65 protein-coding genes, 7 tRNA genes and 1 pseudogene (1 of these 73 running past the window's edge) are annotated in these 57,479 nt (G+C 40.4%); 72 read left to right on the top strand and 1 reads right to left on the bottom strand.

The window, feature by feature from the left end:
- From O3598_RS07265 to rplL, 20 genes and pseudogenes are all read left to right on the top strand, one after another.
- On the top strand, positions 1-1,638 hold the 3' portion of the coding sequence (locus O3598_RS07265) for a PASTA domain-containing penicillin-binding protein (RefSeq protein WP_371452263.1). It extends 312 nt beyond the left edge of the window; 1,638 of the gene's 1,950 nt are visible here — the last part of the coding sequence; its start codon lies off the left edge, out of view; the stop codon is at positions 1,636-1,638.
- Between the two features lie 135 nt (positions 1,639-1,773).
- The gene (locus tag O3598_RS07260; protein ID WP_060807066.1) at positions 1,774-2,616 is read left to right on the top strand and encodes a bifunctional 5,10-methylenetetrahydrofolate dehydrogenase/5,10-methenyltetrahydrofolate cyclohydrolase; all 843 of its coding nucleotides are present in this window, start codon (positions 1,774-1,776) and stop codon (positions 2,614-2,616) included.
- Positions 2,594-2,935: a hydrogenase maturation nickel metallochaperone HypA/HybF gene (locus O3598_RS07255; protein ID WP_005377089.1), complete on the top strand. Its 342-nt coding sequence runs from the start codon at positions 2,594-2,596 to the stop codon at positions 2,933-2,935. Before O3598_RS07260 ends, O3598_RS07255 begins: the two co-directional genes overlap by 23 nt.
- Before the next feature lie 7 nt (positions 2,936-2,942).
- Positions 2,943-3,593: a hydrogenase nickel incorporation protein HypB gene (gene hypB / locus O3598_RS07250; RefSeq protein ID WP_005377062.1), complete on the top strand. Its 651-nt coding sequence runs from the start codon at positions 2,943-2,945 to the stop codon at positions 3,591-3,593.
- Complete coding sequence (locus O3598_RS07245) at positions 3,593-4,930, top strand: hypothetical protein (protein ID WP_371452261.1); 1,338 nt, start codon at positions 3,593-3,595, stop codon at positions 4,928-4,930. The genes hypB and O3598_RS07245 overlap by 1 nt, the downstream gene beginning before the upstream one ends.
- A gap of 26 nt (positions 4,931-4,956) precedes the next feature.
- Positions 4,957-5,421, top strand: a complete 465-nt coding sequence (gene brxF / locus O3598_RS07240) for a BREX-3 system P-loop-containing protein BrxF (RefSeq protein ID WP_005377114.1) — start codon at positions 4,957-4,959, stop codon at positions 5,419-5,421.
- A 76-nt stretch (positions 5,422-5,497) separates the two neighbouring features.
- Positions 5,498-6,296, top strand: a pseudogene (locus O3598_RS07235) (undecaprenyl-diphosphate phosphatase).
- Between the two features lie 197 nt (positions 6,297-6,493).
- A tRNA-Thr gene (locus O3598_RS07230) sits at positions 6,494-6,569 on the top strand.
- Positions 6,570-6,579: 10 nt separating this feature from the next.
- Positions 6,580-6,664: transfer RNA gene (locus O3598_RS07225), tRNA-Tyr, on the top strand.
- A 5-nt stretch (positions 6,665-6,669) separates the two neighbouring features.
- Positions 6,670-6,745, top strand: a tRNA-Met gene (locus O3598_RS07220).
- 30 nt (positions 6,746-6,775) lie between these two features.
- Positions 6,776-6,851 (top strand) — tRNA-Thr (locus O3598_RS07215).
- Between the two features lie 5 nt (positions 6,852-6,856).
- A tRNA-Met gene (locus O3598_RS07210) sits at positions 6,857-6,933 on the top strand.
- Positions 6,934-7,153: 220 nt separating this feature from the next.
- Positions 7,154-8,341 carry an elongation factor Tu gene (gene tuf, locus O3598_RS07205; RefSeq protein ID WP_005377009.1) on the top strand — a complete coding sequence of 396 codons (1,188 nt, stop codon included), beginning with the start codon at positions 7,154-7,156 and terminating at the stop codon, positions 8,339-8,341.
- A 235-nt stretch (positions 8,342-8,576) separates the two neighbouring features.
- Positions 8,577-8,726: a 50S ribosomal protein L33 gene (gene rpmG / locus O3598_RS07200; RefSeq protein ID WP_004693530.1), complete on the top strand. Its 150-nt coding sequence runs from the start codon at positions 8,577-8,579 to the stop codon at positions 8,724-8,726.
- A gap of 41 nt (positions 8,727-8,767) precedes the next feature.
- On the top strand, positions 8,768-8,989 hold the full coding sequence (gene secE / locus O3598_RS07195; protein ID WP_005377007.1) for a preprotein translocase subunit SecE: 222 nt from the start codon (positions 8,768-8,770) through the stop codon (positions 8,987-8,989).
- An 11-nt stretch (positions 8,990-9,000) separates the two neighbouring features.
- Positions 9,001-9,537, top strand: a complete 537-nt coding sequence (gene nusG, locus O3598_RS07190) for a transcription termination/antitermination protein NusG (protein WP_005377143.1) — start codon at positions 9,001-9,003, stop codon at positions 9,535-9,537.
- 99 nt (positions 9,538-9,636) lie between these two features.
- Positions 9,637-10,062 (top strand): 50S ribosomal protein L11, encoded by a 426-nt coding sequence (gene rplK, locus O3598_RS07185; RefSeq protein WP_004693535.1) that lies wholly within the window; start codon positions 9,637-9,639, stop codon positions 10,060-10,062.
- A gap of 75 nt (positions 10,063-10,137) precedes the next feature.
- The gene (rplA, locus tag O3598_RS07180; protein ID WP_005377180.1) at positions 10,138-10,848 is read left to right on the top strand and encodes a 50S ribosomal protein L1; all 711 of its coding nucleotides are present in this window, start codon (positions 10,138-10,140) and stop codon (positions 10,846-10,848) included.
- 174 nt (positions 10,849-11,022) lie between these two features.
- Complete coding sequence (gene rplJ, locus O3598_RS07175; protein WP_005382951.1) at positions 11,023-11,529, top strand: 50S ribosomal protein L10; 507 nt, start codon at positions 11,023-11,025, stop codon at positions 11,527-11,529.
- A gap of 70 nt (positions 11,530-11,599) precedes the next feature.
- A complete protein-coding gene (gene rplL, locus O3598_RS07170; RefSeq protein ID WP_005377172.1) occupies positions 11,600-11,968 on the top strand; it encodes a 50S ribosomal protein L7/L12 in 369 nt (122 codons plus the stop codon).
- 115 nt (positions 11,969-12,083) lie between these two features.
- On the opposite strand, the gene O3598_RS07165 is transcribed toward rplL, so the two are convergent.
- Complete coding sequence (locus O3598_RS07165; RefSeq protein WP_287524371.1) at positions 12,084-13,730, bottom strand: ArnT family glycosyltransferase; 1,647 nt, start codon at positions 13,728-13,730, stop codon at positions 12,084-12,086.
- A gap of 211 nt (positions 13,731-13,941) precedes the next feature.
- On the opposite strand from O3598_RS07165, the gene O3598_RS07160 reads away from it, so the two are divergent.
- The 52 genes from O3598_RS07160 to O3598_RS06905 all read left to right on the top strand — a co-directional run bounded on the left by O3598_RS07160 (position 13,942) and on the right by O3598_RS06905 (position 57,478).
- Positions 13,942-15,357: an aspartate ammonia-lyase gene (locus O3598_RS07160; protein WP_005379846.1), complete on the top strand. Its 1,416-nt coding sequence runs from the start codon at positions 13,942-13,944 to the stop codon at positions 15,355-15,357.
- A 336-nt stretch (positions 15,358-15,693) separates the two neighbouring features.
- Entirely contained in the window at positions 15,694-19,842 is a 4,149-nt protein-coding gene (rpoB, locus tag O3598_RS07155) for a DNA-directed RNA polymerase subunit beta (RefSeq protein WP_339360896.1), read from the top strand.
- Positions 19,843-19,871: 29 nt separating this feature from the next.
- On the top strand, positions 19,872-24,077 hold the full coding sequence (gene rpoC, locus O3598_RS07150; RefSeq protein ID WP_038123298.1) for a DNA-directed RNA polymerase subunit beta': 4,206 nt from the start codon (positions 19,872-19,874) through the stop codon (positions 24,075-24,077).
- Between the two features lie 364 nt (positions 24,078-24,441).
- Complete coding sequence (locus O3598_RS07145; RefSeq protein WP_005377124.1) at positions 24,442-24,687, top strand: ribosomal L7Ae/L30e/S12e/Gadd45 family protein; 246 nt, start codon at positions 24,442-24,444, stop codon at positions 24,685-24,687.
- A 76-nt stretch (positions 24,688-24,763) separates the two neighbouring features.
- The gene (gene rpsL, locus O3598_RS07140; protein WP_004693554.1) at positions 24,764-25,138 is read left to right on the top strand and encodes a 30S ribosomal protein S12; all 375 of its coding nucleotides are present in this window, start codon (positions 24,764-24,766) and stop codon (positions 25,136-25,138) included.
- Positions 25,139-25,190: 52 nt separating this feature from the next.
- A complete protein-coding gene (gene rpsG / locus O3598_RS07135; protein WP_004693556.1) occupies positions 25,191-25,661 on the top strand; it encodes a 30S ribosomal protein S7 in 471 nt (156 codons plus the stop codon).
- 15 nt (positions 25,662-25,676) lie between these two features.
- Positions 25,677-27,752, top strand: coding sequence for an elongation factor G (fusA, locus tag O3598_RS07130; protein WP_005377031.1), 2,076 nt, complete (start codon positions 25,677-25,679; stop codon positions 27,750-27,752).
- A gap of 50 nt (positions 27,753-27,802) precedes the next feature.
- Positions 27,803-28,990 (top strand): elongation factor Tu, encoded by a 1,188-nt coding sequence (gene tuf / locus O3598_RS07125; protein ID WP_005377009.1) that lies wholly within the window; start codon positions 27,803-27,805, stop codon positions 28,988-28,990.
- Positions 28,991-29,172: 182 nt separating this feature from the next.
- The gene (gene rpsJ / locus O3598_RS07120; RefSeq protein WP_004695100.1) at positions 29,173-29,484 is read left to right on the top strand and encodes a 30S ribosomal protein S10; all 312 of its coding nucleotides are present in this window, start codon (positions 29,173-29,175) and stop codon (positions 29,482-29,484) included.
- A 12-nt stretch (positions 29,485-29,496) separates the two neighbouring features.
- Positions 29,497-30,138 (top strand): 50S ribosomal protein L3, encoded by a 642-nt coding sequence (gene rplC, locus O3598_RS07115; protein ID WP_005377130.1) that lies wholly within the window; start codon positions 29,497-29,499, stop codon positions 30,136-30,138.
- 26 nt (positions 30,139-30,164) lie between these two features.
- On the top strand, positions 30,165-30,788 hold the full coding sequence (gene rplD, locus O3598_RS07110; protein WP_005377066.1) for a 50S ribosomal protein L4: 624 nt from the start codon (positions 30,165-30,167) through the stop codon (positions 30,786-30,788).
- Positions 30,788-31,072, top strand: coding sequence for a 50S ribosomal protein L23 (rplW, locus tag O3598_RS07105; RefSeq protein ID WP_005376990.1), 285 nt, complete (start codon positions 30,788-30,790; stop codon positions 31,070-31,072). Before rplD ends, rplW begins: the two co-directional genes overlap by 1 nt.
- A 26-nt stretch (positions 31,073-31,098) precedes the next feature.
- The gene (rplB, locus tag O3598_RS07100; RefSeq protein ID WP_005377128.1) at positions 31,099-31,929 is read left to right on the top strand and encodes a 50S ribosomal protein L2; all 831 of its coding nucleotides are present in this window, start codon (positions 31,099-31,101) and stop codon (positions 31,927-31,929) included.
- A gap of 23 nt (positions 31,930-31,952) precedes the next feature.
- Positions 31,953-32,234: a 30S ribosomal protein S19 gene (gene rpsS, locus O3598_RS07095; protein ID WP_005377144.1), complete on the top strand. Its 282-nt coding sequence runs from the start codon at positions 31,953-31,955 to the stop codon at positions 32,232-32,234.
- Between the two features lie 12 nt (positions 32,235-32,246).
- Positions 32,247-32,582 (top strand): 50S ribosomal protein L22, encoded by a 336-nt coding sequence (rplV, locus tag O3598_RS07090; protein ID WP_004695112.1) that lies wholly within the window; start codon positions 32,247-32,249, stop codon positions 32,580-32,582.
- Positions 32,583-32,598: 16 nt separating this feature from the next.
- Positions 32,599-33,264 (top strand): 30S ribosomal protein S3, encoded by a 666-nt coding sequence (gene rpsC, locus O3598_RS07085; RefSeq protein ID WP_005377155.1) that lies wholly within the window; start codon positions 32,599-32,601, stop codon positions 33,262-33,264.
- The gene (rplP, locus tag O3598_RS07080; protein WP_005377168.1) at positions 33,264-33,701 is read left to right on the top strand and encodes a 50S ribosomal protein L16; all 438 of its coding nucleotides are present in this window, start codon (positions 33,264-33,266) and stop codon (positions 33,699-33,701) included. Before rpsC ends, rplP begins: the two co-directional genes overlap by 1 nt.
- On the top strand, positions 33,691-33,894 hold the full coding sequence (rpmC, locus tag O3598_RS07075) for a 50S ribosomal protein L29 (RefSeq protein WP_004695115.1): 204 nt from the start codon (positions 33,691-33,693) through the stop codon (positions 33,892-33,894). Before rplP ends, rpmC begins: the two co-directional genes overlap by 11 nt.
- 39 nt (positions 33,895-33,933) lie before the next feature.
- Positions 33,934-34,194, top strand: coding sequence for a 30S ribosomal protein S17 (rpsQ, locus tag O3598_RS07070; protein ID WP_105083565.1), 261 nt, complete (start codon positions 33,934-33,936; stop codon positions 34,192-34,194).
- A 24-nt stretch (positions 34,195-34,218) separates the two neighbouring features.
- Positions 34,219-34,587, top strand: a complete 369-nt coding sequence (rplN, locus tag O3598_RS07065) for a 50S ribosomal protein L14 (RefSeq protein WP_005376994.1) — start codon at positions 34,219-34,221, stop codon at positions 34,585-34,587.
- A gap of 18 nt (positions 34,588-34,605) precedes the next feature.
- Positions 34,606-34,926 carry a 50S ribosomal protein L24 gene (rplX, locus tag O3598_RS07060; protein WP_004695118.1) on the top strand — a complete coding sequence of 107 codons (321 nt, stop codon included), beginning with the start codon at positions 34,606-34,608 and terminating at the stop codon, positions 34,924-34,926.
- A 23-nt stretch (positions 34,927-34,949) separates the two neighbouring features.
- On the top strand, positions 34,950-35,489 hold the full coding sequence (rplE, locus tag O3598_RS07055) for a 50S ribosomal protein L5 (RefSeq protein ID WP_060807488.1): 540 nt from the start codon (positions 34,950-34,952) through the stop codon (positions 35,487-35,489).
- A 16-nt stretch (positions 35,490-35,505) separates the two neighbouring features.
- On the top strand, positions 35,506-35,775 hold the full coding sequence (gene rpsN, locus O3598_RS07050; RefSeq protein ID WP_005377140.1) for a 30S ribosomal protein S14: 270 nt from the start codon (positions 35,506-35,508) through the stop codon (positions 35,773-35,775).
- Between the two features lie 27 nt (positions 35,776-35,802).
- Positions 35,803-36,189, top strand: coding sequence for a 30S ribosomal protein S8 (rpsH, locus tag O3598_RS07045; protein ID WP_005377044.1), 387 nt, complete (start codon positions 35,803-35,805; stop codon positions 36,187-36,189).
- 24 nt (positions 36,190-36,213) lie between these two features.
- Positions 36,214-36,759 carry a 50S ribosomal protein L6 gene (gene rplF / locus O3598_RS07040; protein WP_005377036.1) on the top strand — a complete coding sequence of 182 codons (546 nt, stop codon included), beginning with the start codon at positions 36,214-36,216 and terminating at the stop codon, positions 36,757-36,759.
- 17 nt (positions 36,760-36,776) lie between these two features.
- The gene (gene rplR, locus O3598_RS07035; protein WP_005382771.1) at positions 36,777-37,157 is read left to right on the top strand and encodes a 50S ribosomal protein L18; all 381 of its coding nucleotides are present in this window, start codon (positions 36,777-36,779) and stop codon (positions 37,155-37,157) included.
- 18 nt (positions 37,158-37,175) lie between these two features.
- On the top strand, positions 37,176-37,679 hold the full coding sequence (gene rpsE, locus O3598_RS07030; RefSeq protein WP_005377091.1) for a 30S ribosomal protein S5: 504 nt from the start codon (positions 37,176-37,178) through the stop codon (positions 37,677-37,679).
- Between the two features lie 14 nt (positions 37,680-37,693).
- Positions 37,694-37,873 carry a 50S ribosomal protein L30 gene (gene rpmD, locus O3598_RS07025; protein ID WP_005377126.1) on the top strand — a complete coding sequence of 60 codons (180 nt, stop codon included), beginning with the start codon at positions 37,694-37,696 and terminating at the stop codon, positions 37,871-37,873.
- A gap of 22 nt (positions 37,874-37,895) precedes the next feature.
- Positions 37,896-38,339 carry a 50S ribosomal protein L15 gene (gene rplO, locus O3598_RS07020; protein ID WP_005381674.1) on the top strand — a complete coding sequence of 148 codons (444 nt, stop codon included), beginning with the start codon at positions 37,896-37,898 and terminating at the stop codon, positions 38,337-38,339.
- Position 38,340: 1 nt separating this feature from the next.
- The gene (gene secY / locus O3598_RS07015; RefSeq protein WP_005377189.1) at positions 38,341-39,603 is read left to right on the top strand and encodes a preprotein translocase subunit SecY; all 1,263 of its coding nucleotides are present in this window, start codon (positions 38,341-38,343) and stop codon (positions 39,601-39,603) included.
- 12 nt (positions 39,604-39,615) lie between these two features.
- Positions 39,616-40,179 (top strand): adenylate kinase, encoded by a 564-nt coding sequence (locus O3598_RS07010; RefSeq protein WP_004695145.1) that lies wholly within the window; start codon positions 39,616-39,618, stop codon positions 40,177-40,179.
- 3 nt (positions 40,180-40,182) lie between these two features.
- Entirely contained in the window at positions 40,183-40,953 is a 771-nt protein-coding gene (gene map, locus O3598_RS07005; protein WP_005377194.1) for a type I methionyl aminopeptidase, read from the top strand.
- A gap of 22 nt (positions 40,954-40,975) precedes the next feature.
- On the top strand, positions 40,976-41,194 hold the full coding sequence (gene infA / locus O3598_RS07000; RefSeq protein WP_005377071.1) for a translation initiation factor IF-1: 219 nt from the start codon (positions 40,976-40,978) through the stop codon (positions 41,192-41,194).
- A gap of 26 nt (positions 41,195-41,220) precedes the next feature.
- Positions 41,221-41,334, top strand: coding sequence for a 50S ribosomal protein L36 (gene rpmJ / locus O3598_RS06995; protein WP_004695148.1), 114 nt, complete (start codon positions 41,221-41,223; stop codon positions 41,332-41,334).
- Positions 41,335-41,357: 23 nt separating this feature from the next.
- Positions 41,358-41,726 carry a 30S ribosomal protein S13 gene (gene rpsM / locus O3598_RS06990; protein WP_005377185.1) on the top strand — a complete coding sequence of 123 codons (369 nt, stop codon included), beginning with the start codon at positions 41,358-41,360 and terminating at the stop codon, positions 41,724-41,726.
- Between the two features lie 19 nt (positions 41,727-41,745).
- Positions 41,746-42,135, top strand: a complete 390-nt coding sequence (gene rpsK, locus O3598_RS06985; RefSeq protein WP_004695151.1) for a 30S ribosomal protein S11 — start codon at positions 41,746-41,748, stop codon at positions 42,133-42,135.
- 73 nt (positions 42,136-42,208) lie between these two features.
- Complete coding sequence (locus O3598_RS06980; RefSeq protein ID WP_005381705.1) at positions 42,209-43,207, top strand: DNA-directed RNA polymerase subunit alpha; 999 nt, start codon at positions 42,209-42,211, stop codon at positions 43,205-43,207.
- A 12-nt stretch (positions 43,208-43,219) separates the two neighbouring features.
- On the top strand, positions 43,220-43,555 hold the full coding sequence (gene rplQ, locus O3598_RS06975) for a 50S ribosomal protein L17 (protein WP_005377090.1): 336 nt from the start codon (positions 43,220-43,222) through the stop codon (positions 43,553-43,555).
- 174 nt (positions 43,556-43,729) lie between these two features.
- The gene (locus tag O3598_RS06970; protein WP_316112460.1) at positions 43,730-44,593 is read left to right on the top strand and encodes an energy-coupling factor transporter ATPase; all 864 of its coding nucleotides are present in this window, start codon (positions 43,730-43,732) and stop codon (positions 44,591-44,593) included.
- On the top strand, positions 44,593-45,453 hold the full coding sequence (locus tag O3598_RS06965) for an energy-coupling factor transporter ATPase (protein WP_005376981.1): 861 nt from the start codon (positions 44,593-44,595) through the stop codon (positions 45,451-45,453). The genes O3598_RS06970 and O3598_RS06965 overlap by 1 nt, the downstream gene beginning before the upstream one ends.
- On the top strand, positions 45,443-46,243 hold the full coding sequence (locus O3598_RS06960) for an energy-coupling factor transporter transmembrane component T family protein (RefSeq protein ID WP_005382780.1): 801 nt from the start codon (positions 45,443-45,445) through the stop codon (positions 46,241-46,243). Before O3598_RS06965 ends, O3598_RS06960 begins: the two co-directional genes overlap by 11 nt.
- Complete coding sequence (gene truA / locus O3598_RS06955) at positions 46,243-47,028, top strand: tRNA pseudouridine(38-40) synthase TruA (RefSeq protein ID WP_371452256.1); 786 nt, start codon at positions 46,243-46,245, stop codon at positions 47,026-47,028. Before O3598_RS06960 ends, truA begins: the two co-directional genes overlap by 1 nt.
- Before the next feature lie 141 nt (positions 47,029-47,169).
- Positions 47,170-48,921 carry a 2-oxoacid:acceptor oxidoreductase subunit alpha gene (locus O3598_RS06950; RefSeq protein ID WP_005377147.1) on the top strand — a complete coding sequence of 584 codons (1,752 nt, stop codon included), beginning with the start codon at positions 47,170-47,172 and terminating at the stop codon, positions 48,919-48,921.
- 1 nt (position 48,922) lies between these two features.
- Positions 48,923-49,795, top strand: a complete 873-nt coding sequence (locus O3598_RS06945; RefSeq protein WP_005382786.1) for a 2-oxoacid:ferredoxin oxidoreductase subunit beta — start codon at positions 48,923-48,925, stop codon at positions 49,793-49,795.
- A 228-nt stretch (positions 49,796-50,023) separates the two neighbouring features.
- Positions 50,024-51,856: an MAG1210 family protein gene (locus tag O3598_RS06940; RefSeq protein WP_371452255.1), complete on the top strand. Its 1,833-nt coding sequence runs from the start codon at positions 50,024-50,026 to the stop codon at positions 51,854-51,856.
- Between the two features lies 1 nt (position 51,857).
- Positions 51,858-52,577, top strand: coding sequence for a LemA family protein (locus O3598_RS06935; RefSeq protein ID WP_009661889.1), 720 nt, complete (start codon positions 51,858-51,860; stop codon positions 52,575-52,577).
- A 36-nt stretch (positions 52,578-52,613) separates the two neighbouring features.
- Positions 52,614-53,960 (top strand): MATE family efflux transporter, encoded by a 1,347-nt coding sequence (locus O3598_RS06930; RefSeq protein ID WP_137662115.1) that lies wholly within the window; start codon positions 52,614-52,616, stop codon positions 53,958-53,960.
- 62 nt (positions 53,961-54,022) lie between these two features.
- Positions 54,023-54,910 (top strand): prephenate dehydrogenase, encoded by an 888-nt coding sequence (locus O3598_RS06925; RefSeq protein ID WP_137662116.1) that lies wholly within the window; start codon positions 54,023-54,025, stop codon positions 54,908-54,910.
- 11 nt (positions 54,911-54,921) lie between these two features.
- Positions 54,922-55,959 carry a nicotinate-nucleotide--dimethylbenzimidazole phosphoribosyltransferase gene (locus O3598_RS06920; protein ID WP_371452252.1) on the top strand — a complete coding sequence of 346 codons (1,038 nt, stop codon included), beginning with the start codon at positions 54,922-54,924 and terminating at the stop codon, positions 55,957-55,959.
- A complete protein-coding gene (locus tag O3598_RS06915) occupies positions 55,956-57,059 on the top strand; it encodes a nicotinate-nucleotide--dimethylbenzimidazole phosphoribosyltransferase (protein WP_164733524.1) in 1,104 nt (367 codons plus the stop codon). Before O3598_RS06920 ends, O3598_RS06915 begins: the two co-directional genes overlap by 4 nt.
- Before the next feature lie 266 nt (positions 57,060-57,325).
- A tRNA-Gly gene (locus O3598_RS06910) sits at positions 57,326-57,400 on the top strand.
- 5 nt (positions 57,401-57,405) lie between these two features.
- Positions 57,406-57,478 (top strand) — tRNA-Asn (locus tag O3598_RS06905).
- Position 57,479: the final 1 nt, after the last annotated feature.

The raw sequence follows: 57,479 nt of genomic DNA, 5'->3' as shown, positions 1-57,479 counted from the left end.
GCGGACATTGTGAAATCATTACAAGAGGATACTGCGTTCGTATGGATTGACCGTATGATGGAACCAGAAAAGTCGAAAGCGGTAGCCCAATTGATTGAGGATAAAAATTTAGAAGGTCTTAATTTTGTAGAAGAGTCTAAACGATATTATCCTAATGGTAATTTGGCCGCACAAGTGCTCGGCTTTGTCGGTACCGATGATAAAGGCCTTGAGGGTCTTGAAATGGTGCTAGATGATGAATTGAAGGGCGGTATCCAAAAGGAACTAGTTGCAACAGATAGAAAGGGGAATGCCATCTTTGGCTCCGTACTATCTAAATATTTACCTGATAAGGGTAAGAGTGTGACACTAACGATTGATGCAAGTATTCAATTTATAGCAGAACGTGCTCTTGATAAAGCCATGGAAGATACAGGCGCTAAACATGCTAGCGTTATTGTTATGGATCCTAAAACGGGTGAAATCTTGGCGATGGCGAACCGCCCAACCTATGACCCAAATCATTATAGTCAAGGTTCAGAGGAAGATTTTAAGAATATTGCAGTAACAAATTTGTATGAACCAGGTTCTACATTTAAGCCGATTATTGCATCTGCTGCATTGGCATCAGGTAAATGGAAACTAGACCAAGTGTATAACGACAAAGGTTCCTTTGCGGCCAATGGACATGTTATGCAAAACTGGAATGGTGAAGGCTATGGTCCTGTTCGATTGATCGATATTTTGAAGTTCTCCATCAATACAGGTATGGCAGAAATTGGTACCACTACAGGCGCGGATATATTATCTAAATATGTTCGTAACTATGGATTTGGTTCTAAAACAGGTATTGAATTGCCTGGTGAAGGTGATGGTATCTTATATAATCCTGATGATATGAGTAAGCTTGATGTAGCAACCATGTCCATCGGTCAAGGTATTGCGGTAACACCATTGCAAATGGTCCGTGCTTTTGGCGCTATAGCTAATGGTGGTAGCATGATGAAACCACATATTGTTAAATCTTACAGCAATATAAAAGGTGAGGTAACTAGTACTACTGACCCTGAAGTTGTGGGGCAACCAATACCAGAAGAAACGGCTAAAACGATTGCGGATATTCTTGAAAAAGAAGTATCTGAAGGTGGCGGTACTAAAGCGATGGTTGAAGGCTATCACTTTGGAGGCAAAACAGGGACTGCTGAAAAGTTAGACACCAAAAATGGCGGCTATTTAGCAGGACGTTATATCGCATCCTTTATAGGCTTTGGTCCGGTAGAAGATCCTAAATTTGTTGTTCTTGTTGCCATCGATGATCATAAAAAAGGTTCTATCTATGGTGGTCAAATTGCGGCCCCAGTATTTAAGAATATCGTGTCTCAATTAGTGCGGTATTACCAAATGTCACCTTCCGTTAAGGATGGCGCTACTGTAGCGGCTGTACCAGCGGCCAAACTTCCAGCAGTAAAACCTAATGGTGATGGCAGTGTAGTATTGCCAGACTTTAGAGGCTATACATTTGGAGAGGTACGTGATTGGTTGCATACTGCGGGGTTATATTTTAAACCAGATGGTACTGGTAAGGCGATTTCACAGGAACAATTACCGGGAACCGTAGTATCTCCTGGTACACCTATTGTGGTTCAATTTAGTCATTAGTCGCAGGATAGGTAACTGCAACTATAGACAAAACGTTATATAATAGAATAAGAGAAAACTAAAGGTGCCTCTATAGGCACCTTTTTACATGAATTTATATGAAGTTTATCCTTGAGATAATGAATGGAGATATACATGATAGAATTACGTGGTAAAGCGGTGGCTGATGCACATAAAGAGATTTTACAAGAGAAGATGACCGGTCTAGAGTCCGGTACAATTACAATGGCTGTATTGCTCGTTGGTGATGATCATGGCGCTAACATGTACGCGGACTTCATGGAAAAAACGGCCAAAAATTTTGGCTATGGTTTCGTGCGTAAGCAACTACCAAGTACAGCTACGCATCAAGAGGTATACGATGCATTGATGGCTTTGAATAATGATGATGCGGTGCATGGCATATTGCCACTCATGCCGATGCCAAAACAAATTGATACAGAGCAATTAATCGATGCATTGAATCCTAAGAAGGACATCGATGGTCTTACTACCTATAACATCGGTCTTGTTACAGCTGGTAAAGGTGGTTTTGCACCTTGTACTGCGAAGGCATGCCTAGCAATCTTGGATCATTATGGTATTCCTTTAGAAGGTAAACATGTGGTCGTTGTTGGTCGTAGCCAAGTGATTGGCAAACCGGTAGCGTTGATGGTGCTTGAACGTCATGCTACGGTTTCTATTTGCCATTCTCGTACGGCCGATTTAGCACATCATATACAACAAGCTGATATCGTGATTGCTGCTGCGGGCCGAGCACATATGATTACAGCTAACATGGTGAAAGCTGGCGCTGTTGTTATCGATGTAGGCATTAATGAATTAGACGGAAAAACAGTAGGGGATGTTGATTATGATGCGGTGAGCACGGTAGCTTCGGCTATCACACCTGTACCAGGTGGTGTGGGCTCTGTTACGACTACGATGATGTTAGAAGCTGTTTATGAGGCGTACCATGCACGAAATGTCAATCGCTGAGGGTATATTAGATATTGCCTTAGAGACCATGAAAAACAATGATGCGTCTATCGTTCATTCTGTGCAACTCGATTTGGGGTTGATGAGTGGTGTAGAACCTGATGCACTCTTATTCTGCTGGGATGCCGTTACAAAGAATACGCCGGCAGAGCATTCAAAAATCGATATTCATACGATTCCTATTAAAGGACAATGCTTAGATTGTGATACGATATTTGATGTACAAGATTACAAATTCATCTGTCCTCATTGTGAAAGCCATTTTGTAAATACTATAGGTGGTCGCGAATTACAAGTGACATCTATTGATATAGATTGAGGTATATATGCAAGTAGAAGTAAAAACAAATGTGTTGGCGAAAAATGATGCCATTGCATCATCGTTACAACAAGTATTTAAAGAAAAAAATATATTTGTCTTTAATCTAATGGGCTCTCCAGGGGCCGGAAAGACCTCTTTGCTAGAAGCAACACTTCAAGATTTAGTTAAAGACTATAAATTAGCTGTTATCGAAGGTGATTTGTTTACATCTAAGGATGCAGAACGTATTCATGCCCTAGGTGTGCCTGTTATACAAATTAATACCGTTGGGGGTTGCCATTTAGATGCTAATATGATTCAAGATGCTATAACTGATTTAGATCTTGATGAACTCGATATGATTATTATCGAGAACGTAGGTAATCTAGTATGCCCTGCTGAGTTCGATATTGGTGAGGCGATGAAGGTTACCGTTTTATCTGTTACAGAAGGTGAAGATAAGCCTTTGAAATATCCTCTTATTTTTAAGGAATCAAAAGCTATATTGCTCAATAAAATTGACTTATTGCCATATGTGCCATTCGATAAAGATAAAGCCATTAAAGATATTCGTAATTTAAATCCTCAAGGCTATATATTTGAAATTAGCTGTACTGCTAAGGATGGATTGGCGCCTTGGTTAACATGGATTAGAGAACAAATGGAGAAACGTTAATGAAACATATGTTATCTCGTACTGCATTGACGATGGCAGTATTAAGTGCTTTAGGAACCGCATCGGTGGGGGCCGTTGATGCAGGACCAACAATACCGGAAGTAAAAAATGCAGTAGCTGTTGTGAAAGCTCCTGCTACTGATGAATCTTCGAAAACAGGTTGGTTAGCAGAACAGTTGGCTGTCACTGCTTTTGGTGACTCCTTACAGTATTGGCAAGCTGCTAGTGAAAATGATGGTGTTATGCCACAAGATTCAAAAAATAATCTAGCAGATATCGGACGTTCTTATACGTCTAATAATTTACAAGCGCTTGGTGATGAGGATGACTATAGTCTGGCTCAAAAGCCTGAGTCTGAAGATGGTACAAGTATTGGACCGGTTTATCGCGTTGGTGATGTGTATGTACCTAGTCCATCTGCTCAAAAGACGGTGAAGGGTGTATTCACAACGTATCATGAAAAAGATATAGATATAACTGTGTATACAGGCCCAGATAAATCGCGTTTAGTAGATAATCAGTTGCGTGGACAAGGTGCGACCTATTTACTCCCTGTTGGTACTATTACTAATCTTCATACTACTGATAAAGGATTGGTTACAATTCGTGATATCGGCGTAGGCAGTTCTCGTATGGAAATGATTTTCTCCTATGGTAGCCCCAATGCGATGTGGCGAAATCAGACTGATGAGTCATATATCTTCTTATATGAAGGGCATTCCGAAAATTCATGGTCAGAAAAAAAGGAATTTTCTTCTTCCGTAGCGAATACAAATAATAATAGCCAATTACCAGAAACTATTCAAAATGGAAAGTTCTATGTGGCTTTCACCATTAAAAATAATACGGTAGAGGCTGTTGATATTTTGGATGGTCAAGTATGGTCTCGATTTGGGTTGCCTAAGGCGCGTATGTATTCCTTCCATGCCGGTCAGTTGACTGAGGATGACTTTGTACTACGCGGATTGCATTTGAATCAGCATTTTGTAAATGATGCAAATGGTGAATGGCGTACACAGGGAATGCTGTTTGGGTCTACGTTCATAGGCTATAATGAATATGGTGTTAGTGTTGACGGTAATTCGCTTATTAATCGCGTTTTATTAAATGTCTACACACCAACACGTCGTGGTATCGCTATGGGTGATACTAAATATTTATTGCTCTTTGTATATGGTATGCCGACACGTATTGCTGAATCTACAACTAGTACGGGAACGGCTACGGTATATGAATATAAAAATCCAAGGTCGAATAATTCCTATTTGCAGTTCGCCTTAGATGATAAAAATCAATATATCAAATCAGTGATGTTGTCTGACAGACCTGTTAAATAGGTCATCTTATGTGAGGAGGCAAGGATATGGTTACTGTACAAGATGTGAAAGAACGGTGGGAACAAATTCAAAATAATGATGAACGCATATTGTTTATCGTTGGTGGTCCTGGTTCTGGTAAAAGTTTATTGATTCGTGAATTATCTGAACAAAAAGGGTGGAAGTACTTAGAGGCAAAACAACTTATTGAAGAAGAGTTTTTGTTAGTACCTCGTGATGAAAGACCACAACTTGCAGAAGAAGTAATTCGTCGTGCATTAAGTCGCAGTGATACAGAAGTTGTTCTTATCGATGGTATTAATGTATTGTTTGCACCGATATTAAATTTAAATCCTCTTGAACTATTAAAGACTATTAGTAAAACATATCCGATTGTTGTAGGTTGGCGTGGTCATCTCGAAGGTGATCAATTGTACTTAGAACACAATAATGATCCAAAACATGCGGTAGTGACAATCACTAAACCTGAGCGTGTTATGGTTATTGATTAATTAGCGTTACATTAATTAATGAGGGCATTATATATTGCCATGCATTGTGACCACATTTTGAAAGAAGGTGAATGACATGGAACAATATGTAATAGCCCTCATTTTAGGTGTTATAGAAGGTATAACAGAATGTATTCCTGTATCGAGTACAGGTCATATGATTATTATTGGGCATATGCTCAATTTTGAAGGCACACATGCTGATGTATTTGAAGTGTTTATTCAGATAGGTGCCATCCTTGCTATTTATACACATTATAGACGTACATTTAACGGCTTTTTAAAACGGAAAAATTGGATAAAAACACGCGGCGTATCTTTGCTACATATTAGTGCGGGCATGTTACCCGTATTAATGGCTGGATATCTTTTGCAATACATTATAAAAGAGTATTTATTTGGACCAATTCCCGTTATAATAGGCCTTATTATAGGTGCTATATTTATGATTTATGCGGAAAAAAGAACAGTATCTGGACGATTGGTGGATTCTGTAAATAATTTGACTATATATCAATGCTTTCAAATAGGTCTATATCAAATGCTTTGTCTATGGCCTGGATTTTCGCGCTCTGGTGCAACCATTGCAGGGGGGATGCTTATCGGCTGTACACGGAGGGCCGCAGCTGATTTTTCGTTTATCATGGCTGTGCCTGTTATGATTATCGTGTGTGTGTATGATTTAGTGCGTGTCATACATGCATTGGGATTAAATGATATCATTATGTTTATCATTGGCACCGTCGTATCATATATTAGTGGGATATATAACGGTAAAAGGCTTTTTGTGGTATCTAAATAGATCCTCGTTGGCGTCGTTTGGATATTATCGAATTATAGTTGCTATTCTAGCAATAATCTATTTATATATGTGAGTTTAGATGTGAGTTCCTATGAGGCAAAAATGAAGTTGGAAAAATTCTAAAAAAATACTTGCGTCAGAAAAACTTTCATGATATATTGATATAGCACTAAGGGTGACTGCGAAGAACGAACGAAATTTTCAAAAAAGTTTTAAAAGGTTCTTGACACTTAGTGTGTCAGATGATACAATACATCTTGTCGTAATGATGCTGGCGTAGCTCAATAGGTAGAGCAGCTGACTTGTAATCAGCAGGTTGTGGGTTCAATTCCTATCGCCAGCTCCATTTTATTTATGGAGGGATTCCCGAGCGGCCAAAGGGAGCAGACTGTAAATCTGCCGTCTTCGACTTCGAAGGTTCGAATCCTTCTCCCTCCACCATTTATAGCGGGGTGGAGCAGTTGGTAGCTCGTCGGGCTCATAACCCGAAGGTCGCAGGTTCAAGTCCTGTCCCCGCAACCATAATTTCACAGTGAAGTGAACGTTCATTGTGCTGGTGTAGCTCAGTCGGCAGAGCGTATCCTTGGTAAGGATAAGGTCACCGGTTCAATCCCGGTCACTAGCTCCATACATGGCGGCATAGCTCAGTTGGCTAGAGCAATCGGTTCATACCCGGTGTGTCCGCGGTTCAAATCCGTGTGCCGCCACCATTAAACCTCACATTGGTGGGGATTTTTTTGTATCTACTATAAAAATATAATTATAACTAATTACATCCCTCGAAATAGGATGTAATTTTTTGTTTATTGACATTTGTGTATTATGGTATAATAATCTGTAGGAATGTATATTCCGTTGATTAAATTAGGTTATTATATTATAGTAATACTATAAAAGTATTTTGTTTTTGTGAAGGAGGATATAATCCTAATGGCAAAAGAAAAATTTGAACGTACGAAACCGCATGTTAACATTGGTACTATCGGTCACGTTGACCATGGTAAAACTACTTTGACTGCTGCAATCACTAAAGTATTGGCTGAAAAAGGCCAAGCTGATTTCCAAGATTACAGCATGATCGATAAAGCTCCAGAAGAACGTGAACGTGGTATCACAATCAACACTGCACACGTTGAATACGAAACTGAAAACCGTCACTATGCACACGTTGACTGCCCAGGCCATGCTGACTATGTTAAAAACATGATCACTGGTGCGGCTCAAATGGACGGCGCTATCTTGGTATGTTCCGCAGCTGACGGCCCTATGCCTCAAACTCGCGAACACATCTTGTTGGCTCGCCAAGTTGGTGTTCCTGCAATCGTAGTATTCTTGAACAAAGCTGACATGGTTGACGACGAAGAATTGATCGAATTAGTAGAAATGGAAGTTCGTGAACTTCTTTCCTCCTACGAATTCCCTGGCGACGAAGTACCTATCATTGTAGGTTCCGCTTTGAAAGCTTTGGAAGGCGACGCTCAATATGTAGCTAAAATCGACGAATTGATGGCAGCTGTAGATTCCTACATCCCAACACCAGTTCGTGATACTGACAAACCTTTCTTGATGCCTGTGGAAGACGTATTCACAATCACTGGTCGTGGTACAGTAGCAACTGGCCGTGTTGAACGTGGTCAAGTAAATGTAGGCGACACAGTAGAAGTTGTAGGCTTGAAAGAAAAAGCTGAACAATACGTTGTAACTGGTCTTGAAATGTTCCGCAAAACTTTGGACTCTGCAGTAGCAGGCGACAACGTTGGTGCATTGCTTCGTGGTGTTGACCGTAAAGACATCGAACGTGGTCAAGTATTGGCTAAACCAGGTTCCATCAACCCACACACAAAATTCAAAGCAGAAGTATACGTATTGACTAAAGAAGAAGGTGGCCGTCATACTCCATTCTTCTCCAACTACCGTCCACAATTCTACTTCCGTACAACAGACGTAACAGGTGTTGTAAACCTTCCTGAAGGTGTAGAAATGTGTATGCCTGGCGATAACGTAACAATGAATATCGAATTGATTACTCCAATCGCTATCGAAGAAGGTCTTCGTTTCGCGATCCGCGAAGGTGGCCATACAGTAGGCGCTGGCGTTGTAACTGAAATCGAAGGTTAATTAGTAGCCTTTGTAATAAATAGGACTCCGTAAGGGGTCCTATTTTTGTGTAAAGTTCTAGACAAGGAACGCCATTTTTTGTTATACTATTTCTGTCAGGTACATGTGCCTGGCTTTTTTGAGTTGCTTAAAATCTTGACATTGCTAGACACATATGATACTATTCATTAGTATGTAGTCGAGCGTTTTCGAGTACAAGAGACTTATTAGTAAATATAAAGCGAGGTGTGTCCGGATGCGTAATGCCATTACTTTAGCTTGCACAGATTGCAAACAACGTAATTACCAAACGAACAAGAATAAGAAAAACAATCCTGATCGTATTGAAATGATGAAATATTGCAAATTCTGCGGTAAACATACATTACACCGTGAAACGAAATAATTCTTATCATTCATTACCTGTTGATTTGAGGATGTGAACAAATGGCAAAGTCTAACTCAGCAGTACAACAACGTGGCGGATTTGGTAAATTCTTCCGCGGCGTAAAGGCTGAACTGAAAAAAGTAGTCTGGCCAACAAGAAAAGAGCTCATCAATTACACAATTGTAGTATTTTTGGTAACTATATTTATCGCTTTACTCATTTATGTATTTGATGCGATTTTTGCTCAACTTATTAATATGTTGTTGCGGATTGTTGGATAGGGGGCCATTACATGGAAGCAGATAAGAAGTGGTATGTAATTCATACCTATTCAGGCTACGAAAATAAAGTTAAAACCACTTTAGAACTTAAGGTTCAATCTATGGGCTTACAAGATGTTATTAGTCGAATTCTAGTACCTCTTGAAGATGAAATAGATGAAAAAGATGGGGTTAAAAAAGTAGTAAAACGTAAAATATTTCCTGGGTACGTATTGGTTGAAATGGAAGTTAACGACCGTTCTTGGTATGTTGTGCGCAACACACCAGGTGTAACAGGTTTCGTTGGCTCTGCCACTAAACCAGTTCCACTTTCTGATTCCGAAGTAGAACATATACTTAAGTCTCAGGGCTTGGATAAGAAACCAACAATCAACGTCGATGTAGAGGTTGGTGAAACGGTACGCATTACATCCGGTGCCTTTGAAGATAGACTAGGTGTTATTACCGAAATTAACCCTGAAAAAGGAACATTGAAACTTAATGTAGAAATGTTCAATCGAGATACAGAGGTAGAGGTAGAGTTTTCTCAAGTTGAAAAAGCTCTTTAATATATAAATATAACTCTAAAAGAGCAATCGATTTTGGTTGCAGTGGGAGGATGTTTATCCGTTACCACCACAGTAGAATCATAGGAGGTTTAATTACCCATGGCTAAGAAATTAGTTAAACAAGTAAAACTACAAATTGAAGCCGCTAAAGCTACTCCAGCACCACCAGTTGGTCCTGCATTAGGTCAAGCAGGCGTTAACATCGTTGCTTTCACAAAAGAATTCAACGAACGTACTGCTAAACAAGCTGGCTTGATTATTCCAGTAGTTATTAACGTATATGAAGATCGTAGCTTCGACTTCATCACTAAGACACCACCAGCTGCAGTATTGTTGAAAAAAGCTGCAGGTATCCCAAAAGGTTCTGGTGTACCTAATCGTGATAAAGTAGCTAAAGTAGGTCGCGATAAAGTTCGTGAAATTGCTGAATTGAAAATGCCTGACTTGAATGCTAATACCGTAGAACAAGGTATGCGCATGGTAGAAGGTACTGCTCGCAGCATGGGCATTGAAATCGTTGACTAATAAGCGTACGACTTGCGCATAAGCGCAAATCGGTGGGAGGGAATTCCCGTTTGACCACATAAGGAGGATATTATAATGGCAAAAGTAGGTAAGAAATACGCTGAAGCAGTAAAACTTATTGAAGCTGGTAAGTTCTATGAACCAGTTGAAGCAATTGAGTTAGTTAAGAAAACTGCAACTGCAAATTTCGATGAAACAGTTGAAATCGCTTTCAACTTGAATGTCGACCCTAAATACGCTGATCAACAAGTTCGTGGTGCAGTAGTATTGCCTCATGGTACTGGCAAAACTAAACGCGTTCTTGTGTTCGCTAAAGGCGACAACATTAAAGCAGCTGAAGAAGCTGGCGCAGATTTCGTAGGTTCTGAAGAGTTAGTAGCTAAAATCCAAGGTGGTTGGAGCGACTTCGACGTAGTAGTTGCTACACCAGACATGATGGGTCAAGTTGGCCGTCTTGGTAAAATCTTGGGTCCTAAAGGCTTGATGCCAAACCCTAAAGTTGGTACTGTAACTCCAGACGTTGCTCGTGCAGTAAACGAAATTAAAGCTGGTAAAATCGAATACCGTACTGATAAAGCAGGTATCATTTCTTGCTCCATCGGTAAAGCTTCTTTCGATGATGAAAAATTACTTGACAATTACCGTACAATCGTTGATACTATTATCAAGGCTAAACCTGTAGCAGCTAAAGGTCAATACATTAAATCTGTAACCTTGTCCGCTACAATGGGCCCTGGTGTGCCTTTGAACGTGTTCAAATTGAGCAACGTAACTAAAGAGCAATAATCACATATGTCTCTTAGCTGTAGACGGCTGGTATGTATAATGGATGTAAATCCGCCCGCTGAGGCTGACACTAGAACAACCTAGGACTAGTTACGACCTCATCGCGTGCGATGAGGTCGTTTTTACGCTAAGATAGTACATAGAGCACCACAAAATCTATAAGGAGGTAATCTAATGGCTGTCACTGAATCAAAAAAAGCAATCGTTGCTCAAATGAAAGAAACTCTTTCTGAAGCAAAAGGTGCTGTATTGATTGGTTACTCTGGTTTGACTGTTGCGCAAGCAACTGATCTTCGTCGCAAAATGTTGGCTGAAGGTGTTGAATACAAAGTAATCAAAAATACTTTGACTCGCATTGCTGCAAACGAATTGAATCTTGAAGGTTTCTCTGAGCATTTAGAAGGTCCAACTGCATTGGCTACTTCTAAAGAAGATGCTGTTGCACCTGCTCGTGTAATCGAACAATTCATCAAAGCTACAGAACAAGAAGTTGTTACTGTAAAAGCTGGTATCGTTGAAGGCGAAGTTATGGACGCTGCAGGCGTTAAAGCAATCGCAAGCCTTCCAAACCGCGAAGGTATGCTTTCCATGTTGCTTTCCGTATTGCAAGCACCTGTTCGCAATGTTGCATACGCTGTCAAAGCTGTTGCAGACGCTCAACCAGCAGAAGCTGCAGAATAATAATTTCTGTGAATTATTCATTGGTCGCTTAAGACCGATACAATAAACTATTTTATGGAGGAAAACTAAAATGGCATTGAACATTGAAAACATCGTTGCTGAATTAAAAGAAGCAACTATTCTTGAACTTAATGATCTTGTAAAAGCAATTGAAGAAGAATTTGGCGTAACTGCAGCAGCTCCTGTAGCTGTAGCAGCTGCAGGTGGTGCTGACGGCGGCGCTGCTAAAGATTCCTTCGACGTAATCTTGAAAGAAGCTGGCGCATCCAAAATCAACGTAATCAAAGTTGTTCGTGAAGCAACTGGTCTTGGCTTGAAAGAAGCTAAAGCTATCGTTGACGGCGCTCCTGCACCTGTAAAAGAAGGCGTAGCTACTGAAGCAGCTGAAGCTTTAAAAGCTCAATTGGAAGAAGCTGGCGCAACTGTAGAATTGAAATAATTCTAGCCATATTAAAAGGCGTACCTAAAGGTACGCCTTTTTTGCGTTCTGATTACTGTGAAACGACTCTGTATGAACTTGATATTAAAAAGCGTGCCCCGAAGGACACGCTCTATTAAAATGAAATACTATCTTGTACTTTATATATGGTAGCTCCATTAGTTTTGCCCAATGGTTTTGTAATGACAGCTGCAGGTGAACTTTCAAAGTCTTTTATATTCCGATTAGGTACGATAACAATAGCATTTAACTCGTTTGGAAGTTGATCTAAAAACTCATCTTTGGTAATGGTAGGCATAATATTTCTGGCCTTAGCCCAGCGTTCGTCATCAGTCTTATTTAAATATACTTGTGTTGGTATATGTTTTGTATAATACACAACCGAAGTATAATATCCACCATATACGAAAACAGGTTGATTCGTATTTTCTATATAAGATGTAAACTGAATACCAGATTGACTCGTTAATATGGGCGTCACAGAAATGGTAGTGGCTGAGTATAGGGCTAGTATTGGAAGCAAAAATAGCAATGTGAGTTGTGAATATGTTCGTATGTAATGTCTAGCTATTTTAAAAATCAGAGCGCCTATGCTAACTATAATCATATACTCTAAGATATAGTCGCTAGCACTGACGGCTACGCCAATACCTAGAATGCATGTATATATGCCAAATGGTAGTGTTACTAAAAAAGTACAATATTTAGATAGATTAGGGTTAAACAGTAAATTGATAATTGCCTCACTACCCCATATGATACATGGAATAATCGCGGGTAGTGTATAGGTTAAATACTTGGTTGCTACAATAGAATAAAATAGTAATATAATAACAAACCATATCCCGCCAAGTAGGTTGAATGATTCCTTCCAGTTCAGTTTCCGCAATTGATATATAACCACTGGTGTCCATGGCAATAAAGCAAGCGGCGTAATTATTAGATAGTAGTACCACACGTCGAATTTAGGGTGTTCGGATACGAGGGCACGACCTACATTTTGTAGACCAAGAAATCCACTAATAAAATCTTGGCCGTGAATAGAATACATTGCTATGTACCATGGACTAGCAATGGCGAAAAATAATACAATGCCTAGCGGTGTAAACGCAATCTTTAAGTTTCTTAGTAAACTTACCTCATCCTTATTGGCCTTACTATATTTTTGAAGGACCATAAACACTAATAATATGAGTCCTGGTAATAGTAATCCGATGGGTCCTTTTGTTAAGACTGCAAAGGCTGCTGCTATATAGGCTTTCATCATCGACGTCTTATCATTGTTTGTAAAAGCTAGGTAAGCATAACCAAATATGGCAAGACTAAAGAAAAATAAAAAGCCATCTGTTATAACCGCATGTGATATATACCAAAATTGTAAGGTGCTCATCAAGAGGATGGCACTGGTTACTGCGACTGGGACGGACTGTTTGATACGGTATACCATGTGATACATGAGCGATACACTGGCCCCTGCAATTAATGTGTTGGGGATGCGTGATACAAAATCTGATATACCGAACAATTTATAGCAAATCATAAGTGCCCAATATGTTAATGGTGGTTTATCATACCATACATGGTCGTAAATCATAGGTGAAATCCATGAATTGTGAGTTAACATGGTTATGGCACTTAATACATAGTTAGATTCTACTGGATCGGTAATCGGTATATAGGCATTATAAAAACCATAGCTTATGACTGTAATTAAAAACAGCGCTATGATTCGTGTTCGATGACTTATGTTAATTTTAAACACTCCTTTATGTTAATAGTATATGCTTATATTTTACTATACTTTGCAATGTTCAGATATGTCATGAGAGAAATTATATAGAATATTGTTTTTATGGAATACCTTAAATGACTTTTGTGTATACAAAATACATGTTATAATAAAGTCAAAAGAAAGACCATTTTATACAATGTAATTTGAATGATATACACATTCAGTGGAAAGAAGGATAGCAATGAGAAAAGAACATGATTTCCTAGGTGAATTAGAAGTAGCTGATGAGTTATATTATGGTGTACAAACGATTCGTGCGTTAGAAAACTTTCACATTACAGGAAAACATTTAGACCAAGATTTTATTAAAGCTTTAGCAATGGTAAAAAAGGCCTCCGCTTTGGCCAATATGAAAACAGGTCGCCTCAATGTATCTATTGGTAAAGCCATTGTTCAAGCCGCAGATGAAGTTATCGCCGGCGAATTCGCAGATCAATTTCCAGTCGACCCAATTCAAGGTGGTGCAGGTACTTCTGTGAATATGAACATGAATGAAGTATTAGCAAACCGCGCTTGTGAAATTTTGGGTCATCCAAAAGGATCGTATGATATTGTAAGTCCTAATAACCATTGTAATATGGCGCAATCTACCAATGATGCATTTCCAACGGCTATTAAGGTTTGTGCGATTTTGAAATCTAAACCTTTGCTTGAAGCGTTGCAACGCCTTGTGGATGAACTTGAGAAAAAGGCTGATGAGTATAGCGAAATTTTAAAAATGGGGCGCACTCATTTACAAGATGCGGTGCCTATTACATTAGGTCAAGAAATGGGTGCTTATGCATCAGGTGTTCGCCGTGGTATTAGACGTATTAAATCTGCTGTTGAAGGAGCACATGTTATCAATATGGGGGCTACTGCCGTTGGTACAGGCCTTAATGCAGAACCAAATTACATTCATGACGTAGCATACGAACTTAGCGAAGTCGTAGGCGAACCATTCTATACTGCAGATAACTTGATTGATGCTACGAACAACACGGATATCTTTGCTGATATCTCTAGTGGTTTGAAGGTTACGGCTCTTGTATTGATTAAAATGGCCAACGATTTCCGTTTGATGGCATCTGGCCCTCGTTGTGGTATCGGGGAATTGAAATTACCTGCTCGTCAACCTGGTTCTTCCATTATGCCTGGTAAGGTGAACCCAGTTATCGCCGAAGTATTGAATCAAGTATGTTATCAAGTTATCGGTAACGATCTTACCATTTCTTTGGCTGTAGAAAATGGTCAATTTGAATTGAACGTAATGGAACCTGTATTGGCTTACAATTTGTTCAATAATCTTTGCTACCTTAAAAATGGTGTTAACACATTCGTTGATAAATTGCTTATCGATCTTGAAGTAGACCGTGAACAATGCGAATACTGGTTGAACCGTTCTGTTGGTATCGTAACTGCATTGTTGCCTCACCTTGGTTATGAAACCGCTTCTGCACTTGCAAAAGAAGCCTACACATCTGGTCGTGCTATTCGCGATATTATCCTAGAAAAAGGTTTATTGACCGAGGATGAAATCAATCATATTCTTTCTCCTAAAGAAATGACACGCCCTGGTATTGCCGCTGCTGATTTGTTAAAACACAAAGGAAATTAATTTTTATTAATGAACTTTGTCATATAATGTGAATAATACGTGAAAATGTGAAAGCTGTCAGCCTTTTGGTTGACAGCTTTTTTATATGATGATAGAATTATAAATTGCAAAAGTAGCATTTTCTACTTTTCCATGTAGAAGCTATAACTTACGTATTAAGGGTTTTCTTCCAAGGTTGTGCTTGGATAATGAACAGAGCAAGGTTATTTTTTAAATAAAAAAGGGCCTTGCTTATTTGGCGTTATTAAAGCAGGAAAACTGAGACCTGTAAGATGTCTTTTCTATGCCGTTATAGAAATATGGTGGACCAGTGTATTTGAAGGAGGGAAAGCACATATGTTCAAACCTGAACAGGTAGGCAAACGGACTCGTTATACATATGCAAAAATTAACGAAGTTATTAAGATGCCGCATTTGTTGGACATTCAGCGTAAATCGTACGAATGGTTCTTGGAGAGCGGTTTACAAAATATTTTCAACGATATTTCTCCGATTAAAGACAATTCAGGTAATTTAGTACTTTCTTTTGAAGGTTTTAGCTTAGGTGAGCCTAAGTATGATATTAATGAGTGCAAAAATCGTGATGCTACATACGCAGCACCACTTCGTGTAAATATCCGTTTAGTTAATAATGATCCTGAAAATATGGACATTAAAGAACAAGAAGTATTTATGGGTGATTTCCCATTGATGACGGATACAGGCACTTTCATTATCAATGGTGCAGAACGTGTTATCGTATCTCAATTAGTACGTTCCCCTGGCGTTTACTATGGTAAAGAAATCGATACCATGGGTAACCGTTTGTATGAATCCACAGTTATCCCAAATCGCGGTGCTTGGATTGAATTAGAAACAGATGCTAGCGAAGTTGTAGCCGTTCGTATCGACCGTAACCGTAAATTACCAGCTACTGTGCTTGTTCGTGCATTAGGTTGGGATACTAATGAAAGTATTCTTGATCTTTTCTGGAACGGTCAAACAGATGAAGATGGTTTACCAGTATATGATGAACGCATTGTTCGTACATTGGAAAAAGATACAACTCAATCTGCTGATGAAGCATTGGTAGAAATCTATAAAAAATTACGTCCAGGTGAACCTCCTACTGTAGAATCTGCTCGTAATTTATTCGATAATTTATTCTTCGATGCTCGCCGTTATGATTTAGCGCGCGTAGGTCGTTATAAATTAAATAAAAAACTAGGATGGCGTCAACGTATGTTGGGTCAAACATTGGCACAACCAATTGTTGATACTGAAACAGGTGAAATCATCCTTGATGCAGGCGTACAAGTTGGGGAAGAACAACTTGATATCGTTGCTAAGAGCGGTGTATTTAGCGGCGAAGGTTTTGCTGAATTCTATATCACTAATCCAGATGGTGTAGTATCCAAAATCATTTGCAACAACTGCAACTTAGAATTTAACCATCGTACAGTTACAAGAGAAGATATGATTGCTAATATCTCTTACCTCTTGAACTTGATGGATGGTGCCGGTCATACAGATGATATCGACCATTTGGGTAACCGTCGTCTTCGTTGCGTAGGTGAATTGTTACAAAATCAATTCCGTATTGGCTTGACTCGTATGGAACGTGTTGTACGTGAACGCATGACAATTCAAGAAATTGAATCCATTACGCCTCAAGCGTTGATTAATATTCGTCCTGTTGTAGCAGCGATTAAAGAATTCTTTGGTTCTTCTCAGTTGTCTCAATTTATGGACCAAACAAACCCATTAGCAGAATTGACACATAAACGTCGTCTATCTGCCCTTGGACCTGGCGGTTTATCTCGTGAACGTGCAGGTTTCGAAGTTCGTGACGTGCATCACTCTCACTATGGCCGTATGTGTCCTATTGAAACACCAGAAGGTCCTAACATCGGTTTGATTAACTCCTTATCTAACTATGCGAAGGTTAATGAATTCGGTTTCATCGAGGCTCCATACCGTAAGGTTGAAAAAATTTACGGCGAAGGTGCTGACGCGGATAAGGTTGTAAAAGTACGCGTATCTGAAAGCGTTGCTTATATGACTGCCGATGAAGAAGAAGGCATGACAATTGCCCAAGCGAACTCCCCTCTTGATGCAGACGGTTGTTTTGCTAATGACCATGTAGCATGTCGTCGTGGTCATGACGTATTAGAAGTAACACCTGATAAGGTTGATTACATGGACGTTAGTCCAAAAGAAGTTGTATCCATCGGTACAGCTATGATTCCATTCCTTGAAAACGATGATGCGAACCGTGCCTTGATGGGTGCGAACATGCAACGTCAAGCGGTGCCTTTGCTCCGTGCTCAAGCACCTTTAGTTGGTACAGGTATGGAATATACAGCGGCTACTGACTCTGGTGTTTGCGTATTGGCACGCGAAGCTGGTAAAGTCGTACGTTGCTGGGGTAATGAAATCCACGTTCTTCGCGATAGCGATGGTCGTGTTGATACATACCGTTTGAATAAATTCCTTCGTTCTAACCAATCCACCTGCTTTAACCAAAAACCAATCGTTAATCGTGGTGACCATGTTGTAAAAGGCCAAGTATTGGCTGATGGTCCTGCTACTGATGGTGGTGAATTGGCTCTTGGCTTTAATGTTCTTGTAGCGTTCATGCCTTGGGAAGGTTATAACTACGAAGATGCTATCTTGCTTAGTGAAGAACTTTGCAAAGAAGATATCTATACATCCATTCATATTGAAGAATACGAATGTGATGCGCGTGACACTAAACTAGGTGCCGAAGAAATCACTCGTGAATTGCCTAATACTGGTGATGATACACTTAAAAACCTAGATGAAGATGGTATCATCTGTATCGGTGCAGAAGTACATCCTGGTGATATCCTCGTGGGTAAAGCTACACCAAAAGGCGAAACTGAATTAACACCAGAAGAACGTTTGTTACGTGCTATTTTTGGTGATAAAGAACGCGAAGTTCGAGATACATCCCTCCGTGTGCCTCATGGTGAATGTGGTAAGGTTGTAGACGTTAAAGTGTTCACTCGTGAAAATGGTGATGAGTTACAACCAGGTGTAAACAAACTTGTTCGCGTTTACATCGCTCAAAAACGTAAAATCCACGAAGGCGATAAAATGGCCGGTCGTCATGGTAACAAAGGTGTCGTTTCTCGCGTAATGAGAAAAGAAGATATGCCATTCCTTCCAGATGGTACTCCAGTACAAATCGTATTGAACCCATTGGGCGTACCTTCTCGTATGAACATTGGTCAGGTTCTTGAAACTCACTTAGGCTGGGCTGTTCAAGGCTTGGGCATGAAAATTAAGGCTACAGATCTTCATATTCAAAATGTATTGAAAGAAGCGCGTACTGATGAATCCTATTGGGAACAAATCGATGCAATTCGCAAATTATATGCTGAAATTGAAGAGTTAGAAGCTAAAGCGAAAGAAGATGTAACAGTAGCTCATTTTGATATTGATGAAAAAATCATCGATTTGAAATCTCAAATCTTAGGTCACGTAGAAGAAGCTGCTCAAAAGAAATTGGCTGCACTTGGTGGCGAAGCTCGTTACAATGAATTGAAAGCATTAGAATCTAAATACAATGCACTTCACATGGAATATTTCGGCACTGAAGAAGAAGTGCCTGAAATGGATCCAGCTCTTGTTGAAGAATTAGAACGCATCAACAAGGTACGTGCTACATTGAACCATATCGAAGAAGCTCGTGCTAAACGCGTTGAAATTCGCAAAGATTTGGAAAAATTAGGCTATGACTATGATACCTATGGTATGCCAAAACCGGATGTAGCTGGTATTCATATCGCTACACCTGTATTTGATGGTGCCCATGAAAAAGATGTATTCGAAACATTGGATATCGCTGGTCGCCCAGATGATGGTAAAACCGTATTGTACGATGGCCGTACCGGTGAACCTATGGATAACCGTGTAACGGTTGGTTACGTATACATGTTGAAACTTCACCATTTGGTTGATGATAAAATTCATGCGCGCTCCACAGGTCCGTACTCCCTTGTTACACAACAACCATTGGGTGGTAAAGCTCAATTTGGTGGCCAACGTTTCGGGGAAATGGAAGTTTGGGCCCTTGAAGCATATGGCGCAGCCTATACTCTTCAAGAACTATTAACTGTTAAGTCTGACGACGTTGTTGGTCGTGTTAAAGCATACGAAAAAATCGTTAAAGGCGAAAATATTCCTGAACCAGGTGTGCCTGAGTCCTTCAAAGTATTGCTCAAAGAACTTCAAAGTATCGGTCTTGATGTAAAAATCTTGAACGAAGATCAAGAAGAAGTTGTTATGAAAGAACTTGATGACGAAGATGAAGTGGTAGAAACTGGTATTGAAGATGTTATGGACGGCGATGCTGTTGAAACAGATGAAGTAACAGTTGTAGACCCAGAAGCAGAGGAAGAAGTATCTAATGGTGGCGATGATGATATTCTTAGCCAATTAGCATATCCAATTAGTGAATCCTCTGCAGATGAAGACTGATACTGAATATTAGGAAGGGAGCGATAGTAGTGCTAGACGTAAATGAATTTGATTCCATGCGAATCGGTTTAGCCTCTCCAGAGCAAATTTTAGAATGGTCTCATGGGGAAGTTAAAAAACCAGAAACAATTAACTACCGTACGTTAAAGCCAGAACGTGATGGTCTATTTTGCGAACGCATTTTTGGACCAACAAAGGACTGGGAATGTCACTGCGGTAAATATAAACGCATCCGCCATAAAGGCGTTGTCTGCGATAAATGTGGCGTAGAAGTAACACGTGCTAAAGTGCGTCGTGAACGTATGGGCCATATCCAATTGGCTACACCTGTATCCCATATTTGGTACTTCAAGGGTATCCCATCTCGTATGGGCCTTATCCTTGATGTATCTCCACGTTCCTTGGAACGCGTATTGTATTTTGCTTCCTATATCGTAGTTGATCCTGCAGGTAGCCCATTGGCAAAACGCCAATTGTTATCTGAACAAGAATACCGTGAATACGAAGCTCAATTCAATGAAGAAGGATATACTATCGGTGGTAAATCCGTAGTTATTGAAACTGTGGCACAACGTAATGAACGTTTGGCTATCGTTCGTGAAGCACAACGTAAAGAACGTTATAATGCAGCACTTCGTGAAGATGCTACAATTCCAGAAGCTGATAAAGAATATGAAGAATTAACTCGTGAAGAACGTTACGAATTAGGTGCTACAGAAGAAATCTTATTCGTATGTATCGACATGGGTGCAGAAGCGGTAAAAGCATTATTATCTGAACTTGATTTAGAACAATTAAATGCTGAATTGCGCGAAGAGTTGAACACTGCAAGTGGTCAACGTAAAATCCGTGCCGTTCGCCGTCTTGAAGTAGTAGAAGCATTCCGTCAATCTGGCAATCGCCCAGAATGGATGATTATGGATGTCGTTCCTGTTATCCCACCTGAATTGCGCCCTATGGTTCAATTAGATGGTGGTCGCTTTGCTACATCTGACCTTAATGATTTGTATCGTCGTGTTATCAATCGTAACAACCGTTTGAAACGTTTGTTGGACTTAGGTGCTCCTGATATCATCGTGCGCAATGAAAAACGCATGTTGCAAGAAGCGGTTGATGCATTGATTGATAATGGTCGTCGTGGCCGTCCTGTTACAGGTCCTGGCAACCGCCCATTAAAATCCTTGTCCGATATGCTTAAAGGTAAACAAGGTCGTTTCCGTCAAAACTTGCTCGGTAAACGTGTTGACTACTCCGGTCGTTCCGTTATCGTAGTAGGTCCAGAACTTAAAATGCATCAATGTGGTTTGCCTAAAGAAATGGCATTGGAATTGTTCAAGCCATTCGTTATGAAACGCTTGGTAGAACGTGGACAAGCATCCAATATTAAGGCTGCTAAGCGCCAAGTAGAACGCGTAGGTCCTGGTGTATGGGAATCCTTGGAAGAGGTTATCAAAGAACATCCAGTTCTTTTGAACCGTGCCCCTACATTGCATAGACTTGGTATCCAAGCCTTCGAACCAATCCTTTGGGAAGGCCGTGCTATCAAATTGCATCCATTAGTATGTACAGCCTTTAATGCCGACTTTGACGGTGACCAAATGGCTTGTCATTTACCATTGTCCGTAGAAGCTCAATCCGAAGCTCGTACATTGATGCTATCCGTTCATAATATCTTATCAACAAAAGATGGTAAGCCAGTTGCTATTCCATCTCAAGATATGATTTTGGGTACTTATTACCTAACAGTTGTACGCGAAGATACTCGTGATAAAGCAAAAACATTTGCTACATATGACGAAGTAATGCTTGCTTACGATTCTCATGTTATCGGATTGCAAGATATTTTATACATTCGCTTGCCTGAACACGGTCGCGTAGAAACTACAGCTGGTCGTTTGATCTTTAACAACGCTTTGTTCCCAGAATTATGGCAATATGAACAAAAAGAAGACGGTACTTACACATTGGGTAAGGTTATGGATAAGAAGACGGTTGGTAAACTTGTAGATCAATGTTTCCAATTATTCGGCAATGAAAAAACTGCTGAACTCTTAGACAGAATTAAATCTCTTGGTTACTCCTTTGCACGTCGTGCAGGTATGACAGTAGCCATTGCGGATATTAAAGTACCAGAAGAAAAATTCGATTTACTTGATACTGCAGAACAAGAAGTAGAAAAAGTATCTCGTCTATATCGTCGTGGTCTTATTACAGAAGAAGAACGTTATCGTAAAACAATCCAATTGTGGACAAAAGCAACAGAAGATGTTACTGATGCCATGATGGATAATATGGCGCGCGATAAAGATGGCTTCAACCCTGTATATATGATGGCTATCTCCGGTGCCCGTGGTAACAAACAACAAATTCGTCAGCTTGCTGGTATGCGTGGTTTGATGGCTGACCCATCTGGTCGTATCATCGACTTGCCAATCAAGGCAAACTTTAAAGAAGGTTTGACTGTATTGGATTACTTTACGTCCTCTCATGGTGCTCGTAAAGGTTTGGCCGATACAGCACTTCGTACTGCTGACTCTGGTTATTTGACTCGTCGTCTTGTTGACGTATCTCAAGACGTTATCGTTCGTGAGGACGATTGTGACGTTGTAGGTATCGATCTCGTTCGTGAACGCGCTCGTTTGGCTACATCTCCACGTCAAGCTCTTGAAATGTTGAAAGACAAATTGATTGGTCGCGTTCTCGATAAAGATGTAGTAAATGCTGAAACAGGTGAATTGGCTGTTCCTGCAGAAACTATTCTTGATGAACAAAGCTTAGCAGATATCGCAGATGCTGGTGTAACAGCTATCTCCTTGCGCGGTGCACATTTAGGCTCTGATAGCGATATTAACCATACTAATTTGGTACAAAAGATTCTTCTTGGTGAAAGCGACGATAGTATCCGTGCGACATTAAAAGAAACTATGGTTCAAAATATGTTGAACAAGGATACTGTGAATGCTATCGTGGACAGCAATGGCGTAGAAATCTACCCTGCTGATACACGCCTTACAGAAGAGGGAATAGAAGCAATTCTAAACTCTGATGTAAAAGAGGTACAAGTACGCAATAATGAAATCAACGGTATTGAAGTAGAAGCTATCGTTGAAGGTACGGGTATTATTGAACCGTTGAAAGACCGTATCGTAGGTCGTATTGCAGCTGAAGAATTAATCAATAAGGAAACTGGTGAAGTTATCGTTCCATTGAATGGTGAAATTACTGAAGAACTTGCTGATGAAGTTGTAAAACATTACGATGTTGTTAAAATCCGTTCCGTATTGACTTGTCGCAGCCCTTATGGCGTATGTCGTAAGTGCTATGGTCGTGACCTTGGTACAGGTGACCAAGTTCAAGTCGGTGAAGCAGTTGGTATCATTGCGGCTCAATCCATCGGTGAACCTGGTACACAATTGACAATGCGTACATTCCATACAGGCGGTGTCGCAGGTGACGATATCACACAAGGTTTGCCTCGTGTTGAAGAATTGTTCGAAGCTCGTAAACCAAAACGTAATGCAATCATTGCTGAAAATGAAGGTGTAGTACGTGTTGTACCTAACGAAGGTAAAAAAGGTACTAATACTATCTTTATTACAGGTGAAGATGGTATTGAACTCGATTACCTCATCCCTTATGGTTCCCGCATTATCGTTAAAGACGGTGATGTTGTATCCTTGGGCGCACGTTTGACAGAAGGTTCCATTAATCCTCATGACATCATGCGTGTAATGGGCACACAAGCAACACAACGTTACCTCGTATACGAAGTACAAAAAGTATATAAATCTCAAGGTGTAGAAATCAACGATAAACACATTGAAGTTATTGTTCGTCAAATGCTTCATAAGGTTAAAATCGAAACTGCTGGCGATGCAGATATGCTTCCTGGCGACATGATTGATATCAACACATTTGATGAAGAAAATCGTCGTTTAACATTGAATGGCCGTGAAAATGCTACTGGTAAACGTACATTGTTGGGTATTACTAAAGCTGCATTGGCTACAGATTCCTTCTTGTCTGCTGCATCATTCCAAGAAACTACACGTGTTCTTACAGATGCTGCTATTAAGGGCAAAATCGATCCATTATTGGGTCTTAAGGAAAATGTTATCATCGGTAAATTGATTCCTGCCGGTACTGGTATGAGCCGTTACCGTAAAATTGAAGTAGTTAAAAAGGCTCCTGAAATTTTGGAATTAACTGATGACGGTGAAATCATAGAAAAATAAGGTTTTATAGCTTTATAGCTATGATTAGAAAATAAAAGAGATATTCCTAGATTGTTATATAATTTAGGGATATCTCTTTTTTTGTTATATCAATTTTGCATAACAAGACTGCGCTAATAGAATTGAATATGTATAAAGTGTATAAAAATAAGCGAAATTATCTATATTTGTATAAAAAAACGAGAATACTTCATGTAATTCTTATAAATGAAACACACGGATAGGTGTACATATTAAATACAGTGAAATAGCGGTTTTGAGTGTTAAAAAACCTTTGACATGCGTTTGAGTAATTGATATACTTACATAGTGCTTAGAGGGCAAGTGCGCCCTGAGCATAGTTTCGTAAGGAGAAGATGTAACCATGGACATTGCCCATTTGGCATCGGCGAACAAGACAATAGGTGCTAAGCAAACGATTAAATCAATTGCAAAAGGCTCTGTTAAGTTTGTGTTTCTCGGCTGCGATAGCGATAGCTACGTAGTAGATCCTGTACGGATGGCTTGCGTGGAACATAATATACCGTTCGACGATAAGCATACGATGGATGACCTTGGTCGTGCGTGCCGCATTAAGGTGCGGGCTACAGCGGTAGGCATCCTACGTTAATCTCGGTAATATCCGATGTAACAATTTGTTATGACGGATCAATTATAAATCTCAAATTTGGAAAGGAGGGGCCCAAATGCCAACAATTAATCAGCTAGTACGCAAAGGCCGCATGAGCTTGACTAAAAAATCTACAGCTCCAGCGCTTCAAGAATCTCCACAAAAACGTGGTGTATGTACTCGTGTGTACACAGCTACTCCAAAGAAACCAAACTCCGCGCTTCGTAAAGTTGCCCGTGTACGTTTGACAAACGCTATTGAAGTAACTGCTTACATTCCAGGCATTGGTCACAATTTACAAGAACACAGTGTTGTACTTATCAGAGGCGGTCGTGTAAAAGACCTTCCAGGTGTGCGTTATCACATCGTTCGTGGTGCATTGGATACAGCTGGCGTACAAAATCGTATGCAAAGTCGTTCCAAATACGGCGCGAAAAAAGCTAAAAAATAATTTTAGCCATTAAACGAAATTAACACACATCATTATAAAGGAGGAATTGAACATGCCAAGAAAAGGCCCTGTTCCGAAACGTGATGTACTTCCAGATCCGGTGTACAACAGCAAATTAGTAACACGTTTCATTAACAAAGTTATGTACGATGGCAAAAAAGGCATTGCTGAAACTATCGTATATGATGCATTTGAAATTATTCGTTCCAAAATGGGTCAAGACCCAATGGAAGTTTTTGATCAAGCATTGAAAAATGTTATGCCTGTACTTGAAGTACGTGCTCGCCGTATCGGTGGTGCGAACTACCAAGTGCCAGTTGAAGTTCGTGCTGATCGCCGTCAAACCCTCGGTATTCGTTGGGTTGTAAACTACGCTCGTCTTCGTGGTGAACGCACTATGAAAGAACGCTTAGCAGGCGAATTGATGGACGCTTTCAACAATGCAGGCGCTGCAATCAAGAAAAAAGAAGATACTCATAAAATGGCAGAAGCTAATAAAGCATTTGCTCATTATCGTTGGTAATAAGAGGTGACAACTGTGGCAAGAGAGTTTTCCCTAGCAAAAACTCGTAATATCGGTATCATGGCTCACATCGATGCTGGTAAAACAACAACTACAGAACGTATCCTCTACTATACAGGTATTGTTCACAAAATCGGCGAAGTACATGAAGGTGCTGCTACGATGGACTGGATGGCGCAAGAACAAGAACGTGGTATCACAATCACTTCTGCGGCGACAACATGTCACTGGAAAGATCATCGTATCAATATCATCGATACTCCTGGTCACGTTGACTTTACTGTAGAAGTAGAACGTTCTCTACGTGTACTTGATGGCTCCGTAGCGGTGTTCAGTGCTAAAGGTGGCGTTGAACCTCAATCCGAAACAGTATGGCGTCAAGCATCTAACTACGGCGTACCTCGTATCGCTTATGTAAATAAGATGGATACAGTAGGTGCTGACTTCTTCAACGTAGTTGATATGATGAAATCCCGTTTGGGTGCAAATTCCGTAGCTATCCAAGTGCCAATCGGCGCTGAAGATACTTTCGAAGGCATCATCGATTTGATGACTATGAAAGCGGAAATTTACAAATCCGATGACGGTAAAGAATATGAAATCACTGATATCCCAGCAGAATATCAAGAAGTAGCTGAAGCTCGTCGCGAAATGATGATCGATGCTATCGCTGAAACTGATGACGATATCATGATGAAATATTTGGAAGGTGAAGAAATCTCCATTGAAGAATTGAAAGCAGCATTGCGTAAAGCAGTTATTGCTAACCAATTGTTCCCAGTTCTTTGTGGTTCTTCCTACAAAAACAAAGGTGTACAAATGTTGTTGGACGCTGTTGTAGATTACATGCCAGCTCCTATCGACATTCCAGCTATTAAAGGTACCGTTCCTGGTACTGAAGAAGAAACTACTCGTCCTTCTTCCGATGATGAACCATTCTCCGCATTGGCATTCAAAATCATGGCTGACCCTTATGTTGGTAAATTAGCGTTCTTCCGTGTGTACTCCGGTACATTGGAATCCGGTTCCTACGTTTTCAACTCCACAAAAGGTAAGAAAGAACGTATCGGCCGTATTCTTCAAATGCACGCTAACACTCGTAAAGAAATCGACATGGTTTACGCTGGCGACATCGCTGCAGCTGTAGGCTTGAAAGATACTACTACTGGTGATACTCTTTGTGATGAAAAGAATCCTGTAATTCTTGAATCCATGGAATTCCCTGAACCAGTTATCTCCGTTGCTGTTGAACCTAAAACAAAAGCTGACCAAGAAAAAATGGGTACAGCTCTTGCTCGTTTGGCAGAAGAAGATCCTACTTTCAAAGTTCGTACTGATGAAGAAACAGGTCAAACTATTATCTCCGGTATGGGCGAACTTCACTTGGATATCATCGTCGACCGTATGAACCGTGAATTCAAAGTAGAATGTAACGTAGGTAAACCTCAAGTAGCTTATCGCGAAACTATCCGTAAAGCTGTTAAAGCTGAAGGTAAATTCGTTCGTCAATCTGGTGGTCGTGGTCAATATGGTCACTGCTGGTTGGAATTAATTCCTCAAGAACCAGGTGCTGGCTTCGAATTTGAAAATAAGGTCGTAGGTGGTGCAATTCCTCGTGAATACATCGGACCTGTTGAAAATGGTGTTAAAGAAGCTATGGAATCCGGTGTTATCGCTGGTTATCCAATGGTTGACATCAAAGTTATCGTATTTGACGGCTCCTACCATGACGTTGACTCCAACGAAATGGCCTTCAAAATCGCTGGTTCCATGGGCTTTAAAGAAGGTGCTCGCAAAGCAGACCCTGCATTGCTTGAACCATACATGTCCGTAGAAGTAGACGTTCCTGAAGAATACATGGGCGACGTTATCGGTGACTTGAACTCTCGTCGTGGTCGCATGGACGGCATGGAAGCTCGTAATGGTAACCAACATATCAAAGCATATGTTCCATTGAGCGAAATGTTCGGTTACGCAACTGACCTTCGTTCCAAAACTCAAGGTCGCGGTAACTACTCCATGACATTCGATCATTACGAAGAAGTTCCTAAGAAAATTGCTGAAGAAATTCAAGCAAAGAAAAACGGTTAATCTTACATTAGATTAATAGAATTACTATTTTCCTCGGAGGATAATTTAAAATGGCTAAAGAAAAATTTGAACGTACGAAACCGCATGTTAACATCGGTACAATCGGTCACGTTGACCATGGTAAAACTACTTTGACTGCTGCAATCACTAAAGTATTGGCTGAAAAAGGCCAAGCTGATTTCCAAGATTACAGCATGATCGATAAAGCTCCAGAAGAACGTGAACGTGGTATCACAATCAACACTGCACACGTTGAATACGAAACTGAAAACCGTCACTATGCACACGTTGACTGCCCAGGCCATGCTGACTATGTTAAAAACATGATCACTGGTGCGGCTCAAATGGACGGCGCTATCTTGGTATGTTCCGCAGCTGACGGCCCTATGCCTCAAACTCGCGAACACATCTTGTTAGCTCGCCAAGTTGGTGTTCCTGCAATCGTAGTATTCTTGAACAAAGCTGACATGGTTGACGACGAAGAATTGATCGAATTGGTAGAAATGGAAGTTCGTGAACTTCTTTCCTCCTACGAATTCCCTGGCGACGAAGTACCTATCATTGTAGGTTCCGCTTTGAAAGCTTTGGAAGGCGACGCTCAATATGTAGCTAAAATCGACGAATTGATGGCAGCTGTAGACTCCTACATCCCAACTCCAGTTCGTGATACTGACAAACCTTTCTTGATGCCTGTGGAAGACGTATTCACAATCACTGGTCGTGGTACAGTAGCAACTGGCCGTGTTGAACGTGGTCAAGTAAATGTAGGCGATACAGTAGAAGTTGTAGGCTTGAAAGAAAAAGCTGAACAATACGTTGTAACTGGTCTTGAAATGTTCCGCAAAACTTTGGACTCTGCAGTAGCAGGCGACAACGTTGGTGCATTGCTTCGTGGTGTTGACCGTAAAGACATCGAACGTGGTCAAGTATTGGCTAAACCAGGTTCCATCAACCCACACACAAAATTCAAAGCAGAAGTATACGTATTGACTAAAGAAGAAGGTGGTCGTCATACTCCATTCTTCTCCAACTACCGTCCACAATTCTACTTCCGTACAACAGACGTAACAGGTGTTGTAAACCTTCCTGAAGGTGTAGAAATGTGTATGCCTGGCGATAACGTAACAATGAATATCGAATTGATTACTCCAATCGCTATCGAAGAAGGTCTTCGTTTCGCGATCCGCGAAGGTGGCCATACAGTAGGCGCTGGCGTTGTAACTGAAATCGAAGGTTAATTTAACCTTTTATGCTCATCGTAGTGATACGTTGGGCACAATATCCACGACATGTAAGAGCGGCATGTTCTGCCGCTCTCGTGTTGTGTTTTCAAACTATGAAGTAGAAGGTTGCCTCTGCGGAGGAGAATTTCTATGGAGCAGTTCATTCACGAAATGGACGACAGGAGGAATTATTAATAATGGCTAAACAGCAAAAAATCCGTATTCGCCTTAAGGCATACGACCACAAAGCTCTCGATCAAAGCGCTGCTAAGATCGTAGACACTGCAAAAAGAAATGGCGCTATGGTATCTGGTCCGATTCCATTGCCAACAGAAAAGAATATCTTCACGATTCTTCGTTCCGTACACGTTAACAAAGATTCCCGTGAACAATTCGAAATGCGTACACATAAACGCTTGATCGATATTCTTGAACCAAATTCGAAAACAGTAGATGCTATCACTCGTTTAGATTTACCAGCTGGTGTATCTATTGAAATAAAACTATAAGGAGGTGCGATAATGTCTAAAGCTATTTTGGGTAAAAAATTAGGAATGACACAAGTCTTCACAGCTGAAGGCCAATTAGTTCCTGTAACAGTAGTGGAAACTACCCCAAGCGTTGTAGTGCGCGTTAAGACTGTTGAAACAGACGGTTATGAAGCAGTACAAATTGGTTATGGTTCCATTAAAGAAAAACATTTAACAAAACCTGTAAAAGGTCAGTTCGACAAAGCTGGCGTAGCTCCAGTTAAATATCTTCGCGAAGTTCGCGTTGACAGTGCAGCTGACTACACAGTAGGCCAAACTCTGGCAGCTGATATCTTCGCAGAAGGTGAATTGGTGGACGTAGTAGGTACAGGTAAAGGTAAGGGTTTTGCTGGCACAATTAAACGCCATAATTTCTCTCGTGGTCCTGAAACTCATGGCTCCAAATCTCACCGTGAACCTGGTTCCATCGGTCCTATGATCTCCGGTGGCGGCGGTAAGGTATACAAAGGTAAAAAACTCCCTGGACAAATGGGTGGTTACAGAGTTACCGTACAACGCTTATCCGTTGTGAAAGTTGATGCTGAACGTAACCTTTTATTGGTTAAAGGTGGTATCCCAGGCGCTAAAGGTAGCTTGGTTATGGTTCGCAACACGGTTAAACCTGTTAAATAATCATTTGTCGAAAGGAGGATTATGTAATGCCTACAGTAGCAACATATAATCAATCCGGCGTTAAAGTCGGTGAAATACAGTTAAACGATGCAGTATTCGGCGTTGAAGTAAACGAAGCCGTTATGCATCAAGCCGTAGTTCGTCAATTGTCTAACGAACGTCTCGGCACACATGCAACAAAAACTAGAGGTATGGTTCGTGGCGGTGGCCGTAAACCTTGGAAACAAAAAGGTACTGGTCGTGCACGTTCCGGTTCCAGCCGTTCCCCAATCTGGATTGGTGGCGGTACTACATTTGGTCCACAACCTCGCAGCTATTACAAAGCTATGCCTCGTAAGGCTAGACGTTTAGCAGTTAAATCTGCTCTTAGCGATAAGGTAAATAATAGCGAATTATACGTTTTGGAAGAAATCACATTAGCAGCTCCTAAAACAAAAGAAGTATTGAATATTATCAATAGCTTCAATGTTGGCGATGCAAAAGTATTGTTCATCACTGAAGGTGATGTAAATGTTGAACGTTCCGCTCGCAACATCCAAGGTGTTAAAGCATTGGCTTGCGAAGGTATGAACATTTTCGATCTTCTTCATTACGATAAGCTCTTCATTACTAAAGGCGCTGTCGCAAAAATTGAGGAGGTACTTGGATAATGCAATTACATGATGTACTAATCCGTCCGGTTATTACCGAAAAATCCACAAAGCTTATGGAAGAAAACAAATACACGTTCCGCGTGCCTTTGACTGCAAATAAAGTGCAAATCCGTCAAGCTGTTGAAAAAATCTTCAATGTAAAAGTAGAAAAAGTAGCTACTATTCGCGTATTAGGCAAAACTAAACGCATGGGTCGTACACAAGGTAAACGTAGCGATTACAAAAAAGCTATCGTAACTTTAAAAGCTGGCGAATCCATTACATTATTTGAAGGTGTCTAAGAGTCTAGTTGTAAGGAGGCCCACTAATGGCAATTAAATCATTTAAACCGTACTCCGCTGGTCGCCGGTTTATGACAGTATCCGCCTTCGACGAAATCACAGCAAGCAAACCAGAAAAATCTTTGTTAGCTAAGATTTCCCAAAAAGGTGGTCGTAATAATACTGGTAAAATGACAGTTCGTCACCAAGGTGGCGGTCATAAACGTCAATACCGTATCATTGACTTCAAACGTACTAAAGATAATATCCCAGCTAAAGTAGCAACAATCGAGTATGATCCTAACCGTTCTTCTCGTATCGCTTTGCTTAACTACGCTGATGGTGAAAAACGTTATATTTTAGCTCCTAACGGCTTAAAAGTTGGTGACGTTGTATTCTCCGGTCCTGAATCTGATATTAAACCTGGTAACTGCTTACCATTGGCTAATATCCCAGACGGTACTCAAATCCACAACATCGAATTAAAAATCGGTAAAGGCGGTCAAATCGTTCGTTCCGCTGGTACATCCGCTCAATTGATGGGTAAAGATAATGGCTATGCTATTCTTCGTTTACCATCTGGCGAAATGCGCCGCGTACGTCAAGAATGCCGTGCAACTGTAGGTGTTGTAGGCAACGCTGAACACAGCAACCTAGTAATTGGTAAAGCTGGTCGTCATCGTTGGATGGGCGTTCGTCCTGGTAACCGTGGTGTTGTAATGAACCCTTGTGACCATCCACATGGTGGTGGTGAAGGTAAATCTCCTGTTGGTCGTAAACATCCTGTTACACCTTGGGGCAAACCAGCACATGGTGTTAAAACTCGCGACAAGAAAAAAGCTTCTAACAGCTTAATCATTAAACGTCGTACAAAATAGGATAAAGGAAAGGAGATAAAATAGTGTCCAGATCTATTAAAAAAGGCCCTTTCGTAGCAGATCATTTGCTTAAGAAAGTTGATGCTTTAAACGAAACTAACGAAAAGAAAGTTGTAAAAACCTGGTCCCGTGCCTCTACTATTATCCCTAGTTTTGTAGGCCACACAATTGCTGTGCATGATGGTCGCAAACATGTACCTGTATTTATTACAGAAGATATGGTAGGTCATAAATTAGGTGAATTCGCTCCTACACGTACTTTCAAAGGTCACGGTAAGGACGAAAAATCTACAGGCAAAAAATAGGAGGAATAATTAATGGAAGCAAAAGCAATCGCTAGACATATCCGAATCGCGCCTCGTAAAATCCGTATCGTTGCTGATTTAGTGCGCGGTAAAAACATCGGCGAGGCATTTGCCATCTTGAAGTTCACTCCGAAAGTTGGCGCTGATGTAGTCGAAAAAGTTATGCGTTCCGCAATCGCAAATGCAGAACACAATTTTGATATGAATGTGGATAACTTATATGTATCCGAGATCTTCGTTGATCAAGGTCCTACATTGAAACGTATTCATCCTCGTTCCCGTGGACAAGCTTTCAAAATTTTGAAACGCACTAGCCACGTAACAGTAGTAGTTAAAGAAAGAGCTTAAGAAGGAGGGAAACAGAGTGGGTCAAAAAGTTAATCCACACGGTTTGCGTGTCGGTATCGTAAAAGATTGGGACGCAAAGTGGTATGCAGAAAAAGATTTCGCTGCTAATCTTCATGAAGACGTAAAAATTCGTAACTTCTTGAAAGAAACCCTTTTCATTGCTGGTATTTCCCGCATTGAAATCGAGCGTACAAATAAACGTATTAAATTGACTATCCACACTGCAAAACCAGGTATGGTTATCGGTCGTGGTGGTGCTGGTATCGAAGATATCAAAAAAGCAATGACTCGTTTCACTGATAAACAAGTTGACGTAAACATTGCAGAAATTAAACAAGCAGACATGGATGCAGTTCTTGTTGCAGAAAATATTGCTGGCCAATTAGAACGTCGTATCGGTTTCCGTCGTGCTATGAAACAAGCTGTTGGTCGTACAATGCGCTTAGGTGCAAAAGGTATCAAAATCATGGTTAGCGGTCGTCTTGGTGGCGCTGAAATCGCTCGTAGCGAATCCTACCGTGAAGGTTCCATTCCATTGCACACACTTCGTGCGAATATCGACTACGGTACTGCTGAAGCTCATACAACTTATGGTTGTATCGGCATTAAAGTATGGATTTACAAAGGTGAAGTTTTGCCAGAAGCAAAACAACCTGCTAAGAAGGAAGAAGGTGGCAAGTAATGCTTATTCCAAAGCGTGTAAAACATCGTAAGCAATTCCGCGGCCGTATGAAAGGTCGTGCTATGCGCGGTAATACAGTGTCTCATGGTGAGTTCGGCTTGGTAGCATGCGAACCATCTTGGATCACAAACCGTCAAATCGAAGCTGCTCGTATTGCTATGACTCGTTATATCAAACGTGGCGGTCAAGTATGGATTAAAATTTTCCCTGACAAACCAATCACAGCTAAACCAGCTGGTACTCGTATGGGTTCCGGTAAAGGTTCTCCTGAATACTGGGTAGCAGTAGTTAAACCAGGTCGTGTAATGTTTGAAATGGACGGTGTGCCAGAAGCTGTAGCTCGTGAAGCTATGCGTCTTGCAAGCCATAAACTTCCAATCAAATGCAAATTTGTTGTTAAGGGTAAAGAATTGGGTGGTGACGTAAATGAAGGTTAATGACATTCGCAATATGAGCGCTGCCGAAATGGAACAAAAAGTTTCCGGTCTTAAGGAAGAGTTATTTAACCTCCGTTTTCAGCTTGCAACAGGTCAATTAGAGAATCCTATGCGCATTCGTGAAGTTAAGAAGACAATCGCTCGTATTAAAACTGTACAACGTGAAGTTGAACTTAAATCTGAAAACGCATAATGACAGATTTGTTAAAGTTTGAAAAGGAGGCTTAAAATCGTGGCAGAAGAAAGAAACGTACGTAAAGTCCGCGTAGGTAAAGTTGTTAGCGACAAAATGGAAAAAACTGTTGTTGTTGCTGTAGAACGTAAAGTACCTCACGCATTATATAATAAGCCAATGGTTAGCAATAAACGCTTCAAAGCTCATGATGAAAATAATGAGTGCCGCATTGGCGATACAGTTAAAATTGTAGAAACTCGTCCACTTTCTAAAGATAAATGTTGGAGAGTTGTTGAAATTCTTGAAAGACAAAAATAAGAGTGATGTAAGGAGGAATAGACGATGATCCAGCAACAAACAATTTTGAATGTTGCCGACAACACTGGTGCAAAGCGTATTATGTGCATCCAAGTCATGGGCGGTTCTTATCGCAAATTCGGCAATATCGGTGACGTAATCGTTGCTTCTGTAAAAGATGCATCACCCGGTGGCGTTGTCAAGAAAGGCGACGTAGTCAAAGCTGTTATTGTTCGTTCTAAAAAAGGTATCCGCCGTCAAGACGGTTCCTATATCCGTTTTGATGAAAACGCAGCAGTAGTTATTAAAGAAGATAAAACCCCTCGTGGTACTCGTATCTTCGGACCTGTAGCTAGAGAACTTCGTGAAAAAGACTTCATGAAAATCGTTTCCTTAGCTCCAGAAGTATTATAAGAAGGAGGAACGCAGCATATGGCTAAATTACAAATCAAAAAAGGCGATACAGTTGTTGTTATCTCCGGTAAAGATAAAGGTAAGCAAGGTACAGTAATTGCTACTGAACCTAAAAAAGAACGCGTATTTGTTGAAGGCGTAAACACTGTAAAACGTCACACAAAACCTTCTCAAGCTAACCCACAAGGCGGCATCGTTACTAAAGAAGCTGGTATCCATGTTTCTAACGTAATGGTTGTTGACCCAGAAACTAAAACAGCTACTCGTATCAAAAAAGTTGAAGGTAAAGACGGTAAATTCGTTCGTGCAACTGTTAAATCCGGTACAGTACTTAAATAATCAGGAAAGGAGGAGCTACATAAATGTCTCGTTTATTTGAACAATACAACTCTGAAATTAGAAAGAGTATGCAAGAAAAATTCCAATACGGCAACGTAATGGAAATTCCTAAATTGGAAAAAATCGTTATCAACATCGGCGTTGGCGATGCTGTAGGCAATGCAAAAGCTTTAGAAGCTGCAGTTACTGACTTAACAATTATTGCTGGTCAAAAACCTGTAATCACAAAAGCTAAAAAATCTATTGCGAACTTTAAAGTTCGTGAAGGCATGGCGTTGGGTACAAAAGTTACTCTTCGTGGCGAACGCATGTATGAATTCCTTGATAAATTGATCAATGCGGCATTACCTCGTGTACGTGACTTCCGCGGTATCAGCGCAACTGCATTTGATGGCCGTGGTAACTACGCTTTGGGTCTTAAAGAACAGCTCATCTTCCCTGAAATCGAATATGATCAGGTAGAACGCGTTACTGGTATGGATATCATCGTAGTAACAAGTGCTAAAACAGATGAAGAAGCTCGTGAATTGTTGACTCAATTCGGTATGCCTTTTGAAAAATAATAGGAGGAACATATAGATGGCTAAAAAATCTATGATTGAACGCGAAAAGAAACGCGCTAAAATCGTTGAAAAATATGCAGCTAAACGTGCGGCGCTTAAAGCAGCAGGTGATTATGAAGGCTTGTCCAAATTACCAGCTAATGCATCCCCAACACGTTTGCACAATCGTTGCAACTTAACTGGTCGTCCTCACGGCTATATGCGTAAATTCGGTATCAGCCGTATTGCGTTCCGTGAATTGGCGTACAAAGGACAAATTCCTGGTGTTAAAAAAGCCAGCTGGTAATATTAGACGAGAGGAGGTTTTTAGATTATGGTAATGACCGATCCTATCGCGGATATGCTTACGCGCATCCGTAATGCAAATGCTGCACTTCACGAAACGGTAAACATTCCTGCATCTAGAATGAAAGCAGCAGTTCTTGAAATCCTTTTACAAGAAGGTTTCGTAAAGAACGTTGAAAAAGAAGAAAACACTTTAAAAGTAACTTTGAAATATGGTTCCAATAACGAAAAAGTTATTACAGGAATTAAACGTATTTCCAAACCAGGTTTACGTGTTTACGCGAAAAAGGAAGAACTTCCTCGTGTACTTGGTGGTTTGGGTATCGCAGTTATTTCTACATCCAAAGGCGTTATGAGCGACAAACAAGCTCGTAAAGAAGGTCTTGGTGGCGAAGTAATCGCATACGTTTGGTAATAGTAGCAATAGGAGGTAGAAATAATGTCACGTATCGGTAGAATGCCTATCGAGATCCCTGCAGGCGTTACTGTTACATATGATAACCATCATATGAACGTAAAAGGTCCTAAAGGTGAATTATCTCGCGATTTGCATCCAGATATGATCATCACTGTAGAAGGTAACACAATCACAGTAGCTCGTCCTTCCGAAGATAAAGCTCATCGTGCCCTTCACGGTTTGACTCGCGCTCTTGTTGCTAATATGGTAACAGGCGTAGCAGAAGGATTTACAAAAACTCTTGAAATCAACGGTGTTGGTTACAGAGCGGCTAAACAAGGCAATAAATTGGCTCTTACACTTGGCTTCTCTCATCCGGTAGAGATGGAAGCTCCAGCTGGTATTACAATTGAAGTTCCAGCTCCTAACAAAATCGTTGTGTCTGGTGCAGACAAAGAAGTTGTAGGTGCAGTAGCAGCTGATATCCGTAAATGGAGAAAACCTGAACCTTACAAAGGTAAAGGTATCCGCTATGAAGGCGAAGTTGTTCGTCGTAAAGCTGGTAAAGCTGGTGCAAAAGGTAAATAGTAATATCATCTATATGAATGAAAGGAGTGAATATCTTGCCTCGTAAATCTAGTAGAAACATCGCTCGAGCAAAACGTCATCTTCGTATTCGCCGCCATATTTCTGGTACGGCAACTTGTCCACGTTTGAACGTATATCGCAGCTTGAGCAACATTTACGCTCAAGTTATCGATGACGTAGCAGGTACAACATTAGTAGCTGCTAGCTCTTTAGATAAAGATTTAAACTTATCCTATGGTGGTAACATTGCTGCTGCTAAAGCTGTTGGTGAAGCAGTTGCTAAAAAAGCTATCGCTAAAGGTATTGACACTGTAGTGTTTGACCGTGGTGGTTACATTTATCATGGTCGCGTAGCAGCACTTGCAGAAGGTGCTCGTGAAGCAGGCTTAAAATTCTAAGAAGGAGGAACTATAGACATGGCGAGAATTGACTACACCAGTCTTGATCTTAAAGAAAGAGTAGTATTCATCAACCGCGTAGCCAAAGTAGTTAAAGGCGGTCGTCGTTTTTCCTTCAGCGCACTTGTAGTTGTTGGTGATGGCAACGGTTATGTAGGCGTTGGCTTAGGTAAAGCTGCGGAAGTACCTGAAGCTATCCGCAAAGGTATCGATGATGCTAAGAAAAATATCGTAAACGTAGCAGTTAAAAATGGTACAATCCCTCACAGCGTAACAGGCGTATTCGGCGCAGGCCGCGTATTCTTGAAACCAGCTGCTGAAGGTACTGGCGTTATCGCTGGTGGCCCTGTTCGTGCCGTATTGGAATTGGTTGGTGTTCGTAACATCTTAACTAAATCTTTGGGCTCTTCTAACCCTAACAATATGGTTCGTGCTACAATTGAAGGTTTGAAAGATTTGAAACGTGCTAGCGAAGTTGCTGAACTTCGCGGTAAATCCGTTGAAGAAATCTATAACGCGTAATAAGGAGACAAGAAATGGCACAAGTTAAAGTAACATTAACAAGAAGCTTAATCGGTCGTCCTGAAGATCAACGCGCGACAGTTAAAGCTTTGGGCTTGAAAAAAACTAATTCTCAAGTCGTAAAAGAAGTAACACCTCAAATTCAAGGTATGCTTCACAAAGTTAGACATTTAGTAAAAGTTGAAGAAGTTTAATACTGATAAGGAGGTGCACTGAATGAAACTTCATGAATTACAACCAGCAGCTGGTTCCAAAAAAACTCGTACTCGTGTAGGCCGTGGTTTAGGTTCTGGCTTGGGTAAAACATCTGGTCGTGGTCAAAAAGGTCAAAACTCCCGTTCTGGCGGTGGCGTTCGCTCCGGTTTTGAAGGCGGCCAAATGCCTCTTTATCGTCGTTTACCAAAACGTGGTTTCAACAACGTTTTTGCTAAACAATATGCTGAAGTTAACGTAGAACAATTGAACCGTTTTGAAGACGGTGCAACAGTTGATCCAGTAGCTCTTATTGAAGCTGGTATTTTGAAAAACGTACGCGATGGCATCCGCATCTTAGGTAATGGTTCTTTGGAAACTAAAAACCTAACTGTTATTGCTAACGGCTTCACTAAATCTGCTGAAGAAAAAATCACAGCAGCAGGCGGAAAAGTAGAGGTGATCTAGTTTGCTAGATAGCCTCTCAAACATCTTTAAGATTACCGAGTTGCGTAATAAGATTTTGTACACATTGATGATGTTTGCCGTGTTTAGAGCCGGCATTCACATCCCCGTACCTGGTGTAGATGCATCTGTAATTGAATCTTTGTTTACATCCGGTAACCTATTCGGTCTATTAGACTTGTTTGCTGGTGGTGCGCTAAGTAAGTTCTCTATCTTTGCAATGAGTATTACACCTTACATTAATGCTTCCATCATCATGCAACTACTTCAAGCTGTAGTTCCACAGTTTGAAGCGTGGAGTAAAGATGGTGAAGAGGGCCGTAAAAAAATTGCGAAGGTAACTCGTTATGGTACGGTTGTTTTAGGTTTTGTCCAAGCCTTTGGCATGGCGTTTGCACTACGTGCAAATTCCGCTCTCGTAAATAATGATATCCTTAGTGTATTTGTTGTAGCTATTATCCTAACAGCAGGCACATGCTTATTGATGTGGATTGGCGAACAAATCACAGCATATGGCATTGGTAATGGTATTTCCTTGATTATCTTTGCTGGTATCGTAGCTCGTTTACCAGATGGTCTTCAAACCATTTACCAATATATACAAACTGGAACAATTAACATGTTCCAAGCATTCTTATTTGCTGTAATTGCAATTGCAATGATTGCTGTTGTAGTAGCAGTTACGCAAGGCCAACGTCGTATTCCGATTCAATATGCTAAACGCGTAGTTGGTCGTAAAATGTACGGTGGTCACTCTACATTCTTGCCGTTGAAAGTCAATCAGGCAGGTGTAATTCCAATTATCTTTGCGTCATCTGTGTTGATGTTCCCTGTAACGATTGCGCAATTTATTGAAAACGATTTCGTTCATAAAATTGCGGATTTATTCACATGGGGAACGCCGTTACAAACGGCATTGTATGCAATATTGATTTTTATCTTTACATACTTCTATACTGCAATCTCTATCAACATTACAGATATGGCAGATAATATGAAAAAATACGGTGGTTTTATCCCTGGTATCCGTGCGGGTAAACCTACTGCTGATTATGTGGATAACGTGATGACCAAGATTACATTGGCTGGTGCTGTATTCTTAGCTATCGTCGCTATCATACCGAATTTCCTCGGTACGATTACAGGCGTGCAAGGCGTATACTTTGGTGGTACAGCTCTCTTGATCGTTGTAGGTGTAGCACTTGATACAATGCAACAAATTGAGTCACTTATGGTAACACGCCACTATAAGGGCTTTGTAAAATAGGAGGGAAACAGAATGTATATTTTATTAATGGGACCTCCTGGTGCTGGTAAAGGCACACAGGCAGCTCGACTTATTGAAAAATACGGTATTCCCCAAATTTCAACAGGTGATATGTTCCGCGCTGCGATTAAGAACGAAACACCTCTTGGAGTTGAGGCTAAGAAATATATCGATGCTGGTCAATTGGTACCAGACAGTGTAACTGTTGGTATCGTACGTGATCGCTTGGTTAAAGATGACTGCAAATCTGGATTTATTCTTGATGGATTCCCAAGAACTACAGCACAAGCTGTATCCTTGGATGCAATCTTAAAAGAATTAGGAATTTCTTTGGACGCTGTGCTTAACTTAAATGTTCCTTCTGAAGAACTTGTTAAACGCATTAGCGAACGAGCGGTTCTTGAAAATCGTGCTGATGATAACCCTGAAACAGTACAGAAACGTCTAGCTGTGTACGAAGAATCTACTAAACCATTAATCGACTACTATCGCAATAGCGGTTTGTATCAAGAAATCAATGGTTTACAAGATGTAGACGCAGTATTTGCTGACATCATTAAGGCGTTGGAGAAATAATCCATGATTATTTTGAAATCTGCCCATGAAATTGAATGTATCCGCAAGGCAAGCAAGCTTACAGCAGACACGTTGTCCTTGTTAGTAGAAAAGGCTAAACCTGGCATCACGACGCTTGAGTTAGATACAATTGCCGAAGAATATATTCGCAGCCACGGTGGTATACCAAGTTGTAAAGGGTACTATGGGTTCCCTGCTACAATCTGTGCTTCTATCAATGAAGAAGTTGTTCATGGTATTCCGAGCGCTAAGCGTAAGCTTAAAAACGGTGATGTCCTCAGTATTGATCTTGTAGCATCTATTGATGGATATCACGGCGATTCGGCTGTGACAATTCCAATTGGTCATGTCAAACCAGACGTGATGAAATTGTTAAAAGTAACAGAGGAAAGTCTGTTCAAGGGAATCGAACAAGTGAAAGTTGGCAACCATATCGGTGCTATCGGTCACGCTGTTCAAACGTATTGTGAGAAACATGGTTACGGTGTCGTTCGCGACTTCGTTGGTCATGGTTTAGGCCGTGAAATGCATGAAGATCCACAAATTCCAAACTATGGTAATCCGGACCACGGTCCTGTGATGAAACCAGGTATGGTATTGTGTATTGAACCAATGATTACATTAGGTTCTTATAAAGTTCGTGTGTTGGGTGATGACTGGACGGCAGTTACCATTGATGGTAAACCAGCTGCTCATTTCGAACATACAGTGGTTGTTACAGAAAACGGCCCTGAAATATTAACCATGCGCGATGAACCGCGGTTAATTAAATAAACAGGTAACCGGAGGAAAAAATATGTCAAAAGAAGACGTTATTGAGGTGGAAGGTACGGTAGTAGAAGCATTACCTAATGCTATGTTCCAAGTAGAATTGGAAAATGGTCATGTGGTATTAGCTCACGTGTCAGGTAAAATGCGTATGAATTTTATCCGTATTCTTCCTGGTGATAAAGTTACTATGGAACTGACACCATATGACTTAAATCGTGGTCGCATCACCTATCGCTTTAAATAAGCATAGGGTCCACAAAGGAGGTACTAATGAAGGTTCAACCATCAGTTAAAAAGATATGCGAAAAATGTAAAATCATTAAACGCAAAGGCCGCGTAATGGTTATTTGCGAAAATCCAAAACATAAACAAAAACAAGGATAATCTGATAGGAGGTGGAGATTTAAATGGCACGTATCGCCGGTGTAGATTTACCTCGTGATAAACGAGTGGAAATTGGTTTAACTTATATTTATGGTATTGGTCCTACTTTAGCAGACGAAATTCTTGCTAAAACTGGTATCAATCCTGACACACGTGTTCGCGATCTTTCTGAAGATGAAGTAGCGAAAATTCGTGAAGTGTTAGATGCTGATTATAAAGTAGAAGGTGACCTTCGTCGTGAAGAAGCACTTAACATTAAACGCTTGATTGAAATCAACTCCTATCGAGGCAAACGTCATCGTATGGGTTTACCACTTCGTGGTCAACGTACTAAAACGAATGCACGTACTCGCAAAGGTCCTAGAAAAGCAATTGCTGGTAAAAAGAAATAAGATAAAGGAGGGATAAAGCGTGGCTAAAAAAGTTGTTAGAACAAAAAGAAAAGAAAAGAAACATATTGAATCCGGTGCGGCTCATATTCGTTCTACATTCAATAACACTATCGTAACTTTGACAGATACAAACGGTAATGCGTTGTCTTGGGCTTCCGCTGGTGGCTTGGGCTTCCGTGGTTCCCGTAAATCTACTCCATTCGCTGCTCAAATGGCTGCTGAACAAGCTGCTAAAGCTGCAATGGAACATGGTCTTCGCACTGTTGAAGTATTTGTAAAAGGTCCTGGATCCGGCCGTGAAGCTGCAATCCGTGCTTTACAAGCTGCAGGTCTTGAAGTTACTTCCATTAAAGACGTAACTCCAATTCCTCACAATGGTTGTCGCCCTCCAAAACGCCGTCGTGTATAATATATAGACGGCCGTTTTGACGGCCGTGCTATAATTAAACTAAGAACGTGTGTTATATAGGAGGATGTTCCTGATGAGCGAAGAAAAGAAACTTAAAATCGAGAAAGTGGACATCGCCGAAGGCGGTCGCTATGGTAAATTCGTATGCGAACCATTAGATCGTGGCTATGGTATCACTCTCGGTAATAGCTTGCGCAGAATTTTGCTTTCATCCTTGGATGGGGCAGCTATCACCTCTATCAAAATTGATGGGGTTCTTCATGAATTCTCTACTATTCCTGGTATCCGCGAAGATGTTACGGATATCATCCTTAACTTAAAGCAATTGTGCATTAAGCTTGAAGAAGATGCAGAATGGCCATTGGAAGTTCACTTTGATTTCCAAAAGGATGGTGTATTAACAGCTGCTGATTTGGCTGAACAATTTCCACCAGAAGTAGAAGTATTGAATCCAGAGCTCGTGATTGCGACAATGGATGAAACAGCTCATTTAGTAATGGACGTAGTAATCGAACGTGGTAAGGGCTATGTTCCTTCTACTAAGAATAAAAAGGATACAGATGTTATCGGTTGCATTCCAATCGATTCCATCTTCTCCCCAATTCTTCGTGCTAAATACGAAGTGAGTGATGTTCGCGTAGGTAATGAAATGGACTTCGACAAACTTACATTAGAAGTTTGGACTGATGGTTCCATTACCGCTGCTGATGCAGTGGCAAAATCTGCTGCCATTATGATTGGTTATTTAGGGAACTTCACTAAATTAGCGCACTCTACAAGTGTTGTTGAATTAGACGATCAAAATCTTGAAGGTGATGTAGTTGATCCTACTCCTCAAGATGTTCAAGAAGATGATGGCCCAGCTAAGATTTCCATCGATGAATTGGAACTCTCTGTTCGTGCGTACAACTGCTTGAAACGTGCTGGTATCAACACAATTGCAGATTTGCTAGACAAAACCATTGATGACTTAGGAAAAGTTCGCAACTTAGGTAAAAAATCTATCGACGAAATCGCTGAAAAACTCAGCAACCACCCAGGTGGATTTAATCTTAAGCAAAAAGGCGAATAAGGAGGAAGACGAATGTACAGAAAATTAGGCCGCGATAGCTCCGCTCGTAAAGCGTTGTTCCGTAGCATGTTAACATCTTTCTTCCAATATGAGCGTATCGAAACTACTGAAGCTAAAGCGAAAGAACTTCGCTCTTTGGCTGATCAAATGGTAACTTTGGCTAAACGTGGTGATCTTCATGCACGTCGCCAAGTTCTTGCATACCTCATGGATGAAAGCGTAGTAAAAAAATTGTTTGATACAATTGCTCCAAAATATGCAGACCGTCAAGGTGGTTACACTCGTGTAATCAAAACTGGTCTTCGCAAAGGTGACGCTGCACCTTGCGCTATTATCGAGTTAGTTTAATCAAACTCATACGGTGTTGTAACTTCGGTTGCAACACCGTTTTTTTATTGTCAATTTTATGGTACAATCGACTAGTACAAATATCGTTATATAGTAGCAGTTATCGTAGTGATGGAAGATTAATTGTTAACTTTCAGATAAAACGAAATTGACTAGAAAGATACGAGGCTATTCATGAAATCAAACGAAACAATGATTGAGGTCAATCATTTAAGCCATTTATATGTTGATGAAAATGGTAATGACGTGCGTGCCCTAGATGATGTGAGTCTTACCATACGGCGTGGCGAATTTGTGGCCATTATAGGTACTAACGGCAGTGGTAAAAGTACATTGGCTAAGCATTTTAATGTGTTATTGCAACCTACAGCGGGAAATGTTACCGTATGTGGTTTTGACACATTAAATGATGAACATATCTGGAATATTCGCCAACATGTGGGCATGGTATTCCAAAATCCAGATAATCAAATCGTAGCAGCTGTGGTAGAAGAGGATGTAGCATTTGGTCCAGAGAATCTGGGCGTACCTAGTGCTGAAATTCGTAAACGTGTTGATGACGCTTTGGCTGCAGTAAACATGACCGAATATGCGGAACATGGTCCGCATTTATTATCTGGAGGTCAAAAGCAACGGATTGCCATTGCTGGTGTACTTGCTATGAAACCAGATTGTATCGTACTAGATGAACCTACTGCTATGTTGGATCCAAAAGGGCGTTTAGAGGTTCTTGAAACAATTCATAGACTCAATAAAGAAGAAGGTATTACCATTGTAATCATTACCCATTTTATGGAGGAAGCGGTAACCGCAGACCGTGTTGTGGTTATGAAAAATGGCGTTAAATTACAAGAGGGAACACCGCGTGAAATCTTTACTCAAGTGGATACGCTAAAAGGTTTAGGCTTAGATGTACCTGTTGCAGCTGAGGTTGCATCGAAACTCATTCAAAAGGGCGTAGATATCCCTAATGATATCATTACTAATGATGAACTTGGTGATGCATTAACGACGTACTATGCGAAGGAGGCACACTGATGGCTATTGTATTAGATAATATTACCTATACCTATGGTGTGGGTACTCCTTTTGAGAAAACAGCGTTAAAGGGCATCTCCGTAACCATTGAAAATGGTGAATTTCTTGGCATTATTGGACATACTGGATCGGGTAAATCCACATTTGTGCAACATCTCAACGGTTTATTGCATCCTACGACTGGTAAAGTGACGGTCAATGGTGTGGACGTAAGTGAAAAAACTGATGAAGCAAAACACATGCGTCATAAGGTAGGCATGGTATTCCAATATCCTGAACATCAACTTTTCGAGGAAACGATTGCCGAAGACATTGCATTTGGGCCAAAAAACTTAGGCCTTGATGCAGAAGAGGTAGATCGTCGAGTGCGTGAAGCTATGGCCTTTGTAGGTCTGGATTATGATACCTATGCTGAACGTTCTCCGTTTCATTTATCTGGCGGTCAAATGCGCCGCGTTGCCATAGCTGGTGTAGTGGCGATGGAACCGGATTTTCTTGTACTCGATGAACCTTCTGCAGGCCTTGATCCATTTGGACGTGAAGAAATCTTTGATGAAATTATTAAACTACATAAGGAAAAGGATGTAACAGTCATCCTCGTATCTCATAATATGGAAGATATTTCACGCATGGCGAATCGTCTCATTGTATTAGATAAGGGTCAGATTGTACTGGATGGTAAACCGTTAGATATCTTTAATCATCATCGCCATGTATTACAACAGGTTGGCGTAGATGTGCCACCTGTGTCCGTATTGATTGAATCATTGCGGAACCGAGGCCTTGATGTATCAAACGAAGTATTAACCGTAGATGATGCTGTACAAGCTATTCTAGAAGGAGGTCAACATGTTAAATAATATTACAATTGGCCAATTCTTCCCTGGTAACTCGTTATTACATCGTATGGACCCACGGGCAAAAATTATAGGCACTACTATTTTCGTTGTTGCCATATTTTTGGCTAATACACCATTGGCGTATGGTATTGTGGCGGCTTTTACCATTGGAGCTATGTTATTATCTCGTCTGCCATTACGTTTGATGTGGAATGCGATAAAACCATTATGGATTATCATTGTATTCACAATGGGGATTCATATTTTTACAACTCCTGGTAATAGCATCATCTCCTATGGCATCATTAATATTACGGATAATGGACTGGCTATGGGCTTGCAAATGGCGGCACGATTAGTATTCTTAATCTTATTCTCTTCCTTGCTAACCTATACGACATCACCTATACGGCTGACAGATGGCATTGAACATTTACTAAACCCATTCCGCCGCATCGGTGTGCCAGCTCATGAACTAGCTATGATGATGACCATTGCATTGCGTTTTATTCCTACCTTGCTTGATGAAACGGATCGTATTATGAAAGCCCAATCGGCTCGTGGTGCTGATTTTGTAACAGGTTCGATTATTCAGCGAGCTAAAAATATGGTGCCTCTCTTAGTGCCGTTATTTATTAGTGCATTCCGCCGTGCTGATGAATTGGCTATCGCTATGGAAGCACGTTGCTATCGCGGCGGTGTCAATCGTACGCGTATGAAAGAACTCAGCATTACATGGGTTGATTATGTAGGCTTGGGAGCCGTGTTTATTGTAACGGCTATCTTATTACTCCTATGGTGGTTAGGATAATGCGGAATATACGGTTAATTGTGGCCTATGATGGTACTGATTTAGCGGGTTATCAGAAACAACCTGCTGATAAGGGGATTACTGTTCAAGGGGCTTTGGAAAAGGCCTTATCTATTATTTGTGCTGAACCAATCCAAATTTATGGTGCATCGCGTACCGATGCGGGTGTACATGCACGCTTTCAAGTCTGTGCATTTCAAACATCGGGATCCATACCGGTAGAGAATATTCCACGGGCGACGATTGCCCATTTGCCAAAGGATATCGTTGTAACAGAGGCTGTTGAGATACCATTAGATTGGAAACCTCGTCATAATATTTTTGGTAAGGAATATATTTACTCCATTTATAATCGTGAAATTGCAGACCCTATGGGGCAGCGGTATCATTGGCATATAAAGAAACCTCTAGATGTTAAAGCTATGCGTCAAGCAGGCAAAGCTCTTGAAGGAACGCATGACTTTTCTACATTGAAAGGGGCTAATACGACACCGGTGGATCCTGTAAAAACCATTTATGCCATCGGTATTAAAGAGAAAGCGGGTCGTATCGATATTTCTGTTGTGGGTGATGGATTTTTATATCATATGGTTCGAAATATAGCCGGCTTATTAGTGGACATTGGGCTAGGCCGAAAATCAGTAGCCCAAGTTCCTGAACTATTGGTCGCAAAGGATCGTAAGCGAATTGGAAAAACAGCACCGGCTCAAGGTCTAGTATTAGAGGAAATTTTCTTTACTACTGATAGACTACATGCGGTAATAGAACGTATTAAAGAAGAATAATTATGAAATGTTACATTGTAAAACGTCTACTATACATGTTACAATTGCACTATAAGACAGGTTTATTACTTAGCTGTAATTAATATACATAGGGTAGACTCTTGTCAGCATTGTAATTATATCCTAAGGAGGGTGAATCTCTTGCAAAAACGTAAAGATTTTATCTGGAAAATGGGTGGGCAACAAGGTGAAGGTATCGAGAGCTGTGGCGAAATCATGGCTACAATCCTTGCAAAAGAAGGATATTCTCTATACAGTCAACGTTTGTTTGCATCCCGTATCAAAGGTGGTCATACTACCTTCGCATTGCGCGTTGCATTAGAACAAGTTATGTCCATTGGTGAAGGCGTAGACTTCTTGTTGGCTCTTGACCAAGAAACTGTTGATATGCATGGTGTTGAAGTGCGTGATGGTGGTTATATCATCTGCGATAGTAAAGTAAAACCAGATTTTTCTAAATTTGAAGGTTCCAAAGTTAACTGCTTATCCTTGCCAATCTCTGAAACGGCAATGAAACAAGGTTCCTTGTTGATGCGTAATATCGTAGCACTTGGTATGTCCGTAGCGCTTCTTGGTTTCGACACTAAGATGTTTAAAGATGCAATCGCTGCAAAATTTGCGAAAAAATCCCAAGAAATCGTGGATAAAAACTTGGCAGCTTTTGATGATGGTCATAGCCTTGTAATGGAAAAATTAGGTGATGTAGAAATCGATACATTACCAGCTCCTGGTAAGAAAGATCAAATGTTCTTATTAGGTAATGAAGCATGTGCTCTTGGTGCTATTGCAGCAGGTTCCCGTTTCATGGCATCCTATCCTATTACTCCAGCATCTGAAGTAATGGAATACATGATTAAAAACATGGATAAATTAGGTGCTACTATCGTTCAAACAGAAGATGAAATCGCAGCTTGTATGACAGCTATGGGCGGTGTATACGCAGGTGTTCGTGGTTTCACTTGTACTTCTGGTCCTGGTCTATCCTTGATGGCAGAATCCTTGTCTATGGCATCCATGGCAGAACTTCCTATGGTTGTTATCGACGTACAACGTTCCGGCCCATCCACAGGTATGGCTACAAAGGTAGAACAATCCGATATTGATGCGGCTTGCTACAACGCTCATGGCGATTATGCAGGTATCGTTATTTCTCCAACATCCATCGAAGAATGTTTCTATGAAATTCAAAAAGCTTTCAACTTGGCAGAAATGTATCAATGCCCAGTTATCTTTATGCCGGACTTACAACAAGGTTTGAATAAACAATCCGTTCCTACATTTGACTTGAACCGTGTACCTATTAATCGCGGTAAAATGATGAAGGAAGCTGACCTTCCTGAATTGGAACAACCGAAATACTTCAAACGCTTTGAATTGACAGAAGATGGCATTTCTCCTCGTACGATTCCTGGCATGAAAAATGGTCTATTCCTTTCTACAGGTCTAGAACATAATGAAGAAGGTAAACCAGCAGAAGCGCCTACAATGCACGTAGCGCAAACTGATAAACGTTTCCGCAAATTGGAAACTGTAGCTGATAACTATGAACCATTCTTGAACAATGCAAAATACGATGAAGCTGATGTACTCGTTGTAGGTATGGCTTCTAGCCGTGGTGCTATCGAAGAAGCAGTTGCTGAATTCGATCAAGAAGGCGTTAAAGTTAACCATTTACAACTTCGTTTGATTAAACCATTCCCTGCAAAACAATTGCAACCATTCATGGATGCAGCTAAAAAAGTTGTTATTGTAGAACATAATGCAACAGGTCAATTGACTAACCTATTCAAAATCAACATGCATAAGAAATCCAAAATTTCTAGCTGCTTGAAATATGATGGTAATCCATTCACAAAATCATATGTGAAAAATGCAATTAAGGAGGTCCTATAATATGACAACAGCTAAAGATTACAGAAATGATATTCGCCCTAACTGGTGTCCTGGTTGTGGTCATTATGGGGTACAAGCTGCCATTACTGATGCAGTAGTAGCAAAAAATATTCCACCTGAAAAATTGGCAGTTATCTCTGGTATCGGTTGTTCTAGCCGTATCGGTGGTTATTTCTATGCATATGGTGCACATACAACTCATGGTCGTGCGCTTCCATACGCTCAAGGCGTTAAACTTGCTAACCAAGACTTAGAAGTTATCGCTTGTTCCGGTGATGGTGATGCGTTCGCTATTGGTATGGGTCATACTATTCATGCTTTCAAACGTAATGTAAACATGACATATATCGTTATGGATAACCATGTTTACGGTTTGACTAAAGGTCAAGCATCCCCTCGTTCCGATATCGGTTTTGTTACAAAAACAACACCTCGTGGGGCCTTTGAATCACCATTGTCCGTTTGTGAAACTGCTATCGCTGCAGGTGCTACATTTGTTGCACAAGGTTATATGATTAACCGTGCTGAACTCGTTGATTTGATTCAACAAGCTATGGACCATGAAGGCTTCTCCTTCATCAACGTATTTAGCCCATGTGTTACATACAACAAACACAATAGCTATGACTGGTTCAAAGAACATTTGACTAGCTTGCCAGAAGGATATGATCCAACAGACCGTGCGACTGCACTTAAAACATTAGGTGAAACACAAGGTTTGGTTACTGGTCTTATCTATCAAGATACGACTAAACCTTCCTTTGAAAAAGCTATGGCCGCTGTTAATGGTGGTACACATCCACGTCCATTGACTGAAGATGTTGTTAAACCTGATCAAGCATTATTTGATAGCCTTTGCAATCAATTTAAGTAAGTTTAACTTAACATATATCGTGTTCTGATATAGGTCCCCTCTTTACTGACTACTATGTAAAGAGGGGATTTTCATTTTATTACTTTTCGGTTAGTGATAATTACTTTACGGAGTTTTTCTTAACTGATATACTAATTTTAATTTAAGTTATTTATAATTAAACATAGGTATAGTACCTGCTAGACGTATTTTAACTATTACAGCCATAAGATAGAGGGGTAGAGTAACGTGTCGAATGAATATAATGAAGCATTACTAGAACCACTAAAGTATTACAGAGAAAGTCTTAAGGATACATTCCAAGGTATTACAGAAGATTATTTTCAAGATTTGGTAAATCAATCACAGGTTGATATTAATAAAAATAAAGACTTAATAGATAAGTATACGAATGTTTCGGAGAATCGAAATCAGTCTAACAGTACATATAAACGGTTTGGTATTGTACGAATTATCGATTCCATTGTGGGCATAGGCGCACTTATTTATGGTGTGTATCAGTTTTCACAACCGCAAATGGATATTCTATCCATCGTTATATGTATCGCTATTATAGCCTTATGCATAGGGCTGTATGTATATTGGATTCGACCTAATCGTAAGAGCCTCGAAGAGAAACTGAATGATTTAGATGCAACGCTAAGTCAAATACGTGACGAAGGGTACGAAATGATGCAACCGTTGAATGAGTTGTTTCATAGTGAGATGACCGCAGAACTCATCAAAAAGGCAATTCCCTTTATTCATTTAGATTCCAATTTTAATATGGAACGCTATGAACAGCTCGTTAAAGATTATGGCTTTTTAGAAAAAGATGATGTAAATCGCTCTACATTGGATATTACTTCCGGAGATATTTTAGGAAATCCTTTTGTGTTTATTAAGCGTATTATCCATTGGATTGATGATTATACATATGAAGGTACTCGTGAGGTCGTCTATACAGAAGAATATATAGATTCTGATGGCAATACAAAAACTAGAGATGTAAGTGAAACACTTCGTGCCACTTTAAAACGACCTGGTCCATATTATGCGGATAGAATATCCTTGGTATATGGTAATCATGCAGCACCGAATTTAATATTCCATAGAAGACCACCAGAAAAAGGTTTATTTAATTTTGGAGGTGCGAAGATTCAACTGGCAAAACGCATTGCAGGGCTTAGAAAGAAAAGTGAAGATGCCTTAGAAGCTGGTGGAAACTTTCAGGCGTTGGCAAATGAAGAGTTCGATGCACAATTTAATGCATTAGACCGAAATAATGAGGTCGAGTTCCGCGTGTTATTCACTCCATTAGCACAAAGTAATTACAAAGATATTTTTGAGAATTCTCCCTATGGTGATGACTTTGTTTTCAATAAACAATGTAAAATCAATGAAATTTTAACTGATAACTCTATGGATTGGAATTTCGATACCGTACCATCACAATACTATGATTTCTCCTTTGAAAAGATTAAAGAGAAATTCATTAATTTTAACTGTAGCTATTTTGAGCATATGTATTTTTCATTTTTGCCAGTCTTAGCAATTCCTGTATATCAACAAATGGCTTCTACTGATTATATTTATAAGAAATCTTATGATTTTAAATATAATGATTACATTACAGAAATGCTCGCGAATAAGATGAACCTTGGGTTATTTATTCCTCCTGATGCAACGCAGAGAAGTAATGTAAAAACATTGCTAAAAACGAGTCACTATAAAAAAGAGGCAGATTCGGAAATTATTAAGGTAGATGCTTATTCGTATAGGACTATTGAGCATGTGGATGAGGTTCCTGTTACAGCAGGTAATGGTAGAACCTATTATGTACCAGTTAAGTGGAATGAGTATGTGCCGGTTACAAAGCATGAACTTATTGAAGTAGCAGAAGTAGATACAGTTGACGATGATTTCAAGCGTGTTAAAGAATTGAATCATTACCAACGATCCGAAAATAACAAAAATGGTTCCTTTGCCTATGGACATTTTATGGTAGGGAAACTCTATAAAGATAATCAGTCTCTAGTAGACTTATTACATACGATTTTTGAACAAAATGGAGGTAAGTAAAATGGCTAATCAACTTGATGAAATGAACCCAGAGATTATGGCAGAAGGCAGAGATGTACATGTTATTGCTAAGGTGATTCCCGTAGAAACCAGTGGTTTTGAAAAACTGATACCTACGATTTTAATGGCTATCGGTGTAATTGCTATCGTTTTAGGGATAGTGATTGACAAGTACCTCATATCTGCTATAGGTGTGGTTGTACTTGTTTATCCTTGGTGGCGATTAAAACAAATTAGTTCCGAATTTAATATGATGGAACAACGAATTCAAAATGCAGCATCTGAAATTGATAACTATATGGAACAACGGGTTGTTATTCTTTCTAATGCGGCTAAACTTGTAGAAAAATCTATCGAAGTAGATAAAGACATTCTTGTGGATATTGCAAAGTATAGAAGTGGTAATTTTAGTGAAGAATCTAGAAGCGATGTAAATGCTCAGCTTAATAAAGCGACGAGAGCATTAAATGTAGCTATAGAAAATTATCCAGAATTGCAAAGCCAAGATACAATTCGCGATGCAATGCAACAAAATTCATATTTGCAAAAAGAAATTACAGCTGCTAGAACTTTATATAATGATGCGGTAAATACTTGGAATCGAGAAATATTCGATTTCCCATTCAAAAAAATTGTAGCTGCTAAAGAAGGTAGAACCACAAGAATTCCATTCATAGCAGATCAAGAGACTAAAGAAAAAGCAAAAGGTGTTTTCTTTTAGTTGATAAAGTTTGATGCGTAATATAAAGGGGATACTATGAAAACATATGAAAAAGGCATTAGCTTGTCTATTTGGACCTTAAGCTGGCCTATATTTATCGAAGTATTCCTGCAAATGCTCGTCGGCAATATCGACCAACTGATGATGAGTCATTACTCGCCACAGGCGGTAGCCGCTGTAGCTAATGCGAATCAAATTTTAAATATTTTTATCATGCTCATCGTTGTTATGAGCACTGCCACGACGATTTTGATTGCCCAATATTTGGGTGCTCGAAATCAGTCAAAGTTATCAGAGGTTTGTACCGTTAGTTTAGTGCTAAACTTTGTATTCTCCTCTGTGGCGGCGGTGTTTTTCATCACTTGCCATGAATGGATTTTTACATGGCTTGGGATACCACCAGAAACGATGGGGGATACATCGTTGTATACGACTATTGTAGCGGCAGGATTACCAATACAGGCCATGTACTATGCATTAGTTGCCGTATTTAGAGGCCATTCGTTGACGCGTATTACCATGTATGTGGCACTCGTTATGAATATTATCCATGTAGGAACGAATTATATTCTAATTTTCGGTCATGGCCCGATACCGAGTCTTGGTGTACTCGGTGTATCTATTTCTACATGGCTTTCAAAGGTAATTGGCCTTCTTATCATCGTATATCTGTTTAAGACACTGTTGCAGTTGCAGGTTAGCACGTCTTATTTAAGACCCTTTCCTTGGCATACGGTTAAATCCTTGCTCCATATTAGTGTGCCATCCGGCGGTGAAACATTGAGCTATCAATTATCGCAAACGACGATTATGAAGATGGTCAATATTCTAGGGTTAACTGTGATTAATACGAAGGTTTATGTATATGTCATCGCCATGTTGTGTTATGTGTATACCATAGCCTTATCGAATGCATCACAAGTTATCGTAGGATTCTTGATGGGCGCTAAACGGCAAGATGAAGTAACGAATCGCGTGTGGCATTCTATGTTTTTAGCCATCGCTATCAATGTAGGATTGGCAACGTTCTTTTATATAACGAGTGATACGGTTCTATCTGTATTTACAACGGATCCTGAGATTTTATCCTTAGCCCATAATGTGCTCTTGGTTGAGATTTTCCTTGAACTAGGGCGGGCTGTAAATATCGTTATGGTCGGTTGTTTACAGGCCGCAGGTGATATTCGTACCCCAATGCTAGTTGGTATCTTTGGCATGTGGTTATGTGCTGTGCCATTATCGTACCTATTTGGTATTTATTGGGGCTGGGGCCTTGTAGGCATATGGATTGCTATGGCTGCTGATGAGATTTTACGAGGTGTATTGTTTATCTATCGCTGGTATAGCGGAAAATGGAAAGAAAAACGTCTTATTGAGGTGTAGTGGTATAGTTTGTTTGCGTTTCTATATTGGAGATATAGGGACACTTGTGAAAGTAGGTTTATATGAGTAAAACCGTAGGTATCATTGGGTTAGGTTTGTTGGGTGGTTCGTTGGCAAAGGCTTTGAAAGCCTATACAGATTATGATGTCGTAGGGTATGCACGCCGACAAGAGGTATGTGATGCAGCATTACAAGATGGGGTAGTATCCCAAGCTTGGACCGAGGTAGAGCCACTCATTGAACATTCGGATATCGTAGTGTTTTCCTTGCCGCCAGATACTAATGCTCGACTTTTTACAGAGGTGGCTCATCTGTTTAAACCAAGTCAGGTGGTAACAGATGTATCCAGTGCAAAAGAAAATTTTGTACGCGCCGTGTATGAATCTATTCCAAAGGGAACCTTTTTCGTATCTGTTCATCCTATGGCGGGATCTGAAAAGGGCGGTTATGAAGTGTCTCATAAAAACCTATTTAAAGGCATGGGGTGGATTGTATTAGAGGATAAGGCGTCTGATGTGTATAATGAAGAGGTGGCTAAAGAATTGGCTGATATGGGGCGTGCCGTTGGTTCCCGTATCGAATTTGTCGATGTATATGCTCATGATGCATATTTAGCGATGGTTAGTCATATGCCGCATCTGATAGCCGCCATTTTAACACAAGTATCTGGTGGCGATGAGCTCGGCGAATTACGTATGCGCTTATCCGCAGGTGGATTCCGTGACTGTACGCGTGTAGCCGGCGGTTTGCCATCCATGTGGCGTGAAATCATTTATGGGAATCGTCATAATGTATTAGAAGGCTTGTCTAAAATGGAAGACGAAATTCGTAGGGTAAAAGAAATACTTTCACAAGAAGACGAAGGCCAAGCCTTAGAAGACTATTTACATAGAAGTAGAGATGTTAGAAATAAATTACCGTACTTGACGGGACAAATTAAGAATAATTAAGAGGAGTTGCTATGGGGGTACTACAAGAAACCTGCGACGCGATTCACAGTCGTAGTAAAGAGATTGAACAACATATTATTAAGAATTGGAATGATGCGTCAGATAGTAAGCAATATGGACGTCTCGTCAATATGGTGGCTCAATATGGGGCAGCTACAAATCAAAAGGATGTAACAATTCCAAAACCTTGTATGATCATTGCCTCTGCCGATCATGGCGTTGCCGATATGGGGGTTAGTGCCTATCCAAAGGAAACCACTGTTGGTATGACGCAAAATTACTTAATTCCCAAAGGGGCTGGTGCCAATTCCTTAGCCAATTATTGTGGTGCTACAATGGAAGTTATCGACATGGGCATTGATGCGGATATGAGCTGGGTCCCTGGACTGCGTTCTCATAAGTTGGGGATGGGCACAAAGAATTTTGTAGAAGAACCGGCTATGACGCGGGAACAAGCAATCGAAGGTATTGAAACGGGCATCAAATTGGTTCAAGAAAAGATGTCTGACGGGTACAATGTGTTTCTTGTAGGTGAAATGGGAATTTCTAATACGACAGCAAGTGCACTTATGACGGCTAAGTTTGCGGGCCTCACTGCAGAAGAGGCAACGGGGCGAGGCACGAATATTTCCGATGAACGCCTTAAATTGAAACAACGCATCGTTCATGATGTATTGGTTAAATATCAGGATATTCCAAAGGACGACGCCATTGGTATTTTGGCTGCCGTAGGGGGCTTTGAATTTACATGTATTGTAGGTGTCATTTTGGGGGCCGCTGCTCATCATGGTATGGTCATCATTGATGGCTTTAATACATCTGCTTGTGCACTGGTGGCTAAAACATTGGTTCCAGCATCCATGGACTACGTTATGGCTTCTCATTTATCTGCAGAAAAAGCGGCTAAATCTTCATTGCAAAATCTTGGATTAGAAGCCTATGTGGACTTAGGTCTTTGCTTAGGAGAAGCCTCTGGTGGTTCCGTTCAAATGGGGATGCTTGACCTTGCAGTTCATATGTATAAGTCTGTCACAGGAGGTAAGGCATGAGAGCTTTTAACATTCAACCATTAGATACGAAAGCGATGGAAACATGCCGGTATCGCATTGATAATTTAACCAAACCTATTTATAGTCTGGCTATGCTCGAAACGATAGCTGAACGATTTGCAGGCGTATTGGCTGATCCTAAACCAAATCATTTAAAATATGGTGTTCTTATTGTAGGAGCAGACCATCTTGTGGACGGTCCTCAAAATGTTGAACATGGACATACTAGTTTAAATGCAATAAAACGATTTAATGAAGGCATGAGTGCTACGCAAGGGGCGGCATTTAAATTACAAGCACCGGTTTACGTTGTTAATATTGGCTTAGAACAAGATACAAATCATTTGGCGAATATTGATTCTCGAGTTATTCGTAAGGGGTCCCACTTCTTTGGCGTAGAACCTTCTATTAGTCATGATGAATTGGAACAGGCGCTTGAAATGGGCTTTGCTTATGCGGATAAATTACATGAAGCAGGCCTACAAGTGGTGGCCTTAGGTAATATAGGTGAACGCACATTCCTTGATGCGTTGGTTACGACCGCTACCGTTACAGGCGCATCGTACGAGACTTTATTGACAGAATCTGATAATGGACCTACCATTGCACAGCGTGCTGCACACATCCATTCGTTTGTAGATCCATTTGATATTACTGTAGATGATTGGTCTGTTTTATCTGAAAGCGACCGCCGCACTGCTGTATTGCGTTTGCTTCATGTAGCAGGTGGCCTCGATATTGCTTTCTTAACAGGCTTTATCTTAGGTGCTGCTAGCCATCGTATGGCTGTGGTATACGATAATGCACTAACTGGTGCTGCTGTACTCGCAGCAGTGACGATGGAACCATTGGTGAAAGACTATGTTTTCTCATCCGCTGTTTACGATGATCCTATTCATAAGGAACAATGTCGTTTTTTAGATGTAAAACCTCCATTACATTATGATTTACAAATCGATGAAGGCTTAGGCTCTACAATGGGGCTATCTATCGTAGATGCATCTATGCATATGTTAAATGACATGAAAACATTCGTAGAAGCAGAGGTTCGTGCCGCTGAGGATGGTGCCGGTAAAGGTAGACAAGAAGATATTAAATAATGATAGAGAGGACTTCATGATATATAGTTCCTTTACTTAAGAAATAGTAAAGAAGGTATATATTTGAAAGTCCTCTTTAATATGTTTGTTATAAATCATGTAGATTTGTATCATATAGATTTCGTATTATTTTTATAGGAAATTCATTGAAAAACCATTGACACTATATGTGTAAATTGATATTATTATAAGGCAGTCAGAACTGACCTAGTTTGGTTCTTGACTAACAGAAGGTAATTATGATATAGTAATTATCGGTTCTGTATGCGGGAATAGCTCAGCGGTAGAGCACCGCCTTGCCAAGGCGGGGGTCGCGAGTTCGAATCTCGTTTCCCGCTCCATACATTCCTCGATAGCTCAGTTGGTAGAGCAATCGGCTGTTAACCGATCGGTCGTAGGTTCGAGTCCTACTCGGGGAGC

Origin of the sequence: Veillonella atypica, assembly GCF_041431435.1 — a bacterium.
In the GTDB taxonomy this organism is placed as follows: domain Bacteria; phylum Bacillota; class Negativicutes; order Veillonellales; family Veillonellaceae; genus Veillonella; species Veillonella atypica.
Note: the sequence above shows the minus strand (reverse complement) of the source record. Positions and strands in the feature narration are given on the sequence as shown.

Bases quoted from the DNA above. Each gene is read 5' to 3' on its own strand.
- O3598_RS06920 (WP_371452252.1), top strand. From the start codon at position 54,922: ATGGGGGTACTACAAGAAACCTGCGACGCGATTCACAGTCGTAGTAAA.
- infA (WP_005377071.1), top strand. From the start codon at position 40,976: ATGTCAAAAGAAGACGTTATTGAGGTGGAAGGTACGGTAGTAGAAGCA.
- tuf (WP_005377009.1), top strand. From the start codon at position 7,154: ATGGCAAAAGAAAAATTTGAACGTACGAAACCGCATGTTAACATTGGT.
- rpmJ (WP_004695148.1), top strand. From the start codon at position 41,221: ATGAAGGTTCAACCATCAGTTAAAAAGATATGCGAAAAATGTAAAATC.
- rplR (WP_005382771.1), top strand. From the start codon at position 36,777: ATGAAAGGAGTGAATATCTTGCCTCGTAAATCTAGTAGAAACATCGCT.
- O3598_RS07160 (WP_005379846.1), top strand. From the start codon at position 13,942: ATGAGAAAAGAACATGATTTCCTAGGTGAATTAGAAGTAGCTGATGAG.
- rpoB (WP_339360896.1), top strand. From the start codon at position 15,694: ATGTTCAAACCTGAACAGGTAGGCAAACGGACTCGTTATACATATGCA.
- rplF (WP_005377036.1), top strand. From the start codon at position 36,214: ATGTCACGTATCGGTAGAATGCCTATCGAGATCCCTGCAGGCGTTACT.
- rplJ (WP_005382951.1), top strand. From the start codon at position 11,023: ATGGCTGTCACTGAATCAAAAAAAGCAATCGTTGCTCAAATGAAAGAA.
- O3598_RS06935 (WP_009661889.1), top strand. From the start codon at position 51,858: ATGGCTAATCAACTTGATGAAATGAACCCAGAGATTATGGCAGAAGGC.
- rplX (WP_004695118.1), top strand. From the start codon at position 34,606: ATGGCTAAATTACAAATCAAAAAAGGCGATACAGTTGTTGTTATCTCC.
- rpmD (WP_005377126.1), top strand. From the start codon at position 37,694: ATGGCACAAGTTAAAGTAACATTAACAAGAAGCTTAATCGGTCGTCCT.
- rplP (WP_005377168.1), top strand. From the start codon at position 33,264: ATGCTTATTCCAAAGCGTGTAAAACATCGTAAGCAATTCCGCGGCCGT.
- rplD (WP_005377066.1), top strand. From the start codon at position 30,165: ATGCCTACAGTAGCAACATATAATCAATCCGGCGTTAAAGTCGGTGAA.
- O3598_RS06965 (WP_005376981.1), top strand. From the start codon at position 44,593: ATGGCTATTGTATTAGATAATATTACCTATACCTATGGTGTGGGTACT.
- rpsN (WP_005377140.1), top strand. From the start codon at position 35,506: ATGGCTAAAAAATCTATGATTGAACGCGAAAAGAAACGCGCTAAAATC.
- rplC (WP_005377130.1), top strand. From the start codon at position 29,497: ATGTCTAAAGCTATTTTGGGTAAAAAATTAGGAATGACACAAGTCTTC.
- rplA (WP_005377180.1), top strand. From the start codon at position 10,138: ATGGCAAAAGTAGGTAAGAAATACGCTGAAGCAGTAAAACTTATTGAA.
- rplW (WP_005376990.1), top strand. From the start codon at position 30,788: ATGCAATTACATGATGTACTAATCCGTCCGGTTATTACCGAAAAATCC.
- O3598_RS07145 (WP_005377124.1), top strand. From the start codon at position 24,442: ATGGACATTGCCCATTTGGCATCGGCGAACAAGACAATAGGTGCTAAG.
- rplV (WP_004695112.1), top strand. From the start codon at position 32,247: ATGGAAGCAAAAGCAATCGCTAGACATATCCGAATCGCGCCTCGTAAA.
- O3598_RS06970 (WP_316112460.1), top strand. From the start codon at position 43,730: ATGAAATCAAACGAAACAATGATTGAGGTCAATCATTTAAGCCATTTA.
- rplL (WP_005377172.1), top strand. From the start codon at position 11,600: ATGGCATTGAACATTGAAAACATCGTTGCTGAATTAAAAGAAGCAACT.
- rpsH (WP_005377044.1), top strand. From the start codon at position 35,803: ATGGTAATGACCGATCCTATCGCGGATATGCTTACGCGCATCCGTAAT.
- rpsL (WP_004693554.1), top strand. From the start codon at position 24,764: ATGCCAACAATTAATCAGCTAGTACGCAAAGGCCGCATGAGCTTGACT.
- tuf (WP_005377009.1), top strand. From the start codon at position 27,803: ATGGCTAAAGAAAAATTTGAACGTACGAAACCGCATGTTAACATCGGT.
- map (WP_005377194.1), top strand. From the start codon at position 40,183: ATGATTATTTTGAAATCTGCCCATGAAATTGAATGTATCCGCAAGGCA.
- rpsE (WP_005377091.1), top strand. From the start codon at position 37,176: ATGGCGAGAATTGACTACACCAGTCTTGATCTTAAAGAAAGAGTAGTA.
- O3598_RS06930 (WP_137662115.1), top strand. From the start codon at position 52,614: ATGAAAACATATGAAAAAGGCATTAGCTTGTCTATTTGGACCTTAAGC.
- O3598_RS07245 (WP_371452261.1), top strand. From the start codon at position 3,593: ATGAAACATATGTTATCTCGTACTGCATTGACGATGGCAGTATTAAGT.
- rpsJ (WP_004695100.1), top strand. From the start codon at position 29,173: ATGGCTAAACAGCAAAAAATCCGTATTCGCCTTAAGGCATACGACCAC.
- rpmG (WP_004693530.1), top strand. From the start codon at position 8,577: ATGCGTAATGCCATTACTTTAGCTTGCACAGATTGCAAACAACGTAAT.
- O3598_RS07260 (WP_060807066.1), top strand. From the start codon at position 1,774: ATGATAGAATTACGTGGTAAAGCGGTGGCTGATGCACATAAAGAGATT.
- rpsM (WP_005377185.1), top strand. From the start codon at position 41,358: ATGGCACGTATCGCCGGTGTAGATTTACCTCGTGATAAACGAGTGGAA.
- rplE (WP_060807488.1), top strand. From the start codon at position 34,950: ATGTCTCGTTTATTTGAACAATACAACTCTGAAATTAGAAAGAGTATG.
- rplB (WP_005377128.1), top strand. From the start codon at position 31,099: ATGGCAATTAAATCATTTAAACCGTACTCCGCTGGTCGCCGGTTTATG.
- rplN (WP_005376994.1), top strand. From the start codon at position 34,219: ATGATCCAGCAACAAACAATTTTGAATGTTGCCGACAACACTGGTGCA.
- brxF (WP_005377114.1), top strand. From the start codon at position 4,957: ATGGTTACTGTACAAGATGTGAAAGAACGGTGGGAACAAATTCAAAAT.
- nusG (WP_005377143.1), top strand. From the start codon at position 9,001: ATGGAAGCAGATAAGAAGTGGTATGTAATTCATACCTATTCAGGCTAC.
- rpsG (WP_004693556.1), top strand. From the start codon at position 25,191: ATGCCAAGAAAAGGCCCTGTTCCGAAACGTGATGTACTTCCAGATCCG.
- rplQ (WP_005377090.1), top strand. From the start codon at position 43,220: ATGTACAGAAAATTAGGCCGCGATAGCTCCGCTCGTAAAGCGTTGTTC.
- truA (WP_371452256.1), top strand. From the start codon at position 46,243: ATGCGGAATATACGGTTAATTGTGGCCTATGATGGTACTGATTTAGCG.
- rpmC (WP_004695115.1), top strand. From the start codon at position 33,691: ATGAAGGTTAATGACATTCGCAATATGAGCGCTGCCGAAATGGAACAA.
- rplO (WP_005381674.1), top strand. From the start codon at position 37,896: ATGAAACTTCATGAATTACAACCAGCAGCTGGTTCCAAAAAAACTCGT.
- O3598_RS06915 (WP_164733524.1), top strand. From the start codon at position 55,956: ATGAGAGCTTTTAACATTCAACCATTAGATACGAAAGCGATGGAAACA.
- secE (WP_005377007.1), top strand. From the start codon at position 8,768: ATGGCAAAGTCTAACTCAGCAGTACAACAACGTGGCGGATTTGGTAAA.
- rplK (WP_004693535.1), top strand. From the start codon at position 9,637: ATGGCTAAGAAATTAGTTAAACAAGTAAAACTACAAATTGAAGCCGCT.
- O3598_RS07255 (WP_005377089.1), top strand. From the start codon at position 2,594: ATGCACGAAATGTCAATCGCTGAGGGTATATTAGATATTGCCTTAGAG.
- O3598_RS06960 (WP_005382780.1), top strand. From the start codon at position 45,443: ATGTTAAATAATATTACAATTGGCCAATTCTTCCCTGGTAACTCGTTA.
- hypB (WP_005377062.1), top strand. From the start codon at position 2,943: ATGCAAGTAGAAGTAAAAACAAATGTGTTGGCGAAAAATGATGCCATT.
- O3598_RS06945 (WP_005382786.1), top strand. From the start codon at position 48,923: ATGACAACAGCTAAAGATTACAGAAATGATATTCGCCCTAACTGGTGT.
- O3598_RS06925 (WP_137662116.1), top strand. From the start codon at position 54,023: ATGAGTAAAACCGTAGGTATCATTGGGTTAGGTTTGTTGGGTGGTTCG.
- O3598_RS06980 (WP_005381705.1), top strand. From the start codon at position 42,209: ATGAGCGAAGAAAAGAAACTTAAAATCGAGAAAGTGGACATCGCCGAA.
- O3598_RS07010 (WP_004695145.1), top strand. From the start codon at position 39,616: ATGTATATTTTATTAATGGGACCTCCTGGTGCTGGTAAAGGCACACAG.